Genomic DNA, 56,978 nt, shown 5'->3' on the forward strand with positions numbered 1-56,978 from the left:
GGCCTCCTCTTCCAGGACTCCATCGAGACCGTCCTGCGCGGGTTCGTCGTCATCGCCACCACGCTCTGGCTCTTCGCCCTCGTCCTCGGCGCGGCGGACCGCTTCGGGGCCAAGGAACGGACCCTGGACCAGCTCACCTGGAAGCACGGCGTGCTGTTCGGACTCGCCCAGGCGCTCGCCCTCATCCCCGGGGTCTCCCGCTCCGGCGGCACGATCTCCATGGGCCTGCTGCTCGGCTACACCCGCGAGGCCGCCGCCCGCTACTCCTTCCTGCTCGCCATCCCCGCCGTCGTCCTCTCCGGCTTCTTCCAGCTCTTCAGCGAGGTCCACGACGGGGCCGCCGTGGCCTGGGGCCCGACGATCGCCGCCACGATCGTCGCCTTCGTCGTCGGCTACGTCGTCATCGCCTGGCTCATGCGCTTCATCTCCACCCACAGCTACCGCGCGTTCGTGCTCTACCGCCTCGCCGCCGCCGCCGTGGTGTACGTCCTCGTGCTCACCCACGTGCTCCCGGCCTTCAACGGCACGAACTTCGGATGACCCGTGACACTCCGCGTTCGAAAACGGAGAAACGTGACCTGATCGGTCGATGACCCGCTACCGTGCGTTCACGGATGTCACGGAACCGCCGGGGGGGCCGACTGTGGAACGCCGCATGGGGACGACACGCCCACGCACAGGACGAACGAGCGACCTGCGCATCCAACGCGCGCCCGAACTCGTCCACACCGCCCGGGCCGCCGACGGCCTCGACGTCACCCTCGTCGGACTGAACTACCTGCCCGAACCCACCGGCATCGCGCCCTACACCACCGGCGTCGCCCGCGGCCTCGCCGCCCGCGGCCACCGCGTCCACGTCGTCACCGGCATGCCCCACTACCCCGCCTGGCGCCGCGACCCCGACTACCCCGGGGTCGTGCGCCACGAGAACGACGGCGACGTCCACGTCACCCGCGTCTGGCACCCCGTGCCCAGCGCCCCGCTCGGCGCCGGCCGCGTCGGCCTCGAAGCAGGGTTCGCCCTCGCCGCCGGCGCCGCACTCACCCACCACCGCCTCACCCGCACCCCCACCGACGTCGTCGTCGCCGTCAGCCCCGCCCTGCTCTCCGTCGCCGCCGCCCTCGCCCACGGCCACGCCGCCCACGCCCCCGTCGGCGTCGTCGTCCAGGACGTCTACAGCCGCACCGCCGTGGACACCACCAACGCCGGGGGAGCCGCCCTGCGCGTCGCGGCCCGCCTCGAAGGCCGCCTCCTGCGACGCGCCACCGGCGTCGCACTCGCCCACGAACGCTTCCGACCCGCCGTCACCGCCCTCGGCGTCCCCGCCGACAACCTCACCGTCCTGCCCAACTGGACCCACGTCACCCGCGCCGACGCCGCCGCCGGAACCGCCGTCCGCACCCGCCACGGCTGGGACCCACGCACCCCCGTCGTCCTGCACGCCGGGAACATGGGCGCCAAGCAGCACCTCGAGAACGTCCTCGCCACCGCCCGCCTCGCCCTCGCCGACGGCGCCCCCCACCACTTCGTCCTCCTCGGCGACGGCGCCCGCCGCCGCGCCCTGCAGGCCCTCGCCGCCGACCTGCCCAACGTGCAGTTCATCGACCCCGTCCCCGACGCCGACTTCACCGCCCACCTCGCCGCCGCCGACGTCCTGCTCCTCAACGAACTACCCGGCCTGCACGACATGTGCGCGCCCAGCAAACTCACCTCCTACTTCGCCGCCGGCCGCCCCGTCCTCGCCGCCACCCACGACGACTCCGCCGCCGCCGCCGAACTCGAGAACGCCCGCGCCGGCCTCCGCGTCGACCCCGGCGACCCCGCCGCGGCGCTCGCCGGTCTGCGCCGCCTCGCCGAACGACCCGACCTCGCCGGCCGCCTCGCCGCGGCCGGCCCCACCTACGCCGCCAGCCGCCTCGGCGCCGGGGCCGCCATCGACGCCTACGACCACTGGATCCGGGATCTCGGGGAGACGCCGTGGAACTGATCGACCACCTCCGCCTCGTCGGCCGCCGCTGGACGTGGATCGTCGCCGGCCTCCTGCTCGGCGCGCTCGCCGCCGGCGGCTGGGCCTACCTCTCGCCCCGCAGCTACGCCTCCAGCACCGAACTGTTCGTGGGCAGCGTCCTCAACGGCCAGAACGACTCCGGCGGCGGGTCCTACTCCGCCTCCCAGTTCGTCCTGGGCCGCATGAGCACCTACGCCCAGCTCGTCGACTCACCCGACATCGCGACCAGCGTCGACACCCGTGTCGGCCTCGGGCTCAGTGCCGCGCAGTTCGCCGACTCCGTCACCGCCACCGTCCCGCCGGGCACCGTCCTGCTCCGCGTCACCGCCCACGCGGCCACCCCCGAACACGCCCAGGACCTCGCCGGCGCCACCGCCGACGCCCTCGCCACGACCATCGAGACCCTCGAGCAGGACACCTCAGGTGGCAAGCAGATCGTCGACGCCACGGTCACCAGCCCCGCCACCGCGCCCACCACCCCCTCCTCACCGGACGTCCCCACCGGCATCGGGATCGGCCTCGCCGCCGGCCTCGTCCTCGGCGTCCTCGCCGCCACCGCCCGCGACCAGGCCGTCCGCCGCCGCGCGCTCACCCTCGAGGACCGTGACGTCGACGACCCGGAACACCTGCTGGCCCGCAGGTGATCTCCCGATGACCCCTCCCCGCGTCGGCATCGTCCTCGCGGTCCACAACGGCGAGCACCACCTCGCCGCCGCCCGGGCCCAGGTCGAGGCCCTCACCGACCCCGACCTGCAGCTCCTCCTCGTCGACGACGCCTCCACCGACTCCACGTCCGAGACCCTGCGCACCTGGGCCCGCGACGACCCCCGCGCCACCCTGCTGCGCAACAGCACCCGCACCGGGGTCGCCGGCGCCCGCAACCGCGCCCTCGACCACGTCACCGCCGACTACGTCTGGTTCACCGACTGCGACGACGAGTGGTCGCCCGACATCACCGCACGGCTGAGCGAACGCGCCCGGCGCACCGACGCCGACGTCGTCGTCTGCGACGCCTGGACCCGTCGGGCCGACCGCGCCACTCGGACGCCGCTGGGAGAACCGCTGCAGGAGAACGTGACCGAGCCCGTCGACGCGTTCCGCCGGCTGCTGCGCGGGGAGCTGCAGGGCCACCTGTGGAACAAGCTCTTCCGCCGCGAGCTCTTCGAGGCCCGCGGTGACCGCCCCGCCGTCCGCTTCCCCGCCACCCGCGCCCACTCCGACCTGGCCGGCGTCGCCACCCTGCTCGCCCGCTCGCAGCGCACCGAACTGCTCGACGAACGCCTCTACACCTACGTCCTGCACGAGGGGTCCATCCTCAACAGCCGCGAGACCCGCACCCGCGACCTGCTCGACGTCCGCGACCACGTCCGTGCCCAGGTCGAGGTCCTGCGCCGCGAGCACCCCGGCCACCGCGACGAGCTGCGCGACGACCTGCTCCTCTTCGAGTACCGCTTCGTCTACCTCGCCCTGCTCAACGACGCCATCCGCCGCGACCGCCGCGAGCCCGCGGGCCGTGGCCCCTGCGCCAGCCGCGACGCCCGCAGCGCCATCACCCTCGGCGGGCTCCTCCGGCTCAGCCGGCACGGCCGCCTCGGGGTCGCCGCCCCCGCCGCGGCGGTCAAGTTCGCCTACCCGCTCTACGCCGCCGCCTACACCGCCTACCGGCGCCGCAAGTGGGGCACCGTCGGGTTCGGTGCCTCGTGAGGCGTTCGCTGAACGCCCTCCTCGACCAGGCCGCCTCCAGCGCCTCCAACGTCCTCGCCCTCGTCCTGCTCGCCCGGGCCCTCGACGCCGACACCTTCGGTCGCTTCTCCCTCGGCTACGCCGTCCTGGTCCTCGTCCTCTCCCTCACGCGCGCGGCCCTGGGCACGCGGATCACCCTCACGCCCGACCACGACCACGCGCACCGGGTCACCGCCGGGGTCCTCGGCGCGCTCACCCTGCTCGCCGTGCCCACGGCCGCGGTCGTGACCGGAGCCGGACTGCTGCTCACCAGCGGACACGACCCCGCCCTGCAACTCCTCGTCGGCCTCGCGACCCCGGTGGTCTGCGCCCAGGACGTCCTGCGCTTCGGCGCCGTCGCCGCCGGGCGACCCGGCGTCGCCCTCGTCTCCGACCTCAGCTGGCTCGCCCTGGTCGGCGTCGCCCTGCTGCTGCGCACCGACAGCCGCACGACGCTGCTCGTCTGGGCCGGTGGCGCCGCGCTCGCCCTCGTCGTGGCCCTCGTCGGCCTGCGCACCCGCCCCGACGTCCGCGCCGGCCGGGACCTGCTGGTGCGCCTCGCGCGACGCGAGGACCCCCTCGCCGCGTCGCTGGCCGCCAACAGCGTCATCGCCTCCCTCGGGCTGCTCGCCGTCCTCACCGTCGCGGCCCACCTCATCGACCCCGCCGCCGCCGGCAGCCTGCGGGCCGCCGCCACCGCGATGGGTCCCGTCAACGTCGCCTTCGCCTACGTCTCCCTCAGCCTCGCCCCGACCCTCGTGCGCCGCGCCCGCGACGGCGACCGCCGCTTCTGCGCGCGCGCCGCCCTCGTCCTCGGCGTCGGCACCGCGCTCTGGGGGACGTGCCTCCTGCTGCTGCCGGACAGCTGGGGACGCACCGCGTTCGGCGAGACGTGGACCGGGGCCGCGACCGTCCTGCCCCTCACCGTCACCGAGTACGTCCTCACCGCGCTCGGGACCGCCGCCGTCCTGGGCCTGAAGGTCCGTGAACACGCCGGTGACCTGCTGCGCCAGCGCGTCGTCGCCACCGTGCTCTCCGTCGTCGCCGGCACCGCGCTGGCCGCGACGACCGGCGACGTCCGGGCCGTGGCCGCCGCCGTGGCCCTCGCCGCCGGGGTCCAGACCGGCCTCGGCTGGCACAGCCTGCTCACCCGGCCGGCGCCCGAGCCGGCGCCCGCCCGAACCCTGCGGAACGCCGATGCCTGACGACGAGACGACCCGCCTGTCCACCCCCGGTTCCGGTCATCCCGGTCATCCCGGTCATCCCGGTCATCCCGGTCATCCCGGTCACCGTCTCGCCGACGGGCGCGTGGGGTTCGCCGCCGGCGCCTTCGACCTCTTCGACGCCACCCAGCTGCACCTGCTGGAGGACGCCCGGACCCGCTGCGACCTGCTCTGCGTCGGCGTCGCCACCGACGAGCTCGCCGAGCTCCTGCACGGCCGGCGGCCCGTGGTCCCGTTCACCGAACGGCTCCTCATCGTCTCCGAACTGCGCTGCGTCGACGTGGCCCTCGCCCTGGACCACCCCGACACCCTGGAGGTCTGGGAGTCCGTCCGCTTCGACGAGCTGTTCGTCGACGACCGCTCCCCGGCCGACGACCGCACCCAGGACCGACTGCACGAGATCGGGGTAGAAGTGACCCACCTGCACGCCGAGGGGACCCCCGCGCCCGAGGCCGGGGACGCGTCGGTGCGCAGCCACCACGAACGACTGCGCACCGCCCAGAAGCCGTCCCGCGGCGTGTCGCTCTACTCCTCCCGGGTCAACCGCCCCGCCGGTCGCTGGCTCGCGGCCCTGGCCGCGACCCTGCGGCTGACCCCGGACCAGATCACCTGGGCCAGCGCGTTCGTGTCCCTGCTCGGCGCGGCCCTCATCGCCCTGCCGACGCCGGGGCCGCTGACGGGGGCCCTCGCGGGGCTCGCGCTGGTCTTCGCCTTCGCCCTCGACTCCGCCGACGGGCAGCTCGCACGGTTGACCGGCGGCGGTTCGCCCGCGGGGGAGTGGCTCGACCACGTCGTCGACTGCGGGGTGAAGGTCTGCCTGCACTCGGCGGTGCTCATCGCCTGGTACCGCAACGGGGTGAGCGGTGGGTGGCTCCTCGTCCCGCTGCTCTTCGTCCTCGTCTCGCTGGTGATGTTCCAGGGCGGGACCCTGGCGGCCAAGCTGCACGAGGCCCGGGGCGGCGGCCGGTCCGAGGCGACCGGAGCCAGTCGGCTGTCCCCGGTGCTGCTGCTGCCGGTCGACCACGGCGTGATCAGCGCCGCGTTCCTGCTCTGGGGCTTCCCGCAGGTGTTCGGGTTCGCCTACCTGGCCCTGGCCCTGGCCCACACCGCGATGCTCGTCGCCCTGTCGCGGCACTGGTACGCCCAGCTCGCCTCCGACGGTGCGCGGTGACCGGCCGCTCGCGCGGGACCCTCGGCCACCGCGCCGTCACCGGCTACGTGCCCGGGGTGTTCGACATGTTCCACATCGGCCACCTCAACATCCTGCGCCGCGCGCGGATCCACTGCGACCACCTCATCGCCGGGGTCGTCTCCGACGACGTCGCGCTCGCCCAGAAGGGCCGTCGGCCCGTCGTCGGCGAACGGGAACGGCTGGAGATCGTGGCCGCCATGCGGGTCGTCGACGCGGTGCACCTCGAGACCACCACCGACAAGCTCGCGACGTGGACCGACGTAGGGTTCGACGTCGTCTTCAAGGGTGACGACTGGAAGGGAAGCCCCAAGTGGATGCACCTCGAGAAGGAGTTCGCCGCCCGCGGCGTCAGGGTCGTCTACCTCCCGTACACGCCGGTGACCTCCAGCAGCGAACGGCGCGAACTCACCCGCTGAGGAGGGTCCTGCCGGCCCTCGCGGTCGTGGCGGCCGTCCTGGTCGCGACGGTGACCCCGGCCTCCGCGATCCAGGCGCCGGTGGCCTTCGGCGCCGCGGCCCTGCCCAGCTGGCAGGCCAACGGGGTGGCCTGGGCCGTCGCCAACGCGGGGGGTCAGGTGTTCGTCGGCGGGACGTTCACCTCGATCCGCCCACCCGGGTCCCCGGCCGGGACGGGGGAACAACCCCGCACGAACCTCGCCGTGTTCGACGCGGCCACCGGTGAGCCCACGGCCTGCGCCCCGACGTTCACCCTGAAGAGCGGCACCGCCACCGTCCGCGCGCTGGCCGTCTCCCCGGACGGTGCGACCCTCTACGTCGGCGGCAGCTTCGACACCGTCTCCGGCACGCCCCGCCAGCAGCTCGCCGCCATCGACATCGCCAGCTGCACCCTGATCACGGCGTTCGCCCCGCTGCCCGACGGTCCCGTCCGCAGCATCGTCACCGACGCCCAGACCGTCTGGTTCGGGGGCTCGTTCACGAAGGTGGGCGCCGCCGTGCGTTCGAAGGCGGCCGCCGTCACCGCCGTCACCGTCGGCGCCACCACCACCGCCCCCGGAACGCTCACGGCCTGGGACCCTGCGCTGGACAACGACGTGCTGGCCCTCGCCCTGCGTCCCTCCGGTGGCCAGGTGGTGCTCGGGGGACTCTTCGACACCGCGACCGGTGCGGCCTCGCACGGGCTCGTCGTGGTGGACGCCACGACGGGGACGGCGGTCCGCCGCTTCACGCCCGCCTACGTCCCCGCCTCCTCGCGGGTCAAGGCGATCGCGGTGGACGCCACCGGGTTCTACGTCGCCAACGAGGGGTACGGCACAGGGTCCTTCGACGGTCGCTTCGCCGTCGACTGGGACACCTGGACGCAACGCTGGCGCGACGGCTGCCTCGGGGCGACCCAGGCCGTCGCGGTCTACCAGGGCGTCCTCTACAGCGCCTCGCACGCGCACGACTGCCGCCCGATCAGCGCCTACCCCGACGAGCAGCGCCACCACTTCCTCGCGGAGACCACCCAGACCGGGGACAAACCCAGTCTGCTGTCGTGGTTCCCCAACACCGACGACGGCATCGGCGAGCACATCGGGCCGCGCGCCATCACCATCGCCCAGACCGCCTCCCGCGGAGCGGTCCTGTGGGGGGTCGGGGAGTTCACCAACGTCAACGGGGTGGCCCAGCAGAGCATCACGCGGTTCGGCAGCGGTCCCGAACAGGCCGCGCCCTCGGCGACCCCGTTCCTGCTGACGTCCCCCGCGCCGGGGCAGGTGCGCGTCGCCTGGCGACGGTCCCTCGACCTCGACGACTCCACCCTCACCTACCGCGTCTACCGCGAGGGGACCACCGCCCCGATCGCCACCACCAGTGCCACCTCGTGGTTCTGGAACCGGCCGCAGTCCACCGTGCTCGACTCCGGGTTGACGGTGGGTTCCACCCCGAGGTACCGGGTGGAGGTCAGCGACGGCAACACCACCAGGACGACCGACTGGCGCGGGATCACCGTGCGCGGCACCACCTCGGCCTACGCGGAGCAGGTCCGCGCCGACGGTGCGGTGTTCCTCTGGCGCTACGACGAAGCGGGTGACGTCCTCGTCTCCGACAGCATCGCCAACCAGAGCGGTGCCCTCAACGGTGGCGCCACGTTCCGCGTCCCCGGGGCCGTCGGCGACGACCCGAGCACGGCGCGCACGCTGAACGGTGGGGGCAGCACCATCTTCTCCGAGGTCCGCTACGCGGCCCCGAAGTCCTTCACCGAGGAGACGTGGTTCAAGACGACGACCACGGCCGGCGGGAAGATCATGGGGTTCGGCGACCGCCGCACGCTGAACTCCAGCAGCAACGACAAGCACGTGTACATGACGAACTCCGGGCGGCTCGTCTTCGGCGTCCTCGCCGGCGGCAAGGTCGTCACCCTCTCCACCACCGGGTCCTACAACGACGGTCAGTGGCACCACGTGGCCGCGACCCAGGGCTCGTCCGGGATGGTCCTCTACGTCGACGGGGCCAAGGTCTCCTCGAACTCGACGACGACCAACCAGAACGTCTCCGGGTACTGGCGGGTGGGGGGCGACACGATCTCGACGGCCTGGCCCGACAAGCCGACGAACACGAGCTTCGTGGGGTCCCTCGACGAGACGGCCTACTACGCCAAGGCGCTGTCCGCGGCGCAGGTCGCCCGCCACGTGGAGATCGCCCGGGGTGCGGCCCCGGCCGACACCACCCCGCCCACGGTGCCGGGCACGCCCACGGCGACCGTGGAAGGGGACCAGGTGCGACTGACCTGGACGCCGAGCACGGACGCCGTCGGCGTGACGAGCTACGTCGTGCACCGCTCCGACACGTCGGGTTCCACCCCCTCCGCCGCCACGGCGGTCGCGAACCCCACGACGACGACGGCGACCGACGACCCGGCCACGGGGACCTGGTACTACCGCGTCACGGCGAAGGACGCCGCGGGGAACACCTCGCCCGCCTCCCCGGAGGTCGCGGTGACCCTGCAGCAGGGCGCTCCGACGGTCAACCTCGTCCCCACCGCCGACGCCTTCGCCAACGAGGGGTCGCCGGGGACGAACTACGGGACCAGCACCCAGATGACGTCGCGGGGGGATCAGGGGGCGATCGCCTACCTCCGCTTCGACGTGCCGGCGGCTCCGGCGGGGACCACGCTGACCGGGGCCACCCTGCGACTGCGGACCTCCAGCGACAAGCTGGCCGGTTCGACCGACACCGCGTCGGTGCGACTGGCGACGGGGAACTGGGGGGAGAGCACGCTGACCTGGAGGAACAAGCCGGTGTCGGGTTCCGTCGTGCTCGGCACCGTTCCGGGCGGCACGACCCCCGAGCAGTCGTTCGCGGTGGTGCTGACCCCCGGGGCGCTGACCCCCGGGACCACGGTGACGCTGGCGATCCGGGGTTCGGGCAGTGACAACCTGACGCTGTGGACCCGGGAGCAGAGCCGGGTCGACACCCGGCCGGCCCTGGACCTGCAGTTCAGCTGATCGGTCGGTCGAGCAGCAGCACGTGACGACCCGCCGGGCCGATCGGCCCGGCCCGGCGGGTCCGCTCGACGAAGAGCCCGCAGGCCAGGATCACGAGGAACCCGGCCATGGCCTGCAACAGCGAACCCCGCAGCAGGATGACGAAGTAGAACGGCATCACGACCGCCAGCACGGGCCTTCGCCCGGTGCGGAACCCGAGGTCGGCGCCGGCGTCGGCGCGGGCCACGACGTAACCGACGAGCAGCATCCCCACGACCAGCAGCAGGAACCCGCCGTTGACGAGGAACTCCGCCCACAACGGCGCCGAGAGGTTGCTGAAGCGGTACTCGCGCGCGTTGGCGAGCAGGATCCCGGTGTCGGTCGGTTTGTCCGGCCAGAAGGCCCGCGGGACCCAGAACAGCACGGTGCCGAGGAGTTGCCGTCCGTCGGTCGACCCGAGGTCGCGGACGTACCAGACGGCGTTGGTGATCTGCTCGAACGCGTCGAAGTCGCCCGAGGTCATGACGTCCAGGGTCGGCGGCAGCGCGCCGCGGGTGTTCACCTCGGCGACGACCCGCCGGGCGGCGTCGGCCACCGGGTAGAGCAGCAGCAGCGCGGCGACGAAACCCAGACCGAAAGCGCGGGCCCGACCCCTGGTCGCCATGGCCCCCAGCGCCACGACCACCGAGAGCCCGGCCGTCCCCGCGACGTAGCGCGGGCTCGAGATCGGGTTCATGGAGACGACGATCGCGGCCCCCACCACCAGCAGCAGGCCGCGGCGGGCCGGGATCCGCACGAGCGCCACGAACGCGACGACGAGCGGGAACGTCGCCAACGAGCGGACGACGGCGTTGACGGCCGGGTCCGGCCAGGCCGCCAGGGCGGCCGCGCTGCGGGTGTCCCGAGCCGCGAACATCGCCGGCAACCCGGTCTTCCACGTGTAGTAGCCGAACAGCAGCAGCGCGAGCACCGCGAGCACGACGGCCCGCCGTCGCGGGACCTCACCGAGGCGCGCAGCCACCCGCCGTCGCCGACCGACGGCGATGCCGAGCGCGACGGCCGAGGTCCCCACGACGACGGCGAGCAGCGCCTGAGCGTGCAGTTCGACGTGCGGACGCGGGGTCGTCCCGGGGTGCTGTCCCGACCGCAGCTGGACCACCGGGGCCAGGGCCAGGAAGACGTACACGAAGATCCAGAACACGACCTCGAACAGGCGTCGGGGGGCGGTCACCACGACCCAGCCGAGTCGCGCCCCCACGAGGACGGTGAACGCGATCGCCCAGCGCCACAACGTGTCCGCCGGTGCCGGGTCGGGGGTGAAGCGCACCACGAGCAGCGGGACGACGACGCCCAGGACGACCGCGGCGCCCAGGGCCAGCGCCGTGGTCGAGGAGTCGTGCCCCGGTTCCGCGGTCCCCACCGGTTCCCGGGTGCGCTGCGTGCTGCCGGGCATCGGCGGGGTTCCTCCTCAGCGGGCGACGGGCGACACCAGGGCGCGCCGTTCGGCCTCGGTCATCAACTGCGCGAGTTCCGTGGCCTGCACGGTAGCGCTCCAGCCGAGTTCACGACGGGCCTTGGACGGGTCACCGATGAGCGCGTCGACCTCGGAGGGCCGTTCGTAGCGCTCGTCGTGCGCGACGTGGTCGCGCCAGTCCAGGCCCACCGACTCGAAGCAGTTCTGCGCGAACTCCCGGACCGAGGTGCCGACCCCGGTGGCGAGGACGTAGTCGCTCGGTCGCTCCTGCTGCAGCATCCGCCACATGCCCTCGACGTACTCCTTGGCGTAACCCCAGTCGCGGACGGCGTCGAGGTTGCCGAGGTAGAGGGTGTCCTGCTTGCCGGCGGCGATCCGGGCCGCGGCGGCGGCGATCTTCCGGGTGACGAACGTCTCACCGCGCCGGGGGGACTCGTGGTTGAAGAGGATGCCGTTCACCGCGAACATCCCGTACGCCTCGCGGTAGTTGCGCGTCATCCAGTACCCGTAGACCTTCGCCGCGCCGTAGGGGCTGCGCGGGTGGAACGGGGTGACCTCGGACTGCGGAGGTGGGGTGGCGCCGAACATCTCCGAACTGGAGGCCTGGTAGAACCGGCACTGCAGGCCGATCATGCGGATGGCCTCGAGGATGCGCGTGGTGCCGAGTCCCGTGGTGTCGCCGGTGAACTCCGGTTCCTCGAAACTCACGCGCACGTGCGACTGCGCGGCGAGGTGGTACACCTCGTCGGGACGGATGTCGTCGAGCAGGGTCACCATCCGGGAGCCGTCGGTCAGTTCCCCGAAGTGCAGGAAGAACCGGGCGTGCGGGTCGTGCGGGTCCTGGTACAGGTGGTCGATCCTGGCGGTGTTGAACGACGACGACCGCCGCACCAGTCCGTGGACCGCGTAGCCCTTCTCCAGCAACAGCTCGGCCAGGTAGGAGCCGTCCTGACCCGTGATGCCCGTGATGAGCGCAATCTTGCGCATCCGTCGCCCCCCGTGGACTGCGTGGTCACTCGTAGTGAGCATACAATCATCCGGAGGGGACATCTGTCTGCCGAACGGGTCACCGGACCTGTACCTTTCGAGCCATGGACGCCCCCACTGGTCACGGACGGTGGCCCCTCGACCCGGAGTCGACGGTCTACGTCGCCGGCCACCGCGGACTGGTCGGGTCGGCCGTGCTGCGCAGGCTGCAGGCCGAGGGGTTCCGCAACCTCGTCGTGCGGACCTCCGGTGAACTCGACCTGCGCGAACGCCCCGCCGTCGACCGGTTCTTCGACGAGGTGCGGCCCGACGTCGTCGTGCTGGCCGCCGCCAAGGTCGGCGGCATCGGCGCGAACTCAGCGTTCCCGGCCCAGTTCCTCTCCGACAACCTCCGGATCCAGGTGAACGTCCTCGACGCGGCCGTCGCGGTCGGGACGCCGCGGCTGCTGCTGCTGGGTTCCTCCTGCATCTACCCGAAGTTCGCCGAGCAGCCCATCCGCGAGGACTCGCTGCTCACCGGCCCGCTGGAACCCACGAACGACGCCTACGCGATCGCCAAGATCGCCGGTGTCCTGCAGGTGCAGGCGGTCCGTCGCCAGTACGGGTTGCCGTGGATCTCCGCGATGCCCACCAACCTCTACGGCCCCCACGACAACTTCGACCCCGAGGCCTCCCACGTCCTGCCCGCGATGCTGCGCCGGTTCCACGAGGCCGCCCGCGACGACGTCCCCGTGGTCACGTGCTGGGGGAGCGGCACCCCGCGCCGGGAGTTCCTGCACGTCGACGACCTGGCGCAGGCGTGCCTCTTCCTGTTGCGCCACTACGACGACCCCGACCCGGTCAACGTCGGGACCGGGTCCGACGTCACGGTCGCCGAACTCGCCGGGCTGGTCGCCGGGGTCGCCGGGTACCGCGGCCGGATCGAGTGGGACGCGTCGAAGCCCGACGGCACCCCGCGCAAGCTGCTCGACGTGTCGAAGCTGCGCGCCCTCGGCTGGAGTGCGTCCACCCCCCTGGCCGACGGCGTCGCGGCGACCTACGACTGGTACCGGCGTGCCCTGGAGCCGGTGGCGTGATCCGGCGGCTGTCCGGTTTCACCGGCGCCGGCTACGACAAGGGCCGGGGCCCGCTGTGGCAGATCGCCTGGCAGCTCGTCTCGGGTCTCGTCGTGGTGCGGTGGTGGTGCCCCGCCGCCCTGCGGGTCGCCCTGCTGCGGGCGTTCGGGGCCCGCATCGGTGCGGGGGTCCTCATCCGGCACGGGGTGCGCGTGCACTGGCCCTGGAAGCTGACCGTCGGGGCCGACAGCTGGATCGGTCAGGGCGCCTGGGTGCTCAACCTGGAACCCGTCGTCCTCGGGCACGACGTCTGCATCTCCCAGGACGTGCTGCTCTGCACGGGCAGCCACGACCACCGTTCGCCCACCTTCGAGTTCGACAACGCGCCCATCGAAGTCGGCGACGGGGCCTGGATCGCCGCCCGGGCCACCGTCCTGCGGGGGGTCGTCGTGGGCAGCGGCGCCGTCGTGGGGGCCTGCGCCCTCGTCGTGCGCGACGTGCCGGCCGGCGCCACCGTCCTCGCCCCGCAGGCGATCGAACCGGGGCGCTGAGCCGGTGCGCGTCCTGCACGTGCTGACGCTGGTCTCACCGGACGGGGCGTTCGGGGGACCGGTCGCGGTCGCGACCCACCAGACGTCCGCCCTGCGGGCCCGGGGCCACGACGTCCGCGTCCTCGCCGGGGCCCGCGGCTACCCCGGCCCCGCACCCACCGAGCTCGGCGGCACCCCGCTGCGGGCCCACCGCCTCCACGGCGTGCTGCCCGGGGCCGGGTTCAGCGGTCTGACCTCGCCCGCCCTGCTCGCCGACGCCCGGCGGGCGCTGCGCTGGGCCGACGTCGTGCACGTCCACCTCGCCCGTGACCTCGTCACCCTGCCGGTGGCCCGGCTCGCCCTGGTCCTCGGCACCCCGCTGGTGCTGCAGCCCCACGGCATGGTCGTCCCGAGCGCCCACCCGCTGGCCGGCCCGCTCGACGCCCTGGCCACCCGCACCGTCCTGCGCCGCGCCGCCGCCGTCCTGCACCTGACCCCCGCCGAGGAGGCGGGGTTGCGCGCCCTCGTCCCCGCGGGTCCGGGGTGGCAGCGCCTCACCAACGGCATCCCGGGCGTCGACCCGGTGCCGCCCCTGCCGGCCCGGCCCGGTGTCCTCTTCCTCGGCCGGCTCGTGGCCCGCAAACGTCCGGCGCTCTTCGCCTCGACGGCGGCCGCGTTGCTGGCGGAGGGGATCGACGCCGACTTCGCCCTGGTGGGACCCGACGAGGGGGAGGGGCCGGCCGTCCGCCGCGTCGTGGCGGCCACCGCCGACCCCCGGCTGCGGTGGGAGGGGGCGCTGGCGCCGTCCGCCGTCGCCGACCGGCTGGCCGCTGCCTCGCTCGTGGTGCTGCCCTCGGTCGCCGAACCGTTCCCCGTCGCCGTGCTCGAGGCGATGGCCGCGGGCCGGGGCGTCGTGGTCGTGGACGACTGCGGGCTCGCCCCCGCGATCGCGGCCGCCGGGGCCGGCGCCGTCGTCGGCCCCGAGCCCGCCGACCTGCTCGACGCGGTGCGCGACCTGCTGACCCGACCCGGGGCACTGGCCGCCGCGGGCAGCGCCGCGTGGCGCACATCACACTCGCAGTTCTCGATGGCGGCGGTCACCACCCGCCTCGAGACGATCTACGCGACCGCCGTTTCCTGACGCAGAGCGAGATTCTTCACCCGTTCGGCTCAGCTGAGGCCGGGGACACCGGGGACCGGAAACGCCGGACGTGGGAGATCGTCACGCGCAGTCGCACCGCGCCGACCGGCTAAAGGGGCCCGTGGGGGGACCCGAAGTTCTGAGTAGTTCACCGCACATCGAAACCGGTCAGAGATTCGTTACACACCCCCCCCACCTCGGAGGAACCCCCGATGCGTCTGTCCCCCCAGCTCCGCACCGGCACCACCCGCACCAAGCGCGTCCTCACCGCGCTGCTGGGTGCGACCGCCGTCACCACCGCGACGCTCGTCCCGCTCGTCACCGCCACCACGGCGACCGCGGCGACCGGCGACCGCACCAGCGCCAGCGCGTTCACCACGAACGACGTCCTCCCGTTCGACATGCCGTCGGCCTCCGCGGCCGCCGCTCACGGGAAGCTCGTCTTCGCCCACTACATGCCGTCGCTGCCGCTCTCGCTGGACAACGCCGACCCGGCCAACGACTACTACGCCCGGAACTACCTGACGCCGACCGGTGAGAGCGGCAAGCACGCCGCCTACGGCGGGTTCCTGCGCGACCGTCCCCTCCCGGTCGCCAAGCAGTCCGGTTCCGACTGGAAGCTCAAGAACTTCGAACTCGAGGTGCGCCAGGCGAAGTCGGCCGGCATCGACGGTTTCAGCGTGGACCTGCTGTCGATCAACAAGACCAGTCCGCTGTACGCGAACCAGCAGCTGCTGCTCCAGGCCGCCGCCAACGTCGGCGGTTTCACCATCCTGCTGATGCCGGACATGACCGCCGGTGGATCCTCCGCCACCCCGGACACCCTGGCCGCCGCGATGGCCGACCTGGCCGGTAGCCCCGCCGCGCACCGTCTCGCCGACGGTCGCCTGGTCGTCGCCCCGTTCCACGCCGACAGCCGGAACGCGGCCTGGTGGAGCGACTTCATGTCCACCATGAAGACCAAGTACCAGAAGCCGGTCGCGTTCTTCCCGCTGTCGCTGGACGAGCGCACCAGCCTGAGCTCCTTCAAGTCGATCGCCTACGGCGTCTCGAACTGGGGCTCGCGCAACCCCGCCTGGAACTCCACCGACGCCGCCGCCGCCCCGACCACCCGCGCGAAGGCCGTCGAGAACCTCGGCCTGAAGTGGATGCAGCCCGTCTCGGTGCAGGACGAGCGTCCGAACCAGGGCATCTACGACGAAGCGGCGAACACCCAGAACCTCCGCAACACCTGGGCGATCGCCCGCAACACCGGCGCCGACTGGGTGCAGATCCCGACCTGGAACGACTACACCGAGGGCAGCCAGATCGCCCCGTCGGTCGACCAGGGCTGGTCGTTCCTGGACATGAACTCCTACTACGTGTCCTGGTTCAAGACGGGTTCCGCCCCGGCCGTGAAGCGGGACACCGTCTACGTCACCCACCGCACCCAGTCCGTGTCGGCCAAGCAGACCACCGCGCAGAGCAAGACGATGCGGCTGCGCGGTGGGACCGCCGCCCAGGACACCGTCGAGGCGACGACCTTCCTCACCGCCCCCGGCACCGTGACCGTCACCGTCGGCGGCACCAAGCACTCCTGCCAGGTCGACGCGGGCGTGGACACCTGCGTGGTCCCGCTCGCCACCGGCGCCGTCTCGGCCGTCGTGACCCGCGGCAGCAGCACCGTCGCCGCCGTCACCTCGCCGAAGGTCGTCACCAGCTCGCCCTCGGTGCAGGACCTGCACTACGTGGCGGCCTCCAGCCGGCGCGAGGGTTCGACCGTCGCCGTCAGCGACCCGGCTCCGTCCACGACCCCGACCGTTCCCGCGTCGCCCCGTCCCACCACCCCGGCACCCACGGTTCCGGCACCCACGACCCCGGCCCCCGTGACGACCGCTCCCGTCACGCCGGTGTCGAAGCCCACCACCACGATCCTCGCCCCGATCGCCGACACCTACGCCAACGAGGGTGCCCCCGGGACCGAGTACGGCAGCGACCCGCTGCTGGTCTCGCGCCCCGGTGCCCGCGCCTACCTGCGCTTCGACCTGCCGGCCGCCCCGGCCGGGAAGAAGCTCACCGGAGCCACCCTGCGCGTCCACACCGCCTCCGACCCGCTGTCGGCCTCGGCCAACGCCCACCAGGTCCGCCTCGCCTCCAACAGCTGGAAGGAGCAGAGCATGAACTGGAACAACAAGGTGCCCGCCTCCGGAGCCCTGCTCGGCCAGGTCGCGGCCGGCGCGAAGGTGAACTCCGCCTACGACGTCGCGCTGGACGTCACGCCGCTGACCCCCGTCCTCGGCAAGACCCAGAGCCTGGCCGTCGACGCCCTGGGCGGCGACAGCCTGTGGCTGTGGTCGAGCGAGAACAAGGACGCGAACCTGCGCCCGCAGCTGGTGCTCACCTGGAGCTGACGCCCGGCGGCTCCTGACGCACGATCCCGACGGTCGGGCTGGTTCCTACAACCAGCCCGACCGTTTGAACACCCGGAACAGACCGAAGCAGACGGCCACCATGAACAGCACGCAGCCGGGGTAGCCGTAGCGCCAGGAGAGCTCCGGCATGTGCTGGAAGTTCATGCCGTACACGCCGGCCACCAACGTCGGGACCGCGGCGATGGCCGCCCACGCCGAGATCTTGCGCATGTCGTCGTTCTGGCGCACCGAGACCTGCGCGAGGTGGGCGTTGAGGATGTCGGTGAGCAGTCGGTCGTAGCTCTCCACGTGCTCGACGGTCCGGGTCAGGTTGTCCAGCACGTCGCGCAGGACGAACCGCGCCTGCTGGTCGAGCACGTGGTGCCCGGTCTCGTGATCGTGGTCGGGCTCGTGGTCGTCGTTGACCAGGGCCTTGAGCGGGGCGACGAGGGGTACCGCAGCGCGGCGGACCTCGAGGACCTCCCGCTTGAGGGAGTAGATCCGCTGGGCGTCGGAGGAACGGTCGGGGGAGAAGACCTGCTCCTCCATCTGCTCGACGTCGCGTTCGAGCTCGTCGTCGATGCGGGTGTACTCGCCGACGACGTGCTCCATCACCGCGTGCATGACGGCCTTCGGACCGAGCTCCAGCCGGTGCGGATCCCGCCGCACGGTGTCCCGGACGTCGTAGGCCGGCCCGGTGTCGCCGCGGCGGACGGTGACGACGAAGCGCTCTGCGACGAACATCATGAGTTCGCTGGTCTCGACGCTGGAGGTCTCGTCGAAGTAGGAGAGGACCTTCAGGACCACGAAGACCGTGTCCCCGTACCGCTCGACCTTCGGGCGCTGGTGCCCGGTCACGGCGTCCTCGACGGCGAGGTGGTGCAGGTGCAGCTCCCTGCCGACCTCTGACAGCTCCTCCGCGGTGGGGTCCTGGAGCACGACCCAGAGGAACCCGTCGTCGGTGTCCCGACAGGAGTCCAGGCCGGCGGTGAGGCCGTCCACCTCCGAGCGCTTGCCGTCCTGGTAGGTGGCCACGTCCACGATCACGAGCACATCGTGCCCCCGTCACGGTCTTCCGGCTCGACCAACAGCTGGGGAAATTCAGTTACCGGAGCCAATGCGCGAGCTTCACCCACCCGCAACACCGTGAGTGACGCAGTTGGAACAGCCCATAAGCTGGGGGGGTGCCGACCCTCCTGCTCGTCCGCCACGGCCGCAGCACCGCCAACACCGCCGGCGTCCTCGCCGGGTGGACCCCCGACGTGCACCTCGACGACGTCGGCCGGGGACAGGCGCAGGCGCTGGCGCGGCGGTTGGCCCCGGTCACGGTGGCCTCCTTCGTCGTCTCACCGCTGGAACGCTGCCAGGAGACCGCCGGCGAGCTCCGCTCCCTCGACGGGCCGGGCGGCCCGCGGCCCGACGTGCTCACCGAGGACCGGCTGGGGGAGTGCAAGTACGGCGACTGGACCGGGAAGGCGATCAAGGACCTGGCCAAGGAACCGTTGTGGCGCACGGTGCAGTCGCACCCGTCCGCCGCGGTGTTCCCCGGTCCCGAGGGCGAGGGACTGGCGACGATGCAGCACCGGGCCGTGGCGGCGATCCGTGAACACGACGCCCGTGTCGCGGCCGAGCACGGTGACGACGCGGTCTGGGTCGCGGTGACCCACGGGGACGTCATCAAGGCGATCCTCGCCGACGCCCTCGGCATGCACCTCGACCTCTTCCAGCGGATCTCCGCCGACCCGTGCTCGGTGTCGGTCATCCGCTACGCACCGCTGCGACCGTTCGTGATCCGCATGAACGACTCCGGCGGCGACCTGGCCGGCTTCGCCCCGGCCAAGAAGCGCACCCGACGTGCGGGCAAGCGTGCCGAGGCGTCCTCGGACGCGGTCGTCGGTGGCAGCACCGGCGCGGCGTAGGGTCGCCACCATGCCCGTGTACGAGTACGACCCGCCCGAACGCTTCGTGGCGGGCACCGTCGGCGAGCCCGGGGCCCGGACGTTCTTCCTGCAGGCCCGGGGCGGGAAGCGCCTCACGTCGGTCTCGCTGGAGAAGACGCAGGTGTCCGCCCTGGCCGAACGCGTCGGCGAACTCCTCGACGAGATCGTGCGCCGTTCCGGCGGTCAGGCTCCCGTTCCCGCGATGCCCGCCGCGGGGTCGGAGGACACCGCCCCGCTCGACGTCCCCATCGACGAGGAGTTCCGGGTCGGCACGATGAGCCTGGCCTGGGACGGCGAACGCGACGTCGTGGTCATCGAGTGCTTCGAGGCGTCGGAGGAGGACGTGGACCCGGAGGTCCCGGACCTGACCCCGGACCGGAACCTGCTGCGGGTCTCGCTGGACGGGACGACGGCACGGGCCTTCGCGACCCGGGCCCTGGCCCTCGTGGCGGCCGGTCGTCCGCCGTGCCCGTTCTGCGCGGGTCCGCTGGATCCCGTCGGGCACATCTGTCCGCGCGCGAACGGGTACCGACGCTGAACGGGACGTTCGCGGGCGTCGCCGAGCAGGACGCCCTGGCCCGGCTGGTGGCGGGGGAGATCGAGGTGCGCGGCCGGCTCGCGGACGCCTCGAACGCGACGCTCTACGCCGTCGTCGACGGTGTCGACGGCGAACTCGCGTGCGTCTACAAACCGGTCGCGGGGGAGCGCCCGCTGTGGGACTTCCCGGACGAGACGCTGGCGCGACGTGAGGTCGCGTCGTACGCGGTGTCCGCGGTGACGGGCTGGAACGTGGTGCCGCCCACCGTGTTCCGCGACGGGCCGCTCGGTCCGGGCTCCGTCCAGCTCTGGTTGCAGCAGGACGGCGCGGACCCCGCCGAGCCCGACGAGGTGGTGCTGCCCTCGGCCGGGGCGGGCCTCATCGACATCGTCGCGCCGCGCCGGGTGGCGGACGGCTGGCACACCGTGCTGCAGGCCGAGGACGGTGCGGGCCGCCCGGTGGCGCTCGTCCACGCCGACGACCTGCGGTTGCGGCACATCGCCGTCCTGGACGTCGTGCTCAACAACGCCGACCGCAAGGGCGGGCACGTGCTGCCCGGCTGGTCGGGGGCCGTCCACGGGGTGGACCACGGTCTGACCTTCCACGAGGAACCCAAACTGCGGACCGTCCTCTGGGGGTTCGGCGGGAGCCACCTGCTGGCCGAGGAGCGCGAGGTCCTCGCCGGCCTGCTGGCGGACCTGAACGGCTCGTTGGGGGCGTTGCTCGGCGAACTGCTGAGCGTCGAGGAGGTCGTCGCGACCCTCGAGCGCACCGAGCAGCTGCTGCAGGCGGACCGGTTGCCCCGGGCGCGGGGTCACCGCACGATCCCGTGGCCGCCGTTCTGAGCGTTCTGCGGGCCAGGTAGGTTCGGGTCGTGCGTTCCTGGCCCGTCCCCGAAGTCCCGACCCTCCCCGGTCGGGGCCCCCGCGTCCTCCTGCACGACACCTCGAGCGGGGGACTCGTGCCCGTCGGCCCGGAGTCGGGGACGGCGACGCTGTACGTCTGCGGCATCACGCCCTACGACGCGACGCACCTGGGGCACGCCAACACCTACGTGGCCTTCGACCTGCTGGGCCGGGCCTGGCGGGACGCGGGCCTGGAGGTCCGCTACGTGCAGAACGTGACCGACGTCGACGACCCGCTGCTCGAGCGGGCCGAGGCGACGGGCGTCGACTGGCGCGACCTGGCCCGGTCCCAGATCGAGTTGTTCCGCGGGGACATGACGGCCCTGTCGGTCGTCCCGCCCCAGGAGTACCTCGGTGTCGTGGAGGCCGTCGACCTGGTCTCCGCCGCGGTGCGCGACCTCCTCGACGCCGGCGCGGCCTACCGGGTGGCGGGCGTGGACGGCGGCCCCGACGGCGACGTGTACTTCCCGGTGGACTCCGACGTGGCGTTCGGCACCGTCGGCGGTTACGACCTCGAGACCATGCTGGAACTCTCCGCCGAACGGGGCGGCGACCCGCAGCGTCCGGGCAAGCGGAACGCGCTGGACCCGTTGCTCTGGCGCGTCGAACGTCCCGGTGAACCCGCCTGGGACGGGGGCGTCCTCGGACGCGGCCGTCCCGGCTGGCACATCGAGTGCACCGCGATCGCCCTGCAGCACCTGGGGATGCCCATCGACGTCCAGGGCGGGGGCAGCGACCTCGTCTTCCCGCACCACGAGATGGGCGCGGCCCACGCGCACCTGCTGCGGCCGGAGTCGCGTCCCTTCGCCCGCGCGTACGCGCACTCGGGGATGGTGGCCCTCGACGGCGAGAAGATGAGCAAGTCCAAGGGGAACCTGGTGCTCGTCTCGAAGCTCGTCGCCGCGGGGGTACCGGCGGCGGTCGTGCGGTTGGCCATCGTCGCCCACCACTGGCGCGCCGAGTGGGAGTGGACCGACGAGGTCCTGGCCGAGGCCCAGGCACGGTACGCCCGCTGGAACTCCGCCGTCTCCGCGGCGAGCGGACCCGCGGCCGAGGAACTCCTCGCCACGGTCCGCTCGCGCCTGGCCGACGACCTCGACGCGCCGGGCGCGGTCGCGGCCGTCGACGCGTGGGTCGAGGCCGCGACGGCGGAGCCGGGTGACGACGCCGAGGCGCCGGACCTGGTGCGTCGCACCGTCTCCGCCCTGCTCGGTGTCGTCCTGCCCTGACGTCGGGGCTCAGTCGACGCTGGTGCCGTCCTGCGCTTCCTCCAGGACGCGCAGCGCGTTGGCGCTCGTGAGACCGGCGAGTTCCGCAGCGGACCAGCCGCGGTCGGCCAGTTCCCGCAGCAGGTTCGGGTACCCGGAGACGTCCTCGAGGCCGACGGGGAGTTCGTCGGTGCCGTCGTAGTCGCCGCCGAGGCCGACGTGCCCGGCGCCCATGACGTCGCGGGCGTGGTCGACGTGGTCCGCCACGTCGGCCACGGTCGCCCGCGGACGGGGGTTGCGCTCCAGCCAGGAGGCGAAGTCCGCCACGGGTTCCTGCGCACCGACGGGGTCGTAGGGGGCGCCGCTCAGGCCGAGGCGTGCCTGTTCGGCAGCGGCTGCGGCGCGGTGCTCGGCGCAGGACGCGTTCACGAACGCGGGGACGAACGTGACCATGAGGACGCCACCGTTGTCCCGCAACCGTTCCAGGACGGCGTCGAGGGCGTTGCGCGGGACGTCGGTGACGGCCCGGGTGGAGGAGTGCGAGAAGATCGCCGGGCGGGTGGTGACGTCCAGAGCGTCGTGCATGGTCCGTTCGTGCACGTGGGAGAGGTCGACGAGGACCCCGGTGCGGTTCATCTCGCGCACGACGTCCCGGCCGAAGTCCGTGAGGCCGAAGTCGACCGGTTCTCCCGTGGCGGAGGCCGCCCACGCGGTGTTGTCGTTGTGCGTCAACGTCAGGTAGGCGAGCCCGGCCCGGCGCAGTTCACGCAGCACCCCGAGGGAACCGGCGATGCTCTGCCCGCCTTCGGCGCCGATCAACGAGGCGATGCGTCCCGCGGAGATCGCGGTGCGCACGTCGGCGGCGGTCGGGGTCCACGCGAAGACGTCGGGGTGGGTGGTCACCGTCCGCCGCACGACGTCGATCTGCTCGAAGGTCGCCGTCACCGCGGCGGGGTGTTCCCAGTCCGAGGGGACGAACACCGACCAGAACTGCGCGCCGAGCCCGCCGGCGCGCATCCGGGGGATGTCGGTGTGCAGGGCGGCCCGGCCCGCCGCGAGTCCCGCGGCGGCGGGGTCGGAGCCGAACTCCTCGCGGATCCGCCAGGGCAGGTCGTTGTGCCCGTCGAGGACGGGGTGCGTGCGCAGCAGTTCCGGCAGGTCGATCACCCGGTCGAACCTACCCGCGGGATCACTGCCGCTGTTGCTGGATCTGGGTCTGGATGACCCCGGAGAGGTGCTGCAGCTGGTTCGGACCGAGCTGACGCACCTCGGCTTCGAGTCGGCGCACGACCTGCGGGTCCTCGAGCATCCGCTCGGAACTCTGCAGCAGGACCGTCCCGGAGCCAGTGAAGTCGTACTGACGTTCTTCGCCCGACCGCGTCCCGAACAGCGCTCCCCGTGCGGCGCCGAGGAAGTGCCCCATCCAGCCGGCGTCGAAGTGCTGCGAGGGGGCGGGGCAGTCGGCCCACCCCACGAGGGCCTCGGGATCCACCCGGACGGGCGGTTCCACGAAGATGACCGGGCCCGAGGAACTGGCCAGGAACTTCCCCGTCCCCAGCAGGGTGAGGAACCCGGGGATGATGGACTCCTTGAGTTCCAGCCCGGCGTCGAAGGCGAGCAGGTTCGCGGCGCGGACGGTGAGGTTCCCGTCGTCGAGGTCGTAGGAGTTGATGTCGTACCCGCGGTCGCCCAGGATCACGTGCCCCTGACCGTTGGCCACGACCCAGTCCCGGCTGTAGAGGGGGGAGGAGAAGTGGCTGGCGACCATGGCCGTCATCGACGTCGCGGTCAGCGGTTCGAAGCGGATCGTCCCGCCGCCCACGGGGTAGTAGGCGATCATCGTTCCGGTCTGCATGAACAGCGGACCGGTGAGCTTCACGCAGTAGGCGTAGGGGTTGTCCGGGAGGTTGTCGTGGTCCGGCAGCGTCTGCGGGTCCAGCGGGGTCGGGTTCACAGCTTCTCCTCGCTCGCCTGGACGTAGACGGTTCCTTCGCCGGACACCTTGAGCTGCACGCCTTCACCCGATCCACGGCCGACGGCGTCGCGCCAGGACACCGCCGTCGCGACGTCGAGCCGGAGGTTGCCGACGTGGGCGACGTAGGCCTGCGGGTCGACGACGACCTGCCGGTTGCCGCCGACCTGCAGCGCGAACGTCCCGCCGTGGGAGAGGACGGCCACGGAACCCCGGCCGGAGAGCTGCGTCGTGAACAACCCCTGGCCCGTCACGGCCCCGCGGACGGCACCGCGCAGGCCGCCCTGCTGGCCGAGGAACACGACCGAGCTCGACATGCCGGCGTCGTGGGCGAGCAACCGGTCCGCCTCGACGGACATCGACTGCGACCCGTCGAGGTCGACGACCGTGACGTGGTGGCCGTGGTAGCCGTAGTGGACGGAGCCGTTGCCCTCGGCCACCATCAGCGGGACGGCCTCGCCCTGCATGCCGCGGGCGAGCGCCGAGGCGATCCCACCGCCGTAGGCGCCGCCGCCGGGTCCGCCGACGACGGGGGAGAAGGCGATGGTGCCGGTGGTGGCGAGCATGGCGCCGCGGCGGGCGAGGACCTCCTGGCCGGGGCGGACCTCGGCGAGGACGACCTTGGAGGTGACCTTGGTGAAGCCCATCAGCGCTCCTCGGGCTGGATGTAGACGATGCCCTGGCCTTCGAAGCGCAGGGAGAACGCTTCTCCGGAGCTCTCGCCGACGAGGTTGCGCCAGGAGACGTCGGTGACGAAGGACTGGGTGACGTTGCCGACGGCGCCGATGTAGGCGTCGGGGTCGACGACGAGGGGGAACTGGGGGCTGACGCGCAGCGCGATCGGTGGGCCGCCGAGGGAGAGCAGAGCGGCCTGGCCGTGCCCGGTGACGGTGGTGGTGAAGAGGCCCTGGCCGCTGGAGGCGCCTTGGAGGCCGGTGAAGGTGACGTCGGTCTTGAGGCCGTCGGAGAGGCAGAGGAGGCCTTCGGACTCGGCCTTGAGGGTGTCGCCGGCGAGGTCGAGGAGGAGGAGGTAGCCGGCGTTCACGGCGAAGTGGACGGTGCCGCGGCCGGTGACCTCCATGAGGGAGAGGTGTTCGCCGGTGACGCGTTGCTTGAGGGCGGCGCGGAGTCCGCCGCCGCCGCCCATGCCGGCGTTCTTGAACTGGACGTCTCCCTCGTAGGCGACCATCGAGCCGGTCTGGGCGCGCACGGCGCTGCCCTTGGACCCGTCGAGGTCGACCACGAGGACACGTGGTGTTTCCAGCCGCCAGGACACAGGGCCTCCTCGGTCGTCATCGTCGTGCCGTCAGCCCATCATGGCGTGATCTTCCCGTCCAGGGCGAGAACGACGCAGGGGCGACCACGTCGTCGTGGTCGCCCCTGCGGCGGTGGTCTCAGAACTGGCCGGGCTGACCGTATTGGCTCGGTCCGCCGAACTGCGGGGGCTGGCCGGGGAACTCCCCGTACCCGCCACCGATCCCCTTGGGGTTGGGGCCGTGCTGGTTCTGGCCGGGCTGAGAGTCCTGGCAGGCGAAGACGATGAGGACGATCAGGCCCACGAGGGGGATGAGGCCGAGGAAGAACCAGAGGCCGCTGCGGCCGGTGTCGTGCATGCGGCGCCAGAAGACGGAGAGGCTGGGGAGGAGCAGCGCAAGGGTCACGATCGTGCCGATGGGGCCGTTGCCGGTGCTGTTGGCCATTCCGGCCGCGTTGTCGAGGCCGGAGGCGACGAGCCCGACGAGGAAGTTGAAGAGGGTCCAGAACCAGAACTCCGAGCGCCGGGCTCGTCCGGAGAAGCCCACGTACTTCGAGAAGCCGCTCTTGACGGCATCGATCAGGTTCACGTCGTCGTCCCCTTCACCCGGCCCGGCCGGTCCGGGCGCACAGCTCCATCATGGCGTGATCATGAGGAGGGTGCCTGGACCGGTCGGGGTGTGTCACCCGAACTGGGAGGGGTTGCCGTACTGGTTGGGGCCCGAGGGGAACTGACCGTAGGGGGCGAAGTCGCCGATGCCCTTGGGGTTGGGTCCGAACTGGTTGGGGCCGGGGGTGGAGTCCATGACGCAGAAGACGAGCAGGACGATGCCGCCGAACGGCGCGAGCGAGATGAGGTACCACCAGCCGGAGCGGCCGGTGTCGTGCAGGCGTCGGACGGTGACGGCGAGCGAGGGGAGGAACAGGCCGAGCGCGACGACGAAGAAGACCAGGCCGACCAGGCCCGAGACGATCCCGCCGCCGGCGGTGGCGACGCCGCTGTCGTCGACGCTGCCGAGTGCCCCGGTGGCAACCGTGACGGCGATGAGGACGGCGTAGACGGCGAGCAGAACCAGGCCCTGGGCAAGGGTCCAGAACCAGTACTCGGAGCGTCGGGCGCGGCCCTTGAAGTCGACGTACTTGCGCAGACAGACCTTCACGGCCTCCGTGAAGCCCATGGGGATCCTCTCGTCGCGCGTGCGGACCTTCCGCACAGCGTTCACCCATGGTGGCGTCTTGAGATCACCCGCAGTGACGAAACGGCCTGATTCACCCGTTCCGCTCACGTTCTGCGACGCGGTCAGCCTCGTCGCGGCGGGTCGTCGCGGCGGCGGAGGTAGCGCTCGAACTCACGGGCGATGGCTTCGCCGGAGGCTTCGGGGAGGTCGGCGGTGTCCTTGGCCTCTTCGAGCTGCTGGACGTACTCGGCGATCTCGCTGTCCTCGGCGGCGAGTTCGTCGACGCCCCGTTCCCAGGCTCGGGAGTCCTCGACGAGGTCGCCGAGGGGGACGGCGAGGTCGAGGAGTTCTTCGACGCGTCGCAGCAGGGCGAGGGTGCCCTTGGGCGAGGGCGGCTGCCCGACGTAGTGGGGGACGGCGGCCCAGAGGGAGATGGAGGGGATGCCGGCGGTGGCGACGGCGTCCTGGACGACGCCGACGATGCCGGTGGGGCCTTCGTAGCGGGCGGGTTCGATGTCGAGCTTCTCGACGAGGTCGGGGTCTTCGCTGCTGGAGGTGACGGGCAGCGGGCGGGTGTGGGGCACGTCGGCGAGGAGCGCGCCGAGGGTGACGACGAGAGAGGCGCCGTGGGCCTGGGCCTGCTCGACGACCTCGCGGGCGTAGGTCTTCCAGCGCATCGACGGTTCGATGCCGCGGACGAGGAGGACGTCGCGGGGGGCGTCGGGCAGCAGGGCGTAGGAGACGCGGGTGGTGGGCCAGGTGAGCTGGCGGCGGCCGTTCTCGTCGTAGTGGACGGTCGGCCGGTTGACCTGGAAGTCGTGGTAGAGCTCGGTGTCGAACTCCATGACGTCGACGGCGTTCCACACCTCGTGCAGGTGGGCGACGGCTTCGCTGGCGGCCTCGCCGGCGTCGTTCCACCCCTCGAAGGCCGCGATCACGACGGGATCGCGCAGGACCACACGCTGCTCTGGCACGGGTCAACCCTAGACTCCGGTACCGATGGAGCCCGACATGACGACACCCGCGCCCGTTCCCGCCGCTGTCCTGTGGGACATGGACGGGACCCTCGTGGACACCGAACCGCACTGGATCGCGGCCGAGACGGCGCTGGTGGGTCGGTACGGCGCGATCTGGACGCACGAGCAGGCGTTGCAGCTGGTGGGGAGTGCGCTGCCCGATTCGGGGCGTGTCCTGGCCGAGCACGTCGAGCGCGCGACGGGGGTCCGGCTGGATCCGGTCGCGGTCGTGGACGAGCTGATCGAGGCGGTCATCGCGCAGGTGAGCGCCGCGGTGGTGTGGCGGCCGGGCGCGGTGGAGCTGCTGGGTTCGCTGTCGGCGGCGGGGGTTCCGTGCGCGTTGGTGACGATGTCGTACCGGAGCCTGGCCGAGACGGTGGCGCGGATGGTGCCGGGTGCGTTCACGGTCGTCGTGGCGGGTGACGAGGTGGCGCGGGGCAAACCGGCGCCGGACCCGTACCTGCGGGCGGCGGAGCTGCTGGGGGTCGCGCCGGGGGACTGCGTGGCCATCGAGGACTCCCCGACGGGGGTCGCGTCGGGTGAGGCGGCCGGGGCGCACGTGCTGGCGTGCCCGCACATGGTGCCCATCCCCGCGGCGGCGGGGCGGAGCCGGGTGGCGTCGCTGGCCGAGGTGGACGTCGCGGCGCTGGGGGCGATCGCTGCGGGGCGGGTCCTCGACACCCTCTAGTCCGCACCTTGCGGTCCGGGCGGGAGCTACTCGTCCAGTCCCGGGACCTCGACGGGTTCGCGCACCACGGGGGTCTCCAGCGGCAGCGGTGGGGGCGTCCCGCCGAAGCTGGGGCAGATCGCCTTGTGGTCGCACCACGAGCACATCCGTCCCGGTCTCGGGCGCCAGTCGCCCGCTGCCCGGTTGCGTTCGATGGCGTCCCACAGGGCCTTCACCTTGCGCTCGGTGGCCAGCAGGTCGCCTTCGTCGGGGGCGTAGCGGAGGATCTCACCGGAACCGAGGTAGACGAGCTGCAGCAGTCGGGGGACCTCACCCCGCATGCGCCACAGGACGAGGGCGTAGAAGCGCATCTGGAACAGCGCCTTGGTCTCGAAGGCCTGGGAGGGTGCGCGGCCGGTCTTGTAGTCGACGACGCGCATCTCCCCGGTGGGGGCGACGTCGAGGCGGTCGACGATGCCGCGCAGCACCAGGCCGTTCTCGAGGTCGACCTCGACCCGCAGCTCGCAGGCCTCGGGTTCCAGGCGGGTGGGGTCCTCGAGGTCGAAGTACTTGCCGAGCAGCGTGCGGGCGCTGGCCAGCCAGCCCGTGAGCGCCTCCGCGACGGCGTCGTCGCGGTCGGCGTCGGCACCGAAGAGGGCCCGCACCCGGGGTTCGCGGTCGAGGAGTTCCTGCCACTGCGGTTCCACCATCGCGCAGGCCTGTTCCAGGGTGCGTTCGGTGGCCGGGAGGTCGTAGAGGCGCTCGAGGACCGCGTGCACGACGGTGCCGCGCACGGCGGCCTCGGTGGGGGCCTCCGGCAGCCGGTCGATCGTCCGGTAGCGGTAGAGCAACGGGCACTGCATGAAGTCGGCTGCGCGCGAGGGCGACAGCGCCCGCCGGGGTGAGTCGACCTGCTGCACGCCGGTGGTCACGATCTCACTCTAGGGCGCTGCCGGGTGGTCCCCGATCTGAGCGACGTCGCGGGGCACCTAGGATCGGCGGATGCTCGTCGACCGCTGCACCCTGAGATCGGCATCGTGAGGGGCGGCATACGTCTCGGCCGCCCGTTCGGCGTACCGCTGCTGCTGGCGCCCTCGTGGTTCCTGTTCGCGGCGCTCATCGTCGTGATCTTCGCTCCGGTCGTCCAGCGCCAGGTCGCGGGTCCGACGTCCTACGTCGTCGCCTTCGGCTACGCGGTGCTGCTGCTGATCTCGGTCCTGCTGCACGAGGTCGCGCACGCCCTGGCGGCGAAGTGGTCCGGCATGCGCGTCACCGGCATCGTCCTCAACGTGTGGGGCGGGTTCACCTCCCACGAGGGCCGCACCGGACCGGGCAGCAGCCTGGTCATCGCGGTCGTCGGTCCCATCGTCAACGCGGTCATCGCCCTGGTGGCGTGGCAGGTCGGTGGCGCCGTGCGGGACCAGCCCGACGGGGGTGGGGTCGCCGGGCTGCTGCTGGGGGCCCTGACGTTGTCGAACGCGCTGCTGGCCGTCTTCAACCTGCTGCCCGGGCTCCCGCTGGACGGTGGGCACGCGCTGGAGGCCGTCGTCTGGAAGGTCCGCGGCGACCGGCTCGCGGGGACCGTCGTCGCCGGCTGGGTCGGGCGGGTCCTCGCGGTGGTCGTCTTCGTCGGGGCGCTCTTCGGCCCGCGGCTGCTGGGCTTCGGCACGTCCATCACCGACGTCGTCTGGGCGGGCCTCGTCGGTTCGCTGCTGTGGCAGGGGGCCTCGGGTGCCCTGAAGTACGCGACGCAACAACGTCGGGTGCCGGCGCTGAGCGCGCGGGTGCTGCAGCGTCCCGCGATCGGGGTGAACGCCCGGGCCACCGTCGAGGAGGTCGTGCGTTCGGCCCGCGCGGCGATCGACGCCGGTGCGACGTCGGGGACGCAGCGCGACCTCGAGGTCGTCCTCGTCACCGACGACGGGGTGCCCGTGGCCGTCGTCGACACCACGGCGCTGCGTCAGGTCCCGGCGGAACGCCGGACCTCGCTGGGGGCCGGGGCCACCGCCCGGGCCCTGCCGCCGCGCTCGTGGCTGGCCGAGGACCTCGCCGGCGAGGACCTGCTCGACGCCGTCCAGGTCCGTCCCGGTGAGCACGTCATCGTGGACGGTCAGGGCCGGGTGCGGGGTCTCCTGCACACCTCAGACGTCATCCAGGCCGTCACGGCCCGCTGACCCACCTCCCCGAACGCCCCGCTGGAAGGACCTCCTGTGAACACCCCCACCCCGCCGCCGACCGGCGCCCACACGCGTCGCGGACCTCTGCGTGAGGGGGAACGCGTGCAGCTCACCGACCCCCGCGGCCGGATGCACACCATCACCCTCACCGCGGGCAAGGAGTTCCACACCCACCGCGGCAAGTTCCTGCACGACGACCTCATCGGCCGTCCCGACGGGACGACCATCGTGAACACCGCGAGCATCCAGTACCTGGTGATGCGGCCGCTGCTGCCGGACTTCGTCCTCTCGATGCCCCGCGGTGCCGCGGTCGTCTACCCCAAGGACGCCGGGCAGATCGTGGCGATGGCCGACATCTTCCCCGGCGCGGTCGTCATCGAGGCCGGTGTGGGCTCCGGGGCGCTGACGATGTCGCTGCTGCGGGCCGTCGGCGACGGCGGTCAAGTGCACTCCTTCGAACGACGCCAGGACTTCGCCGACGTCGCGACGGGGAACGTGGAGACGTTCTTCGGCGGTGGCCACCCCGCGTGGACGCTGCGCGTGGGTGACCTGGTGGAGACCCTGCCGGGGGTGGGGCTGCAGGCCGACCGGGCCGTCCTCGACATGCTCGCGCCCTGGGAGTGCCTGGACGCCGTCGCCGACGCGATGGCGCCCGGCGGGGTGCTGATCTGCTACGTCGCGACGGCCACGCAGCTCTCCCGCGTCGCCGAGGCGGCCCGCGACTCCGGCCGCTGGACCGAACCCGAGGCGTGGGAGTCGATGGTGCGCGGCTGGCACCTCGAGGGTCTGGCCGTGCGCCCGCAGCACCGGATGATCGGGCACACCGGTTTCCTCATCACGACCCGCCGCCTCGCCGACGGGGTGAAGCCGCCGCTGCGCAAGCGCCGTCCCGCGCCGGGGGCCTACCCCACCGCTCCCGTGACGACGGAGGTTCCCGACGACCTCGAGGTCGAACCGGGCGACCAGGTCGAGCCGGTGGAGGAGGACGGCACCGAATACGGCGACCGTCCCGTCTCCGACCGCAAGGTGCGCAAGGCGGCCCGGGAGGCCGCCCGGGGCGCCGAGGCCTCCGCGGCCGCCCAGGAGCCGACCGGGGAGTGAGCTCAGCGGGCGGGCGTCAGAGCACCCACTGCCGGGGCGGGTTCGTGACCCCCGGCACCTGACGCTCGCCGGGTGCGGGAGCGGCCCACCGCACCCCGTTGGCCAGCACCTGCTGGATCTCGGGCTGCTGGTAGACGGGGTACTCCTGGTCACCGGGGCTGAAGTAGAAGATCCGCCCGCGACCGCGGGTGAAGGTCACTCCGGAGCGGAACACCTCGCCCCCGGCGAACGAGCTGATGAACAGCAGGTCGTCGGGGTCGGGGATGTCGAAGAGTTCCCCGTACATCTCCTGCTTGGGGATGACGATGGGGCTGGGGATCCCCTGCGCGATGGGGTGGGACGGTTTCACGTTCCAGACGAGCTCCTGCTCGCCCTCGTTCCGCCAGGCCAGCGAGCACGTCGTGCCGAGCAGGTTCCGGAAGATCTTCGAGAAGTGCGCGGAGTGCAGGGCGAGGAGTCCCATGCCGCCCAGCACGTGCGCCTTGACGCGTTCGACGACGGCGTCGTCGACCTGGTCGTGGGCGACGTGGCCCCACCAGAGGACGACGTCGGTGCTCGCGAGGACCTCCTCGCTGAGACCGTGCTCGGGGTCCGCCAGCGTCGCGGTGGAGACCTCGGCGTCGGGCAGCAGCCGCCGCAGCCCGGCGGCGATGGCGCCGTGGATGCCGTCGGGGTAGTACTCGCCGATGTCCGGCGGGTTCTGGTTGCGCTCGTGGACGCCTTCGTTCCAGACCAGCACCTTCACGCGAGGGTCCCCCCGATCTGTTCCACGGCTTCGACCTGACCGGAGGAGGCGGACCGGGCGGCGGCCTCCATGAGAGCGACGCTGCCGAGGTTGGAGCGTCCCGTGACGTCCGGGGCCGCTCCGCCCTGGACGGCGGCGGCGAACTGGCGCAGACCGGCGGAGCGCCCCCACAGCGGCATGTCCGGCAGGGCCACGGGTTTCGCCGGCTTCCCGCCGAGCCCGAGGGTGACGGCGTCGTCGACCGGACCGCGGTCGCCGCGACCGGCCAGCGTCACCAGGCCCTTCTCGCCCTCGAAGCTCCACTCACCGTCCCAGAAGGTCTGCTCGGCCCGGGAGACCCAGCTCCCGCGGTAGCTCGCGACCAGGCCGCCCTCGAGTTCGATGACGAGTACCGCGGAGGCCTCTTCGGCGTACTTGCTCCACGTGGGGTCGGTGACCTTGGCGTAGACGCTGACGGCTTCGCGGCCGGTCGTCATCCGCAGCAGGTCGAAGTGGTGGATCGCCATGTCGTAGATCAGCGGGTGCGGGAACTGGTAGTGGCGGTAGCTGTCGACGGGAGCGTCGTGGTCCCACCGGCGGAAGTCGACGTGCACGACGGAGAGGTCTCCGATCTCCCCGTCGGCGATGAGCTTGCGCACCGTCTGCGCCCCCGGGTAGAAGCGGTAGTTCTGGCTGACCTGCAGGACCAGGCCGAGTTCCTCCGCCCGCTCGACGGCCGTCCGGGCCTCGGCCACGGTGCCGGCGAACGGCTTCTCCACCAGGACGTGGAGGCCGGCGTCCAGGGCCTCCAGCGTGACCGGGACGTGGAAGTCCATCGGCGCGGTGACGAGGGCACCGTCGGCCTGGACGTTCTCCGCGGCCTCGGTCACCGACGAGAAGCACATCTCGTCGGGCAGGCCCAGCGTCTTCTGCGCGGCGCGCAGCGTCGGTTCGTGGGCGTCGACGATGGCGACGCGGTCGACCTCGGGGACCGGCGGTATCGCCCGCCGTTCCCAGTCGCCTCCCCACCCGCCCAGCCCGACGTGGATGATCCTGGTTCGCTTCGTCTCGTCGCCGTCGACCACGTCCGGAAAACTACACCCAGGGCCTCCACCACGGCCGAGAGGGCGCGACCGACCGACCCGCCGACCGACCCGTCGGGGTCCGGGTCTGTCCCGCGTGCGGGCGGAGACGTCAGACCATCAACTCGCGCAGCCGACGCACCCGGTCGAGCACCACCGGGTGGTCGGCGGGCAGGTTCCGCAGCGGGCCGTACCAGCGGCACAGCTGCCGCAGCCCCAGCAGCACCGCGCTGCGGCGCAGCACCCGCTGCGAGGGTGCGACCCCGTACCCGCGGAGCAGGTGCGGCAGCAGGGGAGCGGGCAACGACTCCCCGTCGTGCAGCAGGAAGTGCGCGAGGTCGAACCACGGTTCCGCACCCCGGGCCTCGCCGAAGTCGATGAAACCCGTGAACACGCCGTCCTGGACGAAGACGGGGGTGACGTCGAGGTCGCCGTGGGCGAGGGCGGGGACGACGTCGAGGCCGCACTGCTCGGCGATCAGCCCTTCGAGGACGTCGAGTTCGAAGGGGGAGAACAGTTCGGTGAGCCGACCCGGCCACGGGTCGGGGAGGTGGGACACCACGAACTCGCGGTGGGTGGGGAACTCCGCGCGCAGCGGCCAGCCCGGGCCGTCACGGACGATGAACCCGAAACCGTCGACGGGGATCGAGTTCAGGACGGCGAGGTGGCGACCGGCGGCCTCCAGGACGGCCGGTGCGTCCTCGGCGCGCGAGAGCGGCGCGCCGGGGACCTCCGTGGTCAGAGCGACCCACCGGTCGAGCCCGGCGTCGAACTGCGTGTGCAGGACCGCGGGCACCGGAACCCCCGCCGCGGCCAGCCGGGAGTGCAGTTCCGCGTCGGTGCGCAGGTCGTCGCCGGGTCGTTCGCCCACCCGCAGGTAGTACGTCGCGTCGTCGGTCCGCACCCGGTAGACGACCGTGGAGACGCCGTCCCCGACGCGTTCGACGGAGAACACGATCAGCCGGCGTCCGGGCCGGTCGCGACCGGCCGCGACGGGTCGGCGACCCACTCCGACCACGAACCCGGGTAGAGCGTCGCGGGGACGCCGGCGACCTCGAGGGCGAGGAGGGTGTGGGCGGCGGTGACCCCGCTGCCGCAGTAGACCCCGACCGGTCCGGTGGAGACGTCGGCGAAGCGCTCGCGCAGCCGTTCGGGGGCCAGGAACCGGCCCGCGGCGTCCACGTTCTGCGTCGTGGGGAGGTTCAGCGCCCCGGGGACGTGACCGGCGACGGGGTCGACGGGCTCGACCTCACCGCGGTAGCGCTCGGGAGCGCGGGCGTCGAGGAGGACCCCGGTGCGGGCGAGGGCGGCGGCCGACCCGGCGTCCAGCACGGGCAGGGACCCCGGGCGCACGGTGACGTCGCCGGGTCCGGGCAACGGGACGTCGGTGGTGAGGACCCCACCGGCCGCGGTCCACGCGGCCAGTCCACCGTCGAGCACCCGGACGTCGGCGAGGCCCGCCCAGCGCAGCACCCACCACCCGCGCGCCGCGCTCGTGGAGGTGGCGGCGTCGTGGACGACGACGCGGGTGTCGTCGCGGATCCCGGCACCGCGCAGGACCTCCTGCAGCGCGACGGGATCGGGCAGCGGGTGGCGCCCCTCACCGGTCCGGCGGGGCCGGGACAGCTGGGTCTCGAGGTCGAGGTACACCGCACCGGGGAGGTGTCCCCGCGCGTACTCCTGCGCGCCGTCGGGACCACCGAGCGCCCACCGGACGTCGAGCAGCACCGGCGGCCGTGCGCCGCCGAGTTCGGCCTGCAGTTCCGCGACGCTGATCAGAGCCATGTCCCGAAAGGTACAGTCACGGCGTGCTGCGCTGGTCCCGGGTTCCTGTGCTGCGCAAGGTGGAACCCTTCGTCGTCGCGATCCTCTCGGCCGTCCTCGTCGCCGCGCTGCTGCCCGCCGGCGGCGCCGTCGCGACCGGGTTCTCCTGGGGCACGACGGTCGGGGTCGGGGTCCTCTTCCTCCTCTACGGGGCGCGCATGGCGCCGGCCGAGGCGGTCGCGGGGTTGCGCAACTGGCGGCTGCAGGGCTCCGTCGCGGCGACGACGTACCTGCTCTTCCCGCTGCTGGGGACGGGCCTCGCGCTCGTCGTCGGCCACGTCCTGGACGACGGTCTCGTCGCCGGTCTGCTGTTCCTCTGCGCCCTGCCCTCGACCGTCCAGTCCTGCGTCGTGTTCACCGCGGTGGCGCACGGCAACGTCCCCGGTGCGGTCGTCAGCGCGACGGTGTCGAACCTCGCGGGCATCGGCCTCACCCCGGTCCTGGCCGCGCTGCTGCTCGGTTCCACGGGCGCCGGCCCCGACGCCGGGGCCATCGGGCGGATCGTGCTGCAGCTGCTCGTCCCGTTCCTGCTGGGGCTGTTGCTGGGCCGCTGGATCGGTGACTGGGTCCGAGCCCACAAGGCGCGCCTGACCCTGCTGGACCGCGGGGTGATCGTCGCGGTCGTCTACGCCGCGTTCAGCCGTGGCGTGCGCCAGGGGGTCTGGAGCGAGGTGACGCCCGCCGAGGTCCTCGTCGTCCTGGGCTGCGCGGCGCTGCTGCTGGCCGTGGTGCTGACGTTCGCCTGGTGGGTCCCGCGGTGGTGGGGCGCCTCCCGCGCGGACCGGGTCACGACCGCCTTCTGCGGTTCCACCAAGTCCCTGGCCACCGGGTTGCCGATGGCGACCGTCCTGTTCCCGCCGCACGTCGTCGGGCTGGTGGTGCTACCGGTCATCCTCTACCACCCGCTCCAGACCACCGTCTGCTCGTTCCTGGCGGGGCGGCTGGGCCGTCAGCGGTGATTCGTCGAACTCGACGCTGACCCGCTCGAAACCCTTGTGCCGCTGGGCCTGCGCGATGTGGGTGTAGGCGCGTTCGTCGCCCTCGGTGAGTTCGACGAAGTCGGTGAACGGGGTCAGCAGCGCCCGCGGGTAGAGCTTGCGGACGCGGACGACGTCGGCCTCGACGCAGAGGACGACGATGCTCGAGGTGATGAAGAGGAACGCGATGAGACCGAGCACGGCGGTGAAGACCTGGTTGGAGATGCTGGACCGCTCGCTCACCAGCCCGGTCAGGGTGCCGCCGAACCGTTGCAGGAACTGCCAGACGACGGCCATCGTCAGCGCCCCGGGGAGAACCGTCCGGAACGGGGGGCGGTGGGCCGCGGCGAGCCGGAAGGCCATGGTGAAGCCGACTCCGGCGAGCAGGGTGTACCCCACCCGTGAGACCCACTCCAGCAGAGCGCTCCCGCCGAAGACGTCACCGACGACGATGTTCAGGACCGTGGTGCCGATGACGAACAGTCCCGCCGTGACGATCAGCAGCAACGAGCGGAGCCGCGCCTTGAAGGGGTTGGGACGCTCGTTGCGCGGGATCCCCCAGGCGATGTTGACCGCGTTCTGGATCGCCAACCCGACCCCGAGCCCGCCGTAGAGGGCGGCCGCGATGCCGATCGCGACCGTCGCCGCGCCACCGCCCAGGGATCCGGGGTCACCGACCTCGTCCCGGATGACCGGGATCTGGTTGACGGCGGAGTTGAGGATCGCCTGCTGGGCGCCGGGGTTCCCGGACAGCACGTAGCCCAGGACGGTCGAGAGCAGCAGCAGCAGCGGGACCAGGCTCAGCAAGCCGTAGTAGGCGACGAGAGCCGCCAGGTAGGCGCCCTGGTCCTCGAAGAACTTGTAGACGACGGCGAGCGGGTAGCTGACCACCGGGTGCTTGCGCTGGAACGCGTCGAGCCGCGAGACCCACGACATCGACCGTTGTCTCCCACCGTCCGCCGGATCCGCCGCGACGAAGGGTACGGGGCGGGACTCAGCCGTGCACGCGCGACACCACCAGACGGGCTACGCGCGACCAGACGTCGGAGTCGGGGTCGATGACGGAGAAGTGGTGCCCGGGCGCCTCCACGACCGTGACGTCGTCGCCGGCGGTGTGGGCGGCGGTCGCGAAGCGGCGCGAGGCGTCCAGCAGGTCGGGGTCGTCGCCGACCCCGCAGACCACCGCGACGGGGAGACCGAGGGGCAACCGCCCGATCGGGGAGGAGGCCGCGTAGACCTCGGGCCGCTGCTCGGGGGTGCCGCCCAGGGCCGCGGCGACCGCGTGCTCGCTGAGGCCGCGGGCGTGGATCGACGTCAGGTCCAGGCAGCCGGCCAGGGAGACGGTGAGGGCGGGACGGATCCCGCCGCCGGTGGCCCGGTCGGCGGCGAGGCGGGTGACGAGCTGCCCGCCGGCGGAGTGGCCCAGGGTGACGACCCGGTCGAGGTCGAGCGGCGCGTCGAGGTCTCGCAGCGCGTCGAGGGCCGCGGCGACGTCCGCCGTCGTGGCGTCCCAGCCGTGCCGGTCCGGGCGTCGGTACTCCACGTTCCAGGTCGCGAATCCCCGGGCGGTCAGGTCGACGGCCAGCGGGTGCATGAGGTCGGCGTCCCAGCGCGAGCGCCAGTAGCCGCCGTGGACGAGGACGGCGACGGGGAACGGGCCCTCGCCCGCGGGCAGGCGCAGCTCGGCGTGCTGGTCCCGGTCGTCGCCGTAGGCGTGTCGGGCGCCGGGGTTCGTGGCGTGGAAGAACCAGTCGTCGACGCCGAAGGCCAGGCCCTGCATCCCGCGCCAGCGGACGTGGCGGCGGACGCAGCGGGACGTGTCGGGTTCGCGGGCGTCGAGGTCGACCCGGACGACGCGCGCACCGTGGACACCGGCACCGACCAGCAGGTGATCCGCGGGTGTGCCGTCACCCGCGACGAGCAGGAACTCCCCGTCCGCGGCGGCGGCGCGCAGGGCGGCCGTGAACTCGGCCGGGGAGCTCGTCAGGACCAGGTCGCCGTCGATCCCGCGGGCGCCGAGCGCCGCGTCGAAGACGGCCTGGCCGGTGACGGAGCCGGTGAGGACTCCGGGGGCGGCGACGGCGGTGAGCTTCACGAGCCGATCTCGGTGCGGACGGCGTAGAGCTCGGGGAAGAAGGTGAGGTCGAGGGCGCGGGCGAGGAAGTCGACGCCGGAGGAGCCGCCGGTGCCGCGTTTGAAGCCGATGGTGCGTTCGACGGTCTTGAGGTGGCGGAAGCGCCAGAGCTGGAAGTTCTCCTCGAGGTCGACGAACTCCTCGCAGGCCTCGTACTCGGTCCAGTAGCGCTCGGCGTCCTCGTAGATGGTCCGGAAGGTGGCGACGAGGGCGGGGGTGTGGACGTGGGCGCGGGTGACGTCGCGGTCGAGGAGTTCGGTGGGGACGTCGTGGCCGTGGCGGGCGAGGTAGCGGAGGAACTCGTCGTAGAGGCTGGGGGCTTCGAGGAGGGTCTTCAGTTCGTCGTGGCGGGGTGCGTCGTGGGCGAAGACGTCGAGCATCTTCGCGTTCTTGTTGCCGAGGGCGAACTCGACCGCGCGGTACTGGTGGCTCTGGAAGCCGGAGGAGTTGGCGAGGAACCCGCGGAACTGGGAGTACTCCGTGGGGGTGAGGGTCGCGAGCACGGACCACTGCTCGGTGAGGGTGCGCTGGATGTGCTTGACCCGGGCGATGTTCTTCAGCGCGGTCTTGAGGTCGTCGCCGGCGATGGCGGTCATGGCGGAGCGCAGTTCGTGCAGGACGAGCTTGAGCCAGAGTTCGGAGGTCTGGTGCTGGATGATGAACAGCAGTTCGTCGTGGTGCTCGGGGGTGCTGAGCGGGTGCTGGGACGTGAGGAGTTCGTCGAGGTGGAGGTACTCGCCGTAGGACATGTCGCGGGTGAAGTCGGTGACGACTCCGTCCTCGAGCTTGCGGGTGTTCTCGCTCACCGGGTGGCCTCGACGATCTCCTGGAGGGCGAGGACGCCGTGGAGGACCTCGGTGAAGCTGGTGGACAGCGGGGCGAGGCCGAGGCGTATCCCGTCGGGGGTGCGGAAGTCGGGGACGACGCCTCGGGTCCAGAGTTCGGCGGTGACGTCGCGGAAGTCGCTGCGGCGCAGAGTGATGTGTCCGCCGCGGGCCTCCGGTTCACGCGGGGTGGCGACGGTGACGCCGTGGGGGGCGAGGAGGTCGTCGGCGAGGTCGAGGGCGAAGGTGGTCAGTGCGGTCGACTTGGCGCGGACCGCGGCGATCCCGGCGCGTTCCAGCTGGTCGAGGCCGACCCGGACGGGGACCATGGCGACGATGGGCGGGGTGCCGGAGATGAGTTGCCGGATCCCCGGATCGGGCTGGTAGCCCTGGCCCATGGCGAAGGGGTCGGCGTGGCCCATCCAGCCCTGGACGGGTTGGCGCAGGGCCTGCGGGTGGGTGCCCTGGTGGCGGGTGGCGAGGTAGGCGAAGGCGGGGGCTCCGGGGCCGCCGTTGAGGTACTTGTAGCAGCAGCCGACGGCGAGGTCGACGCCCCACGCGTCGAGCTCGAGCTCCACCGATCCGGCGGAGTGGGAGAGGTCGAAGAGGACGAGGGCGCCGGCGTCGTGGACGACGCGGGTGATGGCGGCGGCGTCGGCGAGGTGGCCCGAGCGGTAGGCGACGTGGCTGAAGGTCGCGAGCGCCGTGCGGGGGCCGACGGCGGCGCGGACCTGGTCGGGGGTGATCCCGGAGGCGGGGTCGGTCTCGATCCAGCGCAGGGTGAGGCCGGTCTCGGCGGCGATGCCTTCGAGGACGAAGCGGTCGGTGGGGAAGTTGTCGGTGTCGCAGACGATCTCGTCGCGGCCCTCAGCGTGTCCGGCGGCGGCGGCGGCGCGGACGAGCTTGTAGAAGAGGACGGTGGTGGAGTCGGCGACGACGGTCTGTCCGGCGGCGGCGCCGAGGGCGACGCGGCCGATCTGGTCACCCAGCTGGGTCGGCCAGTCCATCCAGCCGCCGTGGGGGCCTTCGGTCCAGCCCTGGATGAGCCGGCCGCCCCACTCCTGGCGGAGGAAGGTGTCGAGGGCCGCGGGGGTGGCCGTCAACGGGCGGCCGAGGGAGTTGCCGTCGAGGTAGGAGGTGACGGCGGGGGCCGCGTCGAGGAGGAACTCGTCGCGGTGGGGGGCCAAGGGGTCGGCGGCGTCGAGCGCGGCTGCGCGCTGGGTGTGGGTCACGTCTCTCCTCGGGGTGCTGGAGGCTGACCGTAGCGTGGACGGCGTGTCCCTCGTCGTGCGTCACGTCCTGTTCCCCGGCCGCCACCACCTCGTGACGTCCTTCCAGACGCGCTACCTGCGGGCCCTGCTGGCCGGGGAGCTCGCGGACTCCGCGGGGGTTGCGGTGGTGTGCGCGGTCGACGCGGACGTGGTGTGGGCGATCACGTCGGCGACGCACAGCGGGACGAGGCGGAACCCCCTCCCGGGTCATCGGCGCGAGGCGATGGTGGAGCGGGTGTCCGCGGTGGAGGGGTTGGCGTCGTTGGTGGCGCCGGTCGCGGACGTCCCGGCCAGTCCGCGGTTCGCGCGGACGGTGCTGGCGAGCGTGGAGCTGTCCACGGGGGTCGCGGCCACCCCGGAGGACACGGTGCTGGCGTGCTCGACCCCGGGGGTCGCGGCGATGTACGCGGAGCTGGGGTTCCGGGTGGTGGCGGTGGAGGACGGGGACCCGGCGGGTCCGGCGCGTCCGTGGGACGTGCTGGAGATGGTGGCCGCGGGGGACGCGCGGTGGCGGGAGCTGGCGCACCCGGAGGTGGTGCGCTTCTACGACCGGTACGGGCTGGCGGCGCAGGTGGCGTTGATCCACGCGGACCCGACGGTCTCGACGGAGGGGGACCTGACGTCGACGCGGGACTACCGCAGCTACACGGCGGCCTTCGACGACGCCTCCGACCGCAAGTGGGAGCTGGTGTCGCCGTTCGTGGAGCCGGGGCGGGTGGTGGACCTGGGCTGCGCGGCGGGGGGTCTGCTGGAGCGGGCGGCTCGGGACCCGCGGTTGGCGGAGTCGGACCTCTACGGGGTGGACGTGTCGCGGCACCTGGTGGCGGAGGCGGAGCACCGCCGGGCGCAGGGGGTGTTCGCCCACCCCAACGTCTTCTTCGCCCAGCGCAACCTGTTGCGCTCGGCGGTCTTCCCGGTGGCGTCGGTGAGCACGACGCTGACGGTGGCCCTGACCCACGAGATCGCCAGCTACGGCGCGGGGCGGGCGGACCTGGAGCGGTTGGCGGAGCGGATCTTCGAGCACACGGCACCGGGCGGGGTGTGGGTCTGCTCCGACGTGCTGGGTCCGCGGGAGGGGGACCGGCTGGTGCACCTGGTGCTGGACGGGGTCGGTGCGGGGGTGGCGCCGTGGGACCTGGCCGGTCTGGACGGTGGGGACGTGGCGGCCGTGGTGGGCGCGATGTCGCCGGCGGAGCGGCTGGTGCAGTTCGCGCAGGACTTCCCGGCGCTCTCCGGCGGGCGGTGCGACGTGCGGTGGGTCGGGGACGGGGTGGCGGAGCTGACCCTGCGGGCGGCGATGGAGTTCCTCACCACGCGCGACTACGTGGACAGCTGGCTCTCGGAGTGCCACGAGCGGTTCTGCGACATGACGTGGCCGGACTGGGTCGAGCTGCTGGAGGGGGTGGGGTTCGGGGTGGAGCCGGTGAGCGGGGCGTGGCGCAACGAGTGGCTGGTGGAGAACCGGCTGTCGGTGGGGGCGTCGTTGCGGGACGCGGTGACGGGTGCGGAGCTGGCGTGGCCGCAGACGCACGTCACGTTCGTGGTGCGGCGCCCTCGGTGACCGGCCGGCAACGCGCCGACGTCGAATCCACCGCGCGATCCCGGGTCTGCGGGTTACTGTCGAACGCATCCACCCAGAGGGGAGATGCGCCATGACGGAGCCCCAGCGCCGCTTCGGCGGCGGAGGTGAGCGGGACGCCCGCCACCTCACCGCTCTCGAGGAACAGCTCGGAGCCGCCCGGACCCGACTCGCTCAGGTCAGTGCCCAGAACGACCGCCTCGCCACGACGCTGCGTGAGGCACGGGACCAGATCGTCGCGCTGAAGTCGGAGGTGGACCGCCTCGGTCAGCCGCCCGCGCAGTTCGCGACGTTCCTGGAGGCCGCCGGTGAAGGCACCGCCGACATCATGTCGGCGGGTCGGCGGATGCGGGTGGCGGTGAGCCCGGCGATCGACCTGGACTCGTTGAAGCCCGGCCAGGACGTGATGGTCAACGAGGCCATGAACGTGGTGGCGGCGTTCGACTACGAGCGCACGGGCGAGCTCGCCTCGGTCAAGGAGATCCTGCCCGACGGCCGGGTCCTGGTGCTCGCGCGCGCCGACGAGGAACGCGTCGTGCGCCTGGCCGGTCCGTTGATGGACGGCCCGCTGCGGATCGGGGACTCCCTGACCATCGACACCCGGTCCGGGTTCGCCTTCGAGCGGATCCCGAAGGCCGAGGTCGAGGAACTGGTCCTCGAAGAGGTCCCGGACATCGACTACGAGGACATCGGTGGCCTCGGGCCGCAGATCGAGGCGATCCGCGACGCGGTGGAGCTGCCGTTCCTGCACGCGGACCTGTTCCGCGAGCACGGTCTGCGTCCGCCGAAGGGGATCCTGCTCTACGGCCCGCCCGGGTGCGGGAAGACGCTCATCGCGAAGGCCGTCGCGAACTCGCTGGCCAAGAAGGCCGCGGAGCTGCGGGGCGAGAGCCAGGCCAAGAGCTACTTCCTGAACATCAAGGGCCCGGAGCTGCTGAACAAGTACGTCGGCGAGACCGAGCGCCACATCCGGCTGATCTTCGCCCGGGCGCGGGAGAAGGCGAGCGCCGGGACGCCGGTGGTGGTGTTCTTCGACGAGATGGAGTCGTTGTTCCGGACCCGCGGGTCGGGGGTGTCCTCGGACGTGGAGACGACGATCGTGCCGCAGCTGCTGTCGGAGCTGGACGGGGTGGAGCGTCTGGAGAACGTCATCGTGATCGGCGCCTCGAACCGGGAGGACATGATCGACCCGGCGATCCTGCGTCCGGGCCGGCTGGACGTGAAGATCAAGATCGAGCGTCCGGACGCCGAGAGCGCGGGGCAGATCTTCGCGAAGTACCTGACGCCGGACCTCCCGTTGCACGCGGACGACGTCGCGGTGAACGGGGGGACGAAGCAGCTCACGGTCGAGGCGATGATCCGGGCGACGGTGGAGCGGATGTACACCGAGAGCGAGGAGAACGAGTTCCTCGAGGTGACGTACGCGGGCGGTGACAAGGAGGTCCTGTACTACAAGGACTTCAACTCGGGCGCGATGATCCAGAACATCGTGGACCGGGCGAAGAAGATGGCGATCAAGGACCTGCTGACCCTGAACCAGAAGGGGGTGCGGGTGGATCACCTGATGAGTGCGTGCGTGGACGAGTTCAAGGAGAACGAGGACCTGCCGAACACGACGAACCCGGACGACTGGGCCCGGATCTCGGGCAAGAAGGGTGAGCGGATCGTCTTCATCCGCACGTTGATGCAGGGGAAGAAGGGCACGGAGGCGGGCCGCTCGATCGACACGGTCGCCAACACCGGCCAGTACCTGTAGGTCGCCGCTCCTCCGGTGGTGCGCAGGGCCGTCCCCGTCAGCGGGGGCGGCCTTCCGTGCGTCCGGTCTCCCACCAGCCCGGCCAGGCGGCGAGGAGGGCGCGGGTGTCGGGGACGAAGGGCCAGGTGGGGTCCTCGAGGCGGTCGCGCAGGGTGGCGGGGTCCTCCCACCAGCCGGCGGCGATCTCGCTGGGTTGCAGGGTGAGGGGGGTCCCGTCCCAGTCGGCGTCGTAGACGTGGGCGAGGTAGTGGGCGGTGTCGTCGCGGTACCAGGTGGTGGTGACGGGGCGCAGGTCGGCGTCGACGCCGAGTTCTTCGCGCAGTTCGCGGTGGGCGGCGTGCAGGGGGGTCTCGCCGGCGTCGACGACGCCACCGGCGAGGCAGTCGTGGGCGCCGGGGTTGAGGTCCTTGACGTCGGTGCGGCGGTGCACGAAGACGTGGCCGGTGGCGGGGTCGCGCAGCAGGACGCCGGTGGCGGCGTGGGGGAGGTTGCGGGCGCGGACCTCGGCGCGCGGGGCACTCCCGGTGACCCGTCCGGCACGGTCCGTCGGGTCGTAGAGGTCGACGAGTTCCTGGCCCGGAGTGCTCACCCGTTCGAGGGTAGGGACCGGTGTCCGGGGTGCGACCCAGGGGGGAGGGGCAGGTGTCGAAGACCACGCCTGAGGTGGACCCGTGGACGCTCGGGCAAGCCCTAGTGTGACCAGGTGCGAGCCCACCTCACGACTCCGCGCCCGTCCCGGCGTCCCCTCCGTGCCCTGTCCGCCGTCGCCGTCGGAGCCTCCTTCGTGCTGGTCGCCTCGGCGTGCAGCGAGGACGAGGCTCCGGCGTTGTCGACGGCGACCGTCGCCCGGGGTGACGTCGCGGAGATCGTCGACGCGCCGGGGACGGTGCAGCCGCGGGCCTCGGCGGTGGTGAAGTCCCCGGCGGCGGGGACGGTGGCGACGTTGAACGTGAGCGACGGCCAGCAGGTCGCGGCCGGTGACGTGCTGATGACGATCGACTCCCCGTCGGCGGTGTCGAACCTGGCGCAGGCGAAGCAGGCCGACGAGGACGCCGCGGCGTCGGGGTCCTCGGGGTCCGGCTCGGCGAAGAGCGCCTCGCAGGTGGCTGCGCAGCAGCGCAAGGCGGCGGCGGACGCGGCGGCGCGCTTCTCCGAGGCGGAGACCCAGGCGCAGGCCATCGCGGACCCCGCGGCGCGGGCGGCGGCGCTGGCGGCCGTGCAGTCCTCGCGGACGCAGTACCAGCTGCTGGCCTCGCAGACGCAGGCCCTGGTGGACCAGGTGAACGCGGGGCTGGGGAACCTGGACACGGCGGTGTCGTCGTTGGGTCAGGCCCAGCGCGTGCAGACGCGGGCGGCGGTCTCCGCGGCGCAGGCCACGGTGGACGCCCTGGTGGTGAAGGCGCCGATCTCGGGGAAGGTGTCGCTGTCCGCGACGGGGGGTTCAGGATCGGCGAACCTGCCCGCGGGGGCCGAGGCGCTGCTGGCGGGCAGCGGGGTGTCGTTGCCCGCCGCGGCCGCCGGGTCGGACTCCGGCGCGGCGGGTGCCCCGGTGCTGGCGCAGGGCGCGGCCGTGTCCTCGGGGGCGACGGTGCTCAACGTCATCGACGCGTCGACGCTGAGCCTGACCGCGGACGTCGACGAGACGGACGTGCTGACGGTGAAGCCGGGGATCGGAGCCGACGTGAACATCGACGCGGTGCCCGGGGCGAAGTACCACGGGACGGTCACGAGCATCGACCCGACGCCCAAGGGTGGCGGCGGGAGCTCGGTGACGTACACGGTCCGCCTGAGCTACGACGGCGGGACGGGCAGCGACGGCACCCCGGCGGCGACGCCGCTGCCGGGCATGTCGGCGACGGTGTCGCTGGTCGTGCAGGAGGTGGACGGCGTCGTGGAGGTCCCGGCCGCGGCCGTGGTGCGGGCCGGGTCCGACAACGGCGCGAAGGACTCCGACACCGTCTGGATCGTCTCCGGCGGCAAGGCGGAGCGGCGCGCGGTGACCGTGGGGGTCCGGGGGGAGACCGACGTGGAGATCACCAAGGGTCTCGACGGCGGCGAGGAGGTCGTCACCGAGGGCGCGGCCGGCGTGAAGCAGGGACAGCAGGTCTCGTGACCCGTCCCGACACGGGCCACCCGCAGGACACCCACGAGAGCCACGAGACCCACGACCAGGAGCACGCGCTGATCCCGTCCCCCGAGCACCACCCGACGCTGCGCGCGGCCGCGATCGAGGCGGTCGAGGTCACCCGGTCCTACCGCTTCGGGGACACGACGGTCGACGCGCTGCGGGGGGTGACCTTCACCGTCGCGGAGGGGGAGTACGCCGCGATCGTGGGCCCCAGCGGGTCGGGCAAGTCGACGCTGATGCACCTGCTGGGCTGCCTGGACCGTCCGACGTCGGGGGTCCTGCGCGTCGGTGGGCGCAACATCGCCGACCTGGGCGACGCGGAGCTCGCGGAGCTGCGCAACAAGGAGATCGGGTTCGTGTTCCAGGCCTTCCAGCTGCTGCCGCGCTCCAGCGCGATCGACAACGTGGCGTTGCCGCTGCTGTACCGCGGCGTCAAGGGCAGCGAGCGGCGCGACATGGCGGCCGAGGCGTTGAAGGCGGTGAACCTGGGGCACCGCCTGACCCACCGGCCCACCCAGATGTCCGGCGGTGAGCAGCAGCGGGTGGCGATCGCACGGGCGCTGGTCGGCGAACCGCGGATCCTGCTCGCCGACGAACCCACCGGCAACCTCGACTCCAAGAACGGGGCCGAGGTGATGCGCATCCTGGAGGAGCTGAACTCCGCCCGGGGCGTCGCGGTGGTGCTCGTCACCCACGACGACGAGGTCGCCGGCCGGGCGCGCCGTCAGGTCCGGGTGCGTGACGGCCTGGTGGAGCGCGACACGGCGGACGGAGCCGACGCGTGAAGGGCTTCGAAGCGTTCCGCGTCGCACTGGACGCGTTGCGCGGCAACCGGATGCGTAGCCTGCTCACGATGCTCGGCATCATCATCGGCATCGCCGCCGTCATCGTCGTGGTCTCCATCGGGTCCGGGGCGCGCAACCAGATCGAGTCCCAGGTCGAGGGTCTCGGCTCCAACCTGATCCTCGTGGTGCCCGGGCAGTTCGACACCAACAACCTCGGTTCCAACGCGCCCTCGACGTCGACGATGCAGGTCCAGGACGGCAAGGTCCTCGCCGACGTGGTCGGCGACGAGAGCGCCGTCACGGCGCGGGTCTCCACGGGCGCGCAGGTGCGGGCCGGGACGGTCGAGCGGTTCGTCACCATCCAGGGCGCGGACCAGAACCTGCCCCGGGTCCTGACCCGCCCGGTCGCCGAGGGCCAGTACTTCACCTCCGTCGACGTCGACGCCCGCCGCCGGGTCGCGGTGCTGGGCTCGCAGGCGGCGCAGAACCTCTTCCCCGGCGCGGACCCGCTGGGCCGCCAGATCACGGTGGCGGGCACCCGCTTCCAGGTGATCGGGGTGCTGCGGGAGAAGGGGGAGAGCTTCGGGGTCTCCCAGGACAACGAGATCCACATCCCGATCACCACGGCCCAGCGGTTGTTCTCCCTCGACCGGGTCGACGCGTTCGCGGTGAAGGCGCCGTCCTCCGACGTCGTCCCGGCGCTGTCGGACAAGCTGTGGCGGGCGATGAAGGCGCAGTACCCGGACCAGACGTTCAGCGCGGTCACCCAGACCCAGATCCTCGGCGTCATCGGCCAGATCCTCGGGCTGCTGACGGCGGTGCTGGCCGCGATCGCGGGGATCTCGCTGCTCGTGGGGGGTGTCGGGGTCTCCAACATCATGCTCGTCTCGGTGCGCGAACGGACCCGGGAGATCGGGCTGCGCAAGGCCCTCGGCGCCCGCCAGCGCGACGTCCTGGTGCAGTTCCTCGTCGAGGCCGTCCTGCTGACCAGCGTCGGCGGGATCATCGGCATCCTCATCGGGGTGGCCGGGTCGATCGCGGTGAACCAGCTCTCCCCGCTGCCGGCGTCGATCGAGTGGTGGAGCCCGGTGGTGGCGTTCGTCGTCTCCGCGGCCGTCGGCATCTTCTTCGGGGTGTTCCCGGCGCGTCGGGCGGGACGCCTGGACCCGGTCGTCGCGCTGCGCACGGAGTAGCCGTCGCGCCCCGCGCGCAGGGCGCCGCATAGGGTCCTCGGCATGACAGTCAGGCGCGTGACCGGGATCGAGACCGAGTACGGCATCTCGGTGCCGGGGGACCCGGGCGCCAACCCGATGCTGCTCTCGGCCCAGGTCGTCAACGCCTACGCCTCACCCGCGACGGGCTCGATGCGCAGCTCCCTCACGGGCGGTTCGCGGGCCCGCTGGGACTACGAGGACGAGGCGCCGCTGCGCGACGCGCGTGGCTACGAGATCGACCGCGGCAAGGCCCACCCCTCGCAGCTGACCGACGCGCCGGGCCGTTCGCCGGGGACGAGGCGGGCCGCGCCCAACGCCTCCGACGTCGTCACCGCGGAGACCGAGGACCCGACGATGGCCAACGTCATCCTCACCAACGGGGCCCGGTTCTACGTCGACCACGCCCACCCCGAGTACTCCTCACCCGAGATCCTCACCCCGCGCGACGCGGTGCTGTGGGACCGGGCGGGGGAGCTGATCCTCCTCGACGCGCTGCGCCGGGTCGCGGCGACGCCCGGGCTGACCCCGGTGACGATCTACAAGAACAACACCGACGGCAAGGGCGCCTCCTACGGCACCCACGAGAACTACCTGATGAACCGCTCGACGTCCTTCACCGACGTCGTGCGCCACCTCACCCCCTTCTTCGTCTCCCGTCAGGTGTTCACCGGGGCCGGTCGAGTGGGGATCGGGCAGGACTCCGCCCGGCCCGGGTTCCAGATCAGCCAGCGCGCGGACTTCTTCGAGGTCGAGGTGGGGCTGGAGACCACCATGAAGCGCCCGATCATCAACACCCGCGACGAACCGCACGCCACCGTGGAGAAGTACCGCCGGCTGCACGTGATCATCGGCGACGCGACGATGTGCGAGGTCGCGACGCTGCTCAAGATCGGCACGACCTCCCTGGTCCTGGCCATGCTCGAGGCGGGAGCGCTCGACGGGGGCCCCGCCGGGAACCTGCAGCTCGCCGAACCCGTCCGCGCCCTGCACGAGGTCTCCCACGACCCCGGCCTCACCCACCTCGTCCGGTTGCGCGACGGGCGCCGGATGACCGCGGTGCAGCTGCAGCGGGCCTACCTGGAGGCCGCGCAGGCCTTCGTCGCCGACCGCTACGGCGACGACGCGGACGCCGACACCGTCGAGGTCCTCACCCGGTGGGAGCAGATCCTCACCAAGCTGGAGACCGACGTGTTCTCCGCGGCCCGCGAGGTCGACTGGATCGCGAAGCTGCGCCTGCTCGAGGGCTACCGCTCCCGCGACGGCCTGGACTGGGACCACGCCCGCCTGGCCGCGGTGGACCTGCAGTGGTCCGACATCCGGCCCGAGAAGGGCCTCTACCTCAAGCTCGCCGAACGCGGCCAGGTCGAGCGCCTCCTGGACCCCGCCGACGTCGCCCGCGCCGTGGAGCACCCCCCGACCGACACCCGTGCCTACTTCCGCGGGGAGTGCCTGGCCCGCTACGGCCCGCGCGTCGCGGCGGCCAGCTGGGACTCGGTGATCTTCGACATCGCCGGGCGGGGCGCCCTGCAGCGCGTCCCCACCCTCGAGCCGTTGCGGGGCACCAAGGAGCACGTCGGGGCGCTGCTGGACCGCTGCGAGACCGCGGAACAACTCGTGGCCGCCCTCACCAACGGGTGACGCGGGCCGCACTTCCGCGCCGGGCGGGCGTGGCGGGGTTAGTGTCGGAACACGACCCGGGTCGCAGGACCCGGGAGGCCGAGCCGTCAGAGGGAGCCAGCCGATGCCTGGACAGGAGCAGCAGCGCCCGAGCCGCCGCGAGGAGGAGGTCGAGGAGACCCCCGCCGTCCCCGCGCAGGGCAGCGCCAGCGCCCAGACCAAGGAGACCGACGCCGACGTCGACGCGCTGCTCGACGAGATCGACGAGGTCCTGGAGTCCAACTCCGAGGAGTTCGTGCGCGGCTTCGTCCAGAAGGGCGGGCAGTAGCCCCTGCCACCCCCGGCGCGAGCCCCTCGTGTCCCACCCGGCTCTCCCGGCACGTTGCGGAGGCGCCGGGTAGGGTCCGAAGGGTGAACCACTCCAGCGATCAGTCAGGACGGTTGCCCGCCGCGTTCCTGCGGCCCGGTTCCTCGTCCTTCACCGACTTCGTCCGCGAGTACTCGCCGGAGATGCTCCCCTCCGCCCGCACGCTGCCCACCACCGGACCGCTGCCCGGTGGGGGACCCGGTGCGGGCGAGGCGCCGCACGCGACGACGATCGTGGCCCTCGTCTTCGCCGACGGGGTGGTCATGGCCGGTGACCGCCGCGCCACCGCCGGGCCCACGATCGCCCAGCGCGACATCCAGAAGGTCTTCCAGACCGACGAGCACTCCTGCGCCGGGATCGCCGGCGTCGCCGGGCTGGCCGTGGAGATGATCCGGCTCTTCCAGGTGGAGCTCGAGCACTTCGAGAAGCTCGAAGGCGCCCTGATGTCCTTCGAGGGCAAGGCGAACCGGCTCTCGACGATGATCCGCGCCAACCTCGGCATGGCCATGCAGGGTCTCGCGGTCGTCCCGCTCTTCGCCGGCTACGACCTCGACGCCGGCCGGGGCCGCATCATCGGCTACGACGTGACCGGCGGGCGGTCGGAGGAACGCGACCACCACACCGTGGGGTCGGGGTCGATCTTCGCGCGCGGTGCGCTGAAGAAGCTGTACCGCCCGGGCATGACCGAGGCCGAGACGATCCGCGTCGCCATCGAATCCCTCTGGGACGCAGCCGACGACGACTCCGCCACCGGCGGCCCGGACCTGCTGCGCAAGATCTGGCCCGTCGTGGGCGTCGCGACCCTCGAGGGCTACCGGCGCGTCCCCGACGAGGAACTCGAACCCGTCGTCGAGGCCGTCGTGGCCGGACGGCGCGGCAACCCCGGGGGCAACCCCGGCATCAGCGCCGGCAACGGTGGCGGAGGGAACTGACGATGAGCACCCCGTTCTACGTCTCGCCCGAGCAGTTGATGAAGGACAAGGCCGACTACGCGCGCAAGGGCATCGCTCGCGGCCGCGCCGTCGTCGTCCTCGCCCACGCCGACGGCATCGCCTTCGTCTCCGAGAACGCCTCCCGGGCGCTGCACAAGATCTCCGAGATCTACGACCGCGTCGCCTTCGCCGCCGTCGGCAAGTACAACGAGTTCGAGAACCTGCGCGTCGCCGGTGTCCGCTACGCCGACGTCCGCGGCTACTCCTACGACCGTTCCGACGTCACCGCCCGTGGCCTGGCCAACGCCTACGCGCAGACCCTCGGGGCGATCTTCACGACCGAGTCGAAGCCCTACGAGGTGGAACTCGTCGTCGCCGAGGTCGGACGCACCCCCGAGACCGACCAGATCTACCGGCTCACCTACGACGGGTCCGTCGCCGACGAGCACGGCTACGTCGCCATGGGCGGTTCCGCCGACCAGATCGCCACCAAGCTCGGCGAACGCTGGCACGCCGGGCTCACCCTGGCCGAGGCCGTCCAGCTCGCCGTCGAGGCCCTCGGCTCCGACGCCGCGGCCGAGGCCGCCGGCTCCGGACCGCGCCGGATCGCCCCCGACCACCTCGAGGTCGCCGTCCTCGACCGCACCCGCGACCGGCGGACGTTCCGCCGCCTCACCGGTCCCGTCCTCGCAGGACTGCTCGCCCCGACGGACTGACCGCTCCGGTCGGCTCGACGCGTTTCGCTGCGCCGCACGGCGCCCGAGTGCCTAAGGTGGGGAAATGGATCGCCGGATCTTCGGGATCGAGACCGAGTTCGGAGTCACCTGCGCGTTCGAGGGACAGCGCAAGCTGTCCCCGGACGAGGTGGCCCGCTACCTGTTCCGCAAGGTCGTGTCGTGGGGACGTTCGAGCAACGTGTTCCTGAAGAACGGCGCACGCCTCTACCTCGACGTGGGCTCGCACCCCGAGTACGCCTCACCGGAGTGCGACGACATCCGCCAGCTCGTCGTCCACGACCGGGCGGGGGAGCGGACCCTCGAAGGCCTGCTCGTCGACGCCGAACGACGCCTCGAGGAGGAGGGGATCGCCGGTGAGGTGTTCCTCTTCAAGAACAACACCGACTCCGCGGGCAACTCCTACGGCTGCCACGAGAACTACCTGGTGTCGCGGCACGGGGAGTTCGGGCGCCTCTCCGACGTCCTCATCCCCTTCCTCGTCTCGCGCCAGCTGATCGTCGGCGCCGGCAAGGTCGTGCAGACCCCCCGCGGTGCGGTCTACTCCCTCTCCCAGCGCGCCGACCACATCTGGGAGGGCGTCTCCTCCGCGACCACCCGCAGCCGCCCCATCATCAACACCCGCGACGAACCGCACGCCGACGCCGAGCGCTACCGGCGCCTGCACGTGATCGTCGGCGACTCCAACATGTCCGAGACCACGACGATGCTGAAGGTCGGCGCCACCGACCTCGTGCTGCGGATGGTCGAGGAAGGCGTCCCGTTGCGGGAGATGACCATGGAGAACCCCATCCGGGCCATCCGTGAGATCAGTCACGACATGACGGGGCGCAAACCCGTCCGTCTCGCCAACGGCCGTGAGGCCTCCGCGCTGGAGATCCAGGAGGAGTACCTGGAGAAGGCCAAGGAGTTCGTCGAGCACCGCGGACTGCAGACGCCCAACGTCAAGCGGGTCCTGGACCTGTGGGAGCGGGCGCTGCGGGCCGTCGCGACGCAGGACTTCTCCCTGGTGGACCACGAGGTCGACTGGGTCATCAAGAAGAAGCTGCTCGACCGCTACATGGCCAAGCACGACCTGCCGCTGACGTCGCCGCGCATCGCGCGCCTCGACCTCGCCTACCACGACATCCACCGCAAGCGCGGCCTGCACTACATGCTCGCCGACCGGGGGATGGCCGACCGGGTCTGCTCCGACATTGAGGTGTTCGAGGCGATGAGCGTCCCGCCGCAGACGACCCGCGCCAAGCTGCGGGGCGACTTCGTCCGCGCCGCGCAGGAGAAGCGTCGCGACTTCACCGTCGACTGGGTGCACCTGAAGCTCAACGACCAGGCGCAGCGCACCGTCCTGTGCAAGGACCCGTTCAAGGCCGTCGACGACCGTGTGGAACGGCTCATCGACAGCATGTGATCGGTCTCGCGGCGCGGGCACAGGCTCCACGGTTAGGGTGAGGCAGTTCCACCTCGACCGTCACGACTGTGAGGACCTCCGTGCGCCGCCGTACCGCCGTCCTGTCCGCCTCCGCCGCCCTGGCGATGACCCTGCTCGGCGCCTGCGCCTCCGAGGGGGACGCGCCCACCGAGGCAGAGCAGAGCGCGTCGGCGACCGAGTCCGCCAACACCATCGAACCTGCCGTCGACGACGAGAAGCTCGCCGTGACCGTCACCGGTGAGGTGAACCCGACGATCGAGCCGACCGTCGACTTCACCCCGCCGCTGACCGTCACGCAGACCTCGCGCAAGATCGTCGCCCCCGGCACCGGGGCCGAGGTCACGGCCACCGACGAGGTCGAGTTCGCCTACGTCCTCTACGCCGGCTCCACCCACGACAAGCTGGACTCCAGCTACGGCAAGACCAACGCCCGCTTCACCCTCGCCGAGATCACCAAGGGACTCGCCCGCGGGTTCGTGGGGACCAAGGTCGGGGACCGCCTCGTCATCGCCATCGCCCCCGCCGACGGGTTCGGCAACTCCGTCAGCCAGTTCGGCAAGGAGAACGTCGACGCCTCCACGACCATCGTCATGGTCGCCGACGTCGTCCGCGTCATCCCCTCGATGGCCGAGGGCACCCCGGTGACGCCGCCCGCGGACCTCCCCGTCGTGACCTACGACGACAAGAAGGTCCCCACCGGCTTCACCGTCTCGAACCCGACCCCGCCCGCCGACACGATCGTGCAACCGCTCATCCAGGGCACCGGTGCCCCGCTGACCCCGGGCATGAACGTCAAGATGCAGTACGTCGGCGCGACGCTGGCCGACGGCAAGGTCTTCCAGACCTCGTGGACCTCCCAGGCCTTCGAGACCCAGATCGGGGTCGGCAAGCTCATCACCGGCTGGGACGAGGGCCTCATCGGCCAGACCGTCGGCAGTCGCGTGCTGCTCGTCATCCCCGCCGCCAAGGCCTACGGCGACGAGCCCACCGGCGGCCAGCCCGCCGGTGCGCTGATCTTCGTCGTCGACATCCTCGACGGCTACTGAGTCCCCACCGACGACGCTGACGTTAGGGTTCCCACCATGACTGAACGCACCAAGCCCGAGATCGACTTCCCCGAGGGCGAGCCGCCGGCCGACCTCGTGATCACCGACGAGATCGTCGGTGACGGCACCGAAGCCACCCCCGGCAAGACCGTCAGCGCGCACTACGTCGGCGTCGCCTTCAGCACCGGCGAGGAGTTCGACTCCTCCTGGAACCGCGGCCAGCCGCTCGACTTCCCCGTCGGCGCGGGCATGGTCATCAAGGGCTGGGACCAGGGCCTGCTGGGCATGAAGGTCGGCGGCCGACGCAAGCTCGTCATCCCGCCGCACCTCGGCTACGGGGACCGCGGCGCCGGCGGCGCCATCAAGGGTGGGGAAACCCTGATCTTCGTCGTCGACCTCGTGGACGTCAGCTAGTCCCTTCGGTCTGCTTCGCTTCCGGGCGGGTGAGGACCCTCCTCGTCGGATACTCCGTTCGCGCTCGTCGCGTCGTGAACTCACGTTCTCGCGCAGGCGCTCACTTCGGACATCCGACGAGGAGGGTCCTCACCCGCCCTTCTGCGTCACCTTCGTGGGACTCCTGAGCGGCCCCAGGGCGCCGACCCGCTCAGGCGGGTTTCGGGGGCCGGGCACCACGTTCCCCTTCACGAGGTGAGGAGGCGGGCGGCGTGGCGGCCGGCGGCGGCGGCGGTGAGGAAGGCGGCGCGGTCGGTGTCGAGGCCGCGGCCCATGGTCGAGAGGCGGACGGGGCTCGTGGCCAGGGCTTCGTCGAGGCCGGCTCCGGGGACCTCCACGTAGGTGTGGCGCCCGCAGAGGGACCGGGCCTGGTCGCGGACGCCGTCGTAGAAGGCGCCGGGGGAGTCGGGGACGACGACGTCGACGGGGGCGAGGGCGACACGCCCGACCGCGGTGAGCGTGTGGTGCGAGACACCGCGGTGGCGGTCGCGGGCGTCGGCCTCGGACACCCGCAGGGCCGCGACGGGGCGTCCCCCCAGCACGGCGGCGGCGTTGAGGGCCTCACCGACGGCGACGCCGGAGAAGCCCCAGCGCGATCCCGTCCCCAGGTTGCCGGGGCCTTGGGCGACGACGACGACGTCGGCGCCCGCGACGAGCTTCGCCGCCAGCAGGCCGGTGTGGACGGTCGAGGCCTCCAGGTCGCCCCCGAAGGCCTGGCCCGTGCTCACGCAGCTGGTGAGCCACCCCGCCTCCCGCAGCCCGGCGACGGCGCGGGAGAACGCGGCCGGCAGCGCCCCGCCGTCGGTCATCACGTAGACGACCCTCGCGCCGGGGGCCTCGACGCGGACCCCGGCCAGGATCGCGGGCAGTGCGGAGTGCAGGTCGGCGACGACGACGGGGGTGGCGTCGAGGTCGTCGGCGTCGGCGAGCAGGGCGTGGTGCTCCGACTCCTGGTCGTCCACGCCCAGGACCATCGTCTGCAGCGGGGTGTAGCGGGCCTTCACGAGGTGGCCGGGCCCGGCGGGCGGGTCGGCGGGCAACGCGTCGGGCAGCGCGACGACGAGGGCGTAGCCACCCGTCCCCAGGCCCCGGGCCAGCGCGGAGGTGTTGAGCAGCACCCGCTCGCCCGGCTGCGGGGAGCCGACGAGGTCGGGGTGGGCCAGGGCCTTCACCTCGGTGCCCGCCTCGGGCCCCGACGTGAGGGTCGCGAACAGCTCCTGGGAACCGGGCCACGACGCCCCGAGTCGCTGGACAGTTGCAGAACGCCACCGGATCGTCACGCTTCGAGCGTACGCAGGGTGCTTCCGAGCGCGGTTCCGGTAGCGTCCGGCTCACCATGACGACGACCCCTGCGACGTCCTCGAGCCCACCGGGTGGGGCGGCCGCGGCTGCCCGCGGAGCCCGTCGCACCGAACGGCTGCTGAACCTCGTGATCGCGCTGTCCGCGACGCGCCGCTGGCTCACCAAGGAGCAGATCCGCACGGCCGTCCCGCAGTACGCCGACTGCGCCACCACCGTCGCCTTCGAGCGGATGTTCGAGCGCGACAAGGAGGACCTGCGCGAACTCGGCGTCCCCCTCGACACCGGCGGCGAGGACCCGTTGTTCGAGGACGAGGCCGGCTACCGGATCGACCGCGAGGCCTACGCGCTGCCCGAGATCCGGTTCACCCCGGGTGAGCTCGCCGTCCTCTCGCTGGCCAGCCGGGTCTGGCAGCAGGCGAGCCTCGCGGGCCCCGCGACCCGCGCGCTGGTGAAGCTGCGCAGCCTCGGCGTCGAACCCGACGAGAGCTCCCTCATCGGCGTGGAACCGCGGGTGCGCACCGCGGAACCCGCCTTCGACCCCCTCTACGCCGCGACCCGCGACAAGACCCCGGTGTCCTTCACCTACCGCCGCGCCGGCGGCGAACCTGCGACCCGCCACGTCGAACCGTGGGCCATCGTCAGCTGGCACGGGCGCTGGTACCTCGTCGGGCACGACCGGGACCGTGCGGACTCGCGGGTCTTCCGCCTGTCCCGGGTCGCCTCCGCGGTCAAGCGGATCGGACGGGCCGGCAGCTACGACGTGCCCGAGGGCATCGACCCGCGCGAGATCGTCGCGGGCAGCATCGGACCCGTCCGGCCGCCCCGGGAAGCCCGGCTGCTGGTCACGGAGGGCAGCGGCCTGGCGTTGCGGCGCCGGGCCCGCAGCGTCGAGGCAGGATCCGGGGAGGACGTGGTCGTGGTGGAGGTCAGCGACGTGGAGGTGAGCGCGGACGAGATCGCCGGCTACGGCGCGGACGTCCTGGTCCTCGAACCGCAGGACCTGCGCGACGCCGTGGTGCGCCGACTCCGTGGGGCGGCGGGCGCATGAGCGGCAGCGCGTCGACGGAGCGGCTGTCGCGGCTGCTGGCGATGGTCCCCTACCTGCTCACCCACCAGGGCATCCCGCTGGAGGAGGCCTCGGAGCACTTCGGCATCAGCGACGACGACCTCGTGCACGACCTGGAGCTGCTCTTCGTCTGCGGGACGCCCGGGCACATGCCCGACGACCTCATCGACGCCCGCTGGGACTCCGGGCGGGTCTACCTCTCCAACGCCGACCCGATCGCGCGCCCGGCCCGACTCGGCGTCGACGAGGCCGTCGCCCTGCTCGTGGGTCTGCGCACGCTGGCCCAGGTCCCCGGTCTGCACGACCGCGAGGCCCTTGAGGGGGCGATGGCGAAGCTGTCGGAGGCGACGGGGGAGGCGGGCCGGGCCGCGGGATCGGTGACCGTCGACGTCAGCTCGGGGGAGGAGAGCGCCGCTGTCCTCGAGACCTGCCGTGCCGCCCTGCGCGAGCACCGGCGCCTGCACCTGAGCTACCTCGTGCCGAGCCGGGACGAGCGCACGGAACGCGACGTGGACCCGATGCGGCTGGTGAGCGTGGAGGGACGCTGGTACCTGGAGGCGTGGTGCCACCGCGCCGAGGGCGTCCGGTTGTTCCGGGTCGACCGGATCGAGTCCGCCGAGGTCCTCGACGTC

The 56,978-nt window shown here is 72.4% G+C and carries 55 protein-coding genes (2 of these 55 cut by a window edge); 34 read left to right on the top strand and 21 right to left on the bottom strand.

Going from position 1 to position 56,978, the window contains the following annotated elements:
• The 8 genes from ACFQ46_RS01660 to ACFQ46_RS01695 form a co-directional block, all read left to right on the top strand.
• Nucleotides 1-540: the 3' portion of an undecaprenyl-diphosphate phosphatase gene (locus ACFQ46_RS01660; protein ID WP_380256792.1), read on the top strand. 303 nt of this gene lie to the left of the window's left edge; the window shows 540 of its 843 coding nt (coding positions 304-843); its start codon lies off the left edge, out of view; its stop codon occupies nt 538-540.
• A gap of 115 nt (nt 541-655) precedes the next feature.
• Nucleotides 656-1,987 carry a glycosyltransferase family 4 protein gene (locus ACFQ46_RS01665; protein WP_380256535.1) on the top strand — a complete coding sequence of 444 codons (1,332 nt, stop codon included), beginning with the start codon at nt 656-658 and terminating at the stop codon, nt 1,985-1,987.
• Nucleotides 1,978-2,652 (top strand): YveK family protein, encoded by a 675-nt coding sequence (locus tag ACFQ46_RS01670; RefSeq protein WP_380256537.1) that lies wholly within the window; start codon nt 1,978-1,980, stop codon nt 2,650-2,652. The genes ACFQ46_RS01665 and ACFQ46_RS01670 overlap by 10 nt, the downstream gene beginning before the upstream one ends.
• 7 nt (nt 2,653-2,659) lie before the next feature.
• Nucleotides 2,660-3,712, top strand: a complete 1,053-nt coding sequence (locus ACFQ46_RS01675) for a glycosyltransferase family 2 protein (RefSeq protein ID WP_380256539.1) — start codon at nt 2,660-2,662, stop codon at nt 3,710-3,712.
• A complete protein-coding gene (locus ACFQ46_RS01680) occupies nt 3,709-4,935 on the top strand; it encodes a hypothetical protein (RefSeq protein WP_380256541.1) in 1,227 nt (408 codons plus the stop codon). The genes ACFQ46_RS01675 and ACFQ46_RS01680 overlap by 4 nt, the downstream gene beginning before the upstream one ends.
• Nucleotides 4,928-6,124, top strand: coding sequence for a CDP-alcohol phosphatidyltransferase family protein (locus ACFQ46_RS01685; RefSeq protein ID WP_380256543.1), 1,197 nt, complete (start codon nt 4,928-4,930; stop codon nt 6,122-6,124). The genes ACFQ46_RS01680 and ACFQ46_RS01685 overlap by 8 nt, the downstream gene beginning before the upstream one ends.
• The gene (locus ACFQ46_RS01690; protein ID WP_380256544.1) at nt 6,121-6,561 is read left to right on the top strand and encodes an adenylyltransferase/cytidyltransferase family protein; all 441 of its coding nucleotides are present in this window, start codon (nt 6,121-6,123) and stop codon (nt 6,559-6,561) included. The genes ACFQ46_RS01685 and ACFQ46_RS01690 overlap by 4 nt, the downstream gene beginning before the upstream one ends.
• Before the next feature lie 26 nt (nt 6,562-6,587).
• Nucleotides 6,588-9,590 (top strand): LamG-like jellyroll fold domain-containing protein, encoded by a 3,003-nt coding sequence (locus tag ACFQ46_RS01695; protein WP_380256546.1) that lies wholly within the window; start codon nt 6,588-6,590, stop codon nt 9,588-9,590.
• Here the strand turns inward: ACFQ46_RS01695 and ACFQ46_RS01700 are convergent.
• The gene (locus ACFQ46_RS01700; protein ID WP_380256548.1) at nt 9,583-11,022 is read right to left on the bottom strand and encodes an oligosaccharide repeat unit polymerase; all 1,440 of its coding nucleotides are present in this window, start codon (nt 11,020-11,022) and stop codon (nt 9,583-9,585) included. The genes ACFQ46_RS01695 and ACFQ46_RS01700 overlap by 8 nt on opposite strands.
• 15 nt (nt 11,023-11,037) lie before the next feature.
• Complete coding sequence (gene gmd, locus ACFQ46_RS01705; RefSeq protein WP_380256550.1) at nt 11,038-12,030, bottom strand: GDP-mannose 4,6-dehydratase; 993 nt, start codon at nt 12,028-12,030, stop codon at nt 11,038-11,040.
• 104 nt (nt 12,031-12,134) lie between these two features.
• Here gmd and ACFQ46_RS01710 point away from each other — a divergent pair, with 104 nt between their 5' ends.
• The 4 genes from ACFQ46_RS01710 (at nt 12,135) to ACFQ46_RS01725 (ending at nt 17,146) form a co-directional block, all read left to right on the top strand.
• Complete coding sequence (locus tag ACFQ46_RS01710; protein WP_380256552.1) at nt 12,135-13,106, top strand: GDP-L-fucose synthase family protein; 972 nt, start codon at nt 12,135-12,137, stop codon at nt 13,104-13,106.
• Nucleotides 13,103-13,636 (top strand): putative colanic acid biosynthesis acetyltransferase, encoded by a 534-nt coding sequence (locus ACFQ46_RS01715; protein WP_328296068.1) that lies wholly within the window; start codon nt 13,103-13,105, stop codon nt 13,634-13,636. Before ACFQ46_RS01710 ends, ACFQ46_RS01715 begins: the two co-directional genes overlap by 4 nt.
• 4 nt (nt 13,637-13,640) lie before the next feature.
• Nucleotides 13,641-14,756: a glycosyltransferase gene (locus ACFQ46_RS01720; protein ID WP_380256554.1), complete on the top strand. Its 1,116-nt coding sequence runs from the start codon at nt 13,641-13,643 to the stop codon at nt 14,754-14,756.
• A gap of 212 nt (nt 14,757-14,968) precedes the next feature.
• Entirely contained in the window at nt 14,969-17,146 is a 2,178-nt protein-coding gene (locus ACFQ46_RS01725; protein ID WP_380256556.1) for an endo-1,3-alpha-glucanase family glycosylhydrolase, read from the top strand.
• Nucleotides 17,147-17,191: 45 nt separating this feature from the next.
• On the opposite strand, the gene corA is transcribed toward ACFQ46_RS01725, so the two are convergent.
• On the bottom strand, nt 17,192-18,193 hold the full coding sequence (gene corA / locus ACFQ46_RS01730) for a magnesium/cobalt transporter CorA (RefSeq protein WP_380256558.1): 1,002 nt from the start codon (nt 18,191-18,193) through the stop codon (nt 17,192-17,194).
• A gap of 137 nt (nt 18,194-18,330) precedes the next feature.
• Here corA and ACFQ46_RS01735 point away from each other — a divergent pair, with 137 nt between their 5' ends.
• From ACFQ46_RS01735 to mshC, 4 genes are read left to right on the top strand one after another with little or no spacing between them, the layout of a single operon-like run.
• Nucleotides 18,331-19,065: a histidine phosphatase family protein gene (locus ACFQ46_RS01735; RefSeq protein ID WP_380256560.1), complete on the top strand. Its 735-nt coding sequence runs from the start codon at nt 18,331-18,333 to the stop codon at nt 19,063-19,065.
• A gap of 10 nt (nt 19,066-19,075) precedes the next feature.
• Nucleotides 19,076-19,624 (top strand): DUF3090 domain-containing protein, encoded by a 549-nt coding sequence (locus ACFQ46_RS01740; protein ID WP_328296073.1) that lies wholly within the window; start codon nt 19,076-19,078, stop codon nt 19,622-19,624.
• Complete coding sequence (locus tag ACFQ46_RS01745; protein ID WP_380256794.1) at nt 19,621-20,469, top strand: SCO1664 family protein; 849 nt, start codon at nt 19,621-19,623, stop codon at nt 20,467-20,469. The genes ACFQ46_RS01740 and ACFQ46_RS01745 overlap by 4 nt, the downstream gene beginning before the upstream one ends.
• Before the next feature lie 29 nt (nt 20,470-20,498).
• Nucleotides 20,499-21,758, top strand: a complete 1,260-nt coding sequence (gene mshC, locus ACFQ46_RS01750; RefSeq protein WP_380256562.1) for a cysteine--1-D-myo-inosityl 2-amino-2-deoxy-alpha-D-glucopyranoside ligase — start codon at nt 20,499-20,501, stop codon at nt 21,756-21,758.
• 9 nt (nt 21,759-21,767) lie between these two features.
• Here mshC and ACFQ46_RS01755 read toward each other — a convergent pair whose 3' ends face one another.
• The 7 genes from ACFQ46_RS01755 to ACFQ46_RS01785 all read right to left on the bottom strand — a co-directional run bounded on the left by ACFQ46_RS01755 (nt 21,768) and on the right by ACFQ46_RS01785 (nt 27,115).
• Nucleotides 21,768-22,904, bottom strand: a complete 1,137-nt coding sequence (locus ACFQ46_RS01755; protein ID WP_380256564.1) for a dipeptidase — start codon at nt 22,902-22,904, stop codon at nt 21,768-21,770.
• A gap of 22 nt (nt 22,905-22,926) precedes the next feature.
• Nucleotides 22,927-23,691, bottom strand: a complete 765-nt coding sequence (locus ACFQ46_RS01760; RefSeq protein WP_380256566.1) for an AIM24 family protein — start codon at nt 23,689-23,691, stop codon at nt 22,927-22,929.
• Nucleotides 23,688-24,356: an AIM24 family protein gene (locus ACFQ46_RS01765; RefSeq protein WP_380256568.1), complete on the bottom strand. Its 669-nt coding sequence runs from the start codon at nt 24,354-24,356 to the stop codon at nt 23,688-23,690. The genes ACFQ46_RS01760 and ACFQ46_RS01765 overlap by 4 nt, the downstream gene beginning before the upstream one ends.
• A complete protein-coding gene (locus ACFQ46_RS01770) occupies nt 24,356-24,985 on the bottom strand; it encodes an AIM24 family protein (RefSeq protein WP_380256570.1) in 630 nt (209 codons plus the stop codon). Before ACFQ46_RS01770 ends, ACFQ46_RS01765 begins: the two co-directional genes overlap by 1 nt.
• A gap of 118 nt (nt 24,986-25,103) precedes the next feature.
• Complete coding sequence (locus ACFQ46_RS01775; protein ID WP_380256572.1) at nt 25,104-25,553, bottom strand: DUF805 domain-containing protein; 450 nt, start codon at nt 25,551-25,553, stop codon at nt 25,104-25,106.
• A gap of 93 nt (nt 25,554-25,646) precedes the next feature.
• Nucleotides 25,647-26,186, bottom strand: coding sequence for a DUF805 domain-containing protein (locus tag ACFQ46_RS01780; protein WP_380256574.1), 540 nt, complete (start codon nt 26,184-26,186; stop codon nt 25,647-25,649).
• Nucleotides 26,187-26,263: 77 nt separating this feature from the next.
• Nucleotides 26,264-27,115 carry a PAC2 family protein gene (locus ACFQ46_RS01785; RefSeq protein ID WP_328296081.1) on the bottom strand — a complete coding sequence of 284 codons (852 nt, stop codon included), beginning with the start codon at nt 27,113-27,115 and terminating at the stop codon, nt 26,264-26,266.
• Between the two features lie 37 nt (nt 27,116-27,152).
• On the opposite strand from ACFQ46_RS01785, the gene ACFQ46_RS01790 reads away from it, so the two are divergent.
• Nucleotides 27,153-27,845: an HAD family hydrolase gene (locus ACFQ46_RS01790; protein WP_380256576.1), complete on the top strand. Its 693-nt coding sequence runs from the start codon at nt 27,153-27,155 to the stop codon at nt 27,843-27,845.
• 26 nt (nt 27,846-27,871) lie between these two features.
• On the opposite strand, the gene ACFQ46_RS01795 is transcribed toward ACFQ46_RS01790, so the two are convergent.
• Nucleotides 27,872-28,756 (bottom strand): RecB family exonuclease, encoded by an 885-nt coding sequence (locus ACFQ46_RS01795; protein ID WP_380256578.1) that lies wholly within the window; start codon nt 28,754-28,756, stop codon nt 27,872-27,874.
• 105 nt (nt 28,757-28,861) lie between these two features.
• On the opposite strand from ACFQ46_RS01795, the gene ACFQ46_RS01800 reads away from it, so the two are divergent.
• Both ACFQ46_RS01800 and ACFQ46_RS01805 read left to right on the top strand, forming a co-directional pair.
• Nucleotides 28,862-29,998 carry a site-2 protease family protein gene (locus ACFQ46_RS01800; RefSeq protein WP_380256580.1) on the top strand — a complete coding sequence of 379 codons (1,137 nt, stop codon included), beginning with the start codon at nt 28,862-28,864 and terminating at the stop codon, nt 29,996-29,998.
• Between the two features lie 36 nt (nt 29,999-30,034).
• Nucleotides 30,035-31,102 carry a tRNA (adenine-N1)-methyltransferase gene (locus ACFQ46_RS01805; RefSeq protein WP_380256582.1) on the top strand — a complete coding sequence of 356 codons (1,068 nt, stop codon included), beginning with the start codon at nt 30,035-30,037 and terminating at the stop codon, nt 31,100-31,102.
• A 16-nt stretch (nt 31,103-31,118) separates the two neighbouring features.
• Here the strand turns inward: ACFQ46_RS01805 and ACFQ46_RS01810 are convergent, their stop codons facing one another.
• The 4 genes from ACFQ46_RS01810 to ACFQ46_RS01825 all read right to left on the bottom strand — a co-directional run bounded on the left by ACFQ46_RS01810 (nt 31,119) and on the right by ACFQ46_RS01825 (nt 34,693).
• Nucleotides 31,119-31,847, bottom strand: a complete 729-nt coding sequence (locus ACFQ46_RS01810; RefSeq protein WP_380256584.1) for a ThuA domain-containing protein — start codon at nt 31,845-31,847, stop codon at nt 31,119-31,121.
• Nucleotides 31,844-32,911, bottom strand: a complete 1,068-nt coding sequence (locus tag ACFQ46_RS01815) for a Gfo/Idh/MocA family protein (RefSeq protein ID WP_380256586.1) — start codon at nt 32,909-32,911, stop codon at nt 31,844-31,846. Before ACFQ46_RS01815 ends, ACFQ46_RS01810 begins: the two co-directional genes overlap by 4 nt.
• A gap of 109 nt (nt 32,912-33,020) precedes the next feature.
• A complete protein-coding gene (locus ACFQ46_RS01820; RefSeq protein WP_380256588.1) occupies nt 33,021-33,917 on the bottom strand; it encodes a phosphotransferase in 897 nt (298 codons plus the stop codon).
• Nucleotides 33,866-34,693, bottom strand: a complete 828-nt coding sequence (locus ACFQ46_RS01825) for a sulfurtransferase (RefSeq protein WP_380256590.1) — start codon at nt 34,691-34,693, stop codon at nt 33,866-33,868. The genes ACFQ46_RS01820 and ACFQ46_RS01825 overlap by 52 nt, the downstream gene beginning before the upstream one ends.
• 23 nt (nt 34,694-34,716) lie before the next feature.
• On the opposite strand from ACFQ46_RS01825, the gene ACFQ46_RS01830 reads away from it, so the two are divergent.
• Nucleotides 34,717-35,691, top strand: a complete 975-nt coding sequence (locus ACFQ46_RS01830; RefSeq protein ID WP_380256592.1) for a bile acid:sodium symporter family protein — start codon at nt 34,717-34,719, stop codon at nt 35,689-35,691.
• On the opposite strand, the gene ACFQ46_RS01835 is transcribed toward ACFQ46_RS01830, so the two are convergent.
• The 4 genes from ACFQ46_RS01835 to ACFQ46_RS01850 are packed head-to-tail and all read right to left on the bottom strand — an operon-like array spanning nt 35,614 to nt 39,899.
• Complete coding sequence (locus ACFQ46_RS01835) at nt 35,614-36,645, bottom strand: YihY/virulence factor BrkB family protein (protein WP_380256594.1); 1,032 nt, start codon at nt 36,643-36,645, stop codon at nt 35,614-35,616. The genes ACFQ46_RS01830 and ACFQ46_RS01835 overlap by 78 nt on opposite strands.
• Nucleotides 36,646-36,703: 58 nt before the next feature.
• Nucleotides 36,704-37,804 carry an alpha/beta hydrolase family protein gene (locus ACFQ46_RS01840; protein ID WP_380256596.1) on the bottom strand — a complete coding sequence of 367 codons (1,101 nt, stop codon included), beginning with the start codon at nt 37,802-37,804 and terminating at the stop codon, nt 36,704-36,706.
• Complete coding sequence (kynA, locus tag ACFQ46_RS01845; protein ID WP_380256598.1) at nt 37,801-38,649, bottom strand: tryptophan 2,3-dioxygenase; 849 nt, start codon at nt 38,647-38,649, stop codon at nt 37,801-37,803. Before kynA ends, ACFQ46_RS01840 begins: the two co-directional genes overlap by 4 nt.
• Complete coding sequence (locus tag ACFQ46_RS01850; RefSeq protein WP_380256600.1) at nt 38,646-39,899, bottom strand: kynureninase; 1,254 nt, start codon at nt 39,897-39,899, stop codon at nt 38,646-38,648. The genes kynA and ACFQ46_RS01850 overlap by 4 nt, the downstream gene beginning before the upstream one ends.
• A 43-nt stretch (nt 39,900-39,942) precedes the next feature.
• Between ACFQ46_RS01850 and ACFQ46_RS01855 the strand changes: the two genes are divergently transcribed.
• Together ACFQ46_RS01855 and arc are read left to right on the top strand one after the other, a co-directional pair.
• On the top strand, nt 39,943-41,499 hold the full coding sequence (locus ACFQ46_RS01855; protein ID WP_380256602.1) for a class I SAM-dependent methyltransferase: 1,557 nt from the start codon (nt 39,943-39,945) through the stop codon (nt 41,497-41,499).
• A 91-nt stretch (nt 41,500-41,590) separates the two neighbouring features.
• Nucleotides 41,591-43,273, top strand: a complete 1,683-nt coding sequence (arc, locus tag ACFQ46_RS01860; RefSeq protein WP_380256604.1) for a proteasome ATPase — start codon at nt 41,591-41,593, stop codon at nt 43,271-43,273.
• Between the two features lie 37 nt (nt 43,274-43,310).
• Here arc and ACFQ46_RS01865 read toward each other — a convergent pair whose 3' ends face one another.
• A complete protein-coding gene (locus ACFQ46_RS01865) occupies nt 43,311-43,862 on the bottom strand; it encodes an NUDIX domain-containing protein (protein ID WP_380256606.1) in 552 nt (183 codons plus the stop codon).
• Between the two features lie 114 nt (nt 43,863-43,976).
• On the opposite strand from ACFQ46_RS01865, the gene ACFQ46_RS01870 reads away from it, so the two are divergent.
• The 10 genes from ACFQ46_RS01870 to ACFQ46_RS01915 all read left to right on the top strand — a co-directional run bounded on the left by ACFQ46_RS01870 (nt 43,977) and on the right by ACFQ46_RS01915 (nt 53,939).
• Nucleotides 43,977-45,386 (top strand): efflux RND transporter periplasmic adaptor subunit, encoded by a 1,410-nt coding sequence (locus tag ACFQ46_RS01870; RefSeq protein ID WP_380256608.1) that lies wholly within the window; start codon nt 43,977-43,979, stop codon nt 45,384-45,386.
• A gap of 98 nt (nt 45,387-45,484) precedes the next feature.
• Nucleotides 45,485-46,186, top strand: a complete 702-nt coding sequence (locus tag ACFQ46_RS01875; protein WP_380256796.1) for an ABC transporter ATP-binding protein — start codon at nt 45,485-45,487, stop codon at nt 46,184-46,186.
• Nucleotides 46,183-47,379: an ABC transporter permease gene (locus ACFQ46_RS01880; protein WP_380256610.1), complete on the top strand. Its 1,197-nt coding sequence runs from the start codon at nt 46,183-46,185 to the stop codon at nt 47,377-47,379. Before ACFQ46_RS01875 ends, ACFQ46_RS01880 begins: the two co-directional genes overlap by 4 nt.
• Before the next feature lie 42 nt (nt 47,380-47,421).
• On the top strand, nt 47,422-49,038 hold the full coding sequence (gene dop / locus ACFQ46_RS01885) for a depupylase/deamidase Dop (RefSeq protein ID WP_380256612.1): 1,617 nt from the start codon (nt 47,422-47,424) through the stop codon (nt 49,036-49,038).
• Nucleotides 49,039-49,141: 103 nt separating this feature from the next.
• Nucleotides 49,142-49,345, top strand: coding sequence for a ubiquitin-like protein Pup (locus ACFQ46_RS01890; RefSeq protein ID WP_328296103.1), 204 nt, complete (start codon nt 49,142-49,144; stop codon nt 49,343-49,345).
• A gap of 83 nt (nt 49,346-49,428) precedes the next feature.
• Complete coding sequence (gene prcB, locus ACFQ46_RS01895) at nt 49,429-50,316, top strand: proteasome subunit beta (RefSeq protein WP_380256614.1); 888 nt, start codon at nt 49,429-49,431, stop codon at nt 50,314-50,316.
• A 2-nt stretch (nt 50,317-50,318) separates the two neighbouring features.
• Nucleotides 50,319-51,032 (top strand): proteasome subunit alpha, encoded by a 714-nt coding sequence (gene prcA, locus ACFQ46_RS01900; protein WP_380256616.1) that lies wholly within the window; start codon nt 50,319-50,321, stop codon nt 51,030-51,032.
• A 64-nt stretch (nt 51,033-51,096) separates the two neighbouring features.
• Complete coding sequence (gene pafA / locus ACFQ46_RS01905; protein WP_380256618.1) at nt 51,097-52,458, top strand: Pup--protein ligase; 1,362 nt, start codon at nt 51,097-51,099, stop codon at nt 52,456-52,458.
• 68 nt (nt 52,459-52,526) lie between these two features.
• The gene (locus ACFQ46_RS01910) at nt 52,527-53,525 is read left to right on the top strand and encodes an FKBP-type peptidyl-prolyl cis-trans isomerase (RefSeq protein WP_380256620.1); all 999 of its coding nucleotides are present in this window, start codon (nt 52,527-52,529) and stop codon (nt 53,523-53,525) included.
• A gap of 36 nt (nt 53,526-53,561) precedes the next feature.
• The gene (locus tag ACFQ46_RS01915) at nt 53,562-53,939 is read left to right on the top strand and encodes an FKBP-type peptidyl-prolyl cis-trans isomerase (protein ID WP_328296108.1); all 378 of its coding nucleotides are present in this window, start codon (nt 53,562-53,564) and stop codon (nt 53,937-53,939) included.
• 227 nt (nt 53,940-54,166) lie between these two features.
• On the opposite strand, the gene ACFQ46_RS01920 is transcribed toward ACFQ46_RS01915, so the two are convergent.
• Nucleotides 54,167-55,258 carry a DUF3866 family protein gene (locus tag ACFQ46_RS01920; RefSeq protein ID WP_380256622.1) on the bottom strand — a complete coding sequence of 364 codons (1,092 nt, stop codon included), beginning with the start codon at nt 55,256-55,258 and terminating at the stop codon, nt 54,167-54,169.
• A gap of 56 nt (nt 55,259-55,314) precedes the next feature.
• Here ACFQ46_RS01920 and ACFQ46_RS01925 point away from each other — a divergent pair, with 56 nt between their 5' ends.
• Both ACFQ46_RS01925 and ACFQ46_RS01930 read left to right on the top strand, forming a co-directional pair.
• Nucleotides 55,315-56,328, top strand: coding sequence for a helix-turn-helix transcriptional regulator (locus ACFQ46_RS01925; RefSeq protein ID WP_380256624.1), 1,014 nt, complete (start codon nt 55,315-55,317; stop codon nt 56,326-56,328).
• Nucleotides 56,325-56,978: the 5' portion of a helix-turn-helix transcriptional regulator gene (locus ACFQ46_RS01930; RefSeq protein ID WP_380256626.1), read on the top strand. It continues 324 nt past the right edge of the window; only the first 654 of its 978 coding nucleotides appear in the window; its start codon is at nt 56,325-56,327; its stop codon lies off the right edge, out of view. Before ACFQ46_RS01925 ends, ACFQ46_RS01930 begins: the two co-directional genes overlap by 4 nt.

It is taken from the genome of Kineococcus sp. GCM10028916, assembly GCF_042674865.1.
In the GTDB taxonomy this organism is placed as follows: domain Bacteria; phylum Actinomycetota; class Actinomycetes; order Actinomycetales; family Kineococcaceae; genus Kineococcus.

What these genes read in the sequence shown, in the direction of transcription:
- ACFQ46_RS01915 (WP_328296108.1), top strand. Translation starts at nt 53,562, where the DNA reads ATGACTGAACGCACCAAGCCCGAGATCGACTTCCCCGAGGGCGAGCCG.
- ACFQ46_RS01825 (WP_380256590.1), bottom strand. Translation starts at nt 34,693, where the DNA reads ATGGCTCTGATCAGCGTCGCGGAACTGCAGGCCGAACTCGGCGGCGCA.
- prcA (WP_380256616.1), top strand. Translation starts at nt 50,319, where the DNA reads ATGAGCACCCCGTTCTACGTCTCGCCCGAGCAGTTGATGAAGGACAAG.
- gmd (WP_380256550.1), bottom strand. Translation starts at nt 12,030, where the DNA reads ATGCGCAAGATTGCGCTCATCACGGGCATCACGGGTCAGGACGGCTCC.
- ACFQ46_RS01725 (WP_380256556.1), top strand. Translation starts at nt 14,969, where the DNA reads ATGCGTCTGTCCCCCCAGCTCCGCACCGGCACCACCCGCACCAAGCGC.
- ACFQ46_RS01835 (WP_380256594.1), bottom strand. Translation starts at nt 36,645, where the DNA reads ATGTCGTGGGTCTCGCGGCTCGACGCGTTCCAGCGCAAGCACCCGGTG.
- ACFQ46_RS01740 (WP_328296073.1), top strand. Translation starts at nt 19,076, where the DNA reads ATGCCCGTGTACGAGTACGACCCGCCCGAACGCTTCGTGGCGGGCACC.
- ACFQ46_RS01665 (WP_380256535.1), top strand. Translation starts at nt 656, where the DNA reads ATGGGGACGACACGCCCACGCACAGGACGAACGAGCGACCTGCGCATC.
- ACFQ46_RS01700 (WP_380256548.1), bottom strand. Translation starts at nt 11,022, where the DNA reads ATGCCCGGCAGCACGCAGCGCACCCGGGAACCGGTGGGGACCGCGGAA.
- ACFQ46_RS01675 (WP_380256539.1), top strand. Translation starts at nt 2,660, where the DNA reads ATGACCCCTCCCCGCGTCGGCATCGTCCTCGCGGTCCACAACGGCGAG.
- pafA (WP_380256618.1), top strand. Translation starts at nt 51,097, where the DNA reads ATGGATCGCCGGATCTTCGGGATCGAGACCGAGTTCGGAGTCACCTGC.
- ACFQ46_RS01790 (WP_380256576.1), top strand. Translation starts at nt 27,153, where the DNA reads ATGACGACACCCGCGCCCGTTCCCGCCGCTGTCCTGTGGGACATGGAC.
- ACFQ46_RS01710 (WP_380256552.1), top strand. Translation starts at nt 12,135, where the DNA reads ATGGACGCCCCCACTGGTCACGGACGGTGGCCCCTCGACCCGGAGTCG.
- ACFQ46_RS01925 (WP_380256624.1), top strand. Translation starts at nt 55,315, where the DNA reads ATGACGACGACCCCTGCGACGTCCTCGAGCCCACCGGGTGGGGCGGCC.
- ACFQ46_RS01685 (WP_380256543.1), top strand. Translation starts at nt 4,928, where the DNA reads ATGCCTGACGACGAGACGACCCGCCTGTCCACCCCCGGTTCCGGTCAT.
- ACFQ46_RS01765 (WP_380256568.1), bottom strand. Translation starts at nt 24,356, where the DNA reads ATGGGCTTCACCAAGGTCACCTCCAAGGTCGTCCTCGCCGAGGTCCGC.
- ACFQ46_RS01890 (WP_328296103.1), top strand. Translation starts at nt 49,142, where the DNA reads ATGCCTGGACAGGAGCAGCAGCGCCCGAGCCGCCGCGAGGAGGAGGTC.
- dop (WP_380256612.1), top strand. Translation starts at nt 47,422, where the DNA reads ATGACAGTCAGGCGCGTGACCGGGATCGAGACCGAGTACGGCATCTCG.
- arc (WP_380256604.1), top strand. Translation starts at nt 41,591, where the DNA reads ATGACGGAGCCCCAGCGCCGCTTCGGCGGCGGAGGTGAGCGGGACGCC.